The sequence below is a fragment of the Saccharothrix syringae genome (genome assembly GCF_009498035.1).
Taxonomy (GTDB): Bacteria; Actinomycetota; Actinomycetes; order Mycobacteriales; family Pseudonocardiaceae; genus Actinosynnema; species Actinosynnema syringae.
The window spans coordinates 6,589,073-6,646,251 of the sequence record NZ_CP034550.1; the positions used below are offsets into that span (position 1 = coordinate 6,589,073).

53 protein-coding genes and 4 pseudogenes (1 of these 57 cut by a window edge) are annotated in these 57,179 nt (G+C 71.8%); 34 read left to right on the forward strand and 23 right to left on the reverse strand.

Translation table 11 applies throughout. The annotated features are described in order from the left end of the window. The 3 genes from EKG83_RS28115 to EKG83_RS28125 form a co-directional block, all read left to right on the forward strand. A protein-coding gene (locus EKG83_RS28115) for a DUF6239 family natural product biosynthesis protein (RefSeq protein ID WP_033428885.1) crosses the window boundary here: on the forward strand, positions 1-176 show its end. The gene continues 1,090 nt to the left of window position 1, outside the view; only the last 176 of its 1,266 coding nucleotides appear in the window; the start codon falls outside the window, past its left edge; it ends in the stop codon at positions 174-176. A 78-nt stretch (positions 177-254) separates the two neighbouring features. After that, positions 255-2,072 (forward strand): FAD/NAD(P)-binding protein, encoded by a 1,818-nt coding sequence (locus EKG83_RS49170; protein ID WP_033428884.1) that lies wholly within the window; start codon positions 255-257, stop codon positions 2,070-2,072. 124 nt (positions 2,073-2,196) lie between these two features. Then, on the forward strand, positions 2,197-3,399 hold the full coding sequence (locus tag EKG83_RS28125) for a putative PEP-binding protein (RefSeq protein WP_228122240.1): 1,203 nt from the start codon (positions 2,197-2,199) through the stop codon (positions 3,397-3,399). Positions 3,400-3,524: 125 nt separating this feature from the next. Here the strand turns inward: EKG83_RS28125 and EKG83_RS28130 are convergent, their stop codons facing one another. Beyond that, positions 3,525-3,683, reverse strand: a complete 159-nt coding sequence (locus EKG83_RS28130) for a hypothetical protein (protein WP_153278501.1) — start codon at positions 3,681-3,683, stop codon at positions 3,525-3,527. 213 nt (positions 3,684-3,896) lie between these two features. Between EKG83_RS28130 and EKG83_RS28135 the strand changes: the two genes are divergently transcribed. Continuing rightward, positions 3,897-4,343 carry a helix-turn-helix domain-containing protein gene (locus tag EKG83_RS28135; protein WP_211269006.1) on the forward strand — a complete coding sequence of 149 codons (447 nt, stop codon included), beginning with the start codon at positions 3,897-3,899 and terminating at the stop codon, positions 4,341-4,343. 25 nt (positions 4,344-4,368) lie between these two features. Here EKG83_RS28135 and EKG83_RS28140 read toward each other — a convergent pair whose 3' ends face one another. From EKG83_RS28140 to EKG83_RS28150, 3 genes are all read right to left on the reverse strand, one after another. Then, positions 4,369-4,518 (reverse strand): hypothetical protein, encoded by a 150-nt coding sequence (locus EKG83_RS28140; protein ID WP_153278502.1) that lies wholly within the window; start codon positions 4,516-4,518, stop codon positions 4,369-4,371. A gap of 273 nt (positions 4,519-4,791) precedes the next feature. After that, positions 4,792-5,586: a GNAT family N-acetyltransferase gene (locus EKG83_RS28145; protein ID WP_228122241.1), complete on the reverse strand. Its 795-nt coding sequence runs from the start codon at positions 5,584-5,586 to the stop codon at positions 4,792-4,794. 66 nt (positions 5,587-5,652) lie between these two features. Beyond that, the gene (locus EKG83_RS28150) at positions 5,653-5,826 is read right to left on the reverse strand and encodes a hypothetical protein (RefSeq protein ID WP_153278503.1); all 174 of its coding nucleotides are present in this window, start codon (positions 5,824-5,826) and stop codon (positions 5,653-5,655) included. Between the two features lie 66 nt (positions 5,827-5,892). Here EKG83_RS28150 and EKG83_RS28155 point away from each other — a divergent pair, with 66 nt between their 5' ends. Next, complete coding sequence (locus EKG83_RS28155) at positions 5,893-6,216, forward strand: hypothetical protein (protein ID WP_033428880.1); 324 nt, start codon at positions 5,893-5,895, stop codon at positions 6,214-6,216. Between the two features lie 553 nt (positions 6,217-6,769). Further along, a complete protein-coding gene (locus EKG83_RS28160; protein ID WP_084716100.1) occupies positions 6,770-8,899 on the forward strand; it encodes an ATP-binding protein in 2,130 nt (709 codons plus the stop codon). 117 nt (positions 8,900-9,016) lie between these two features. Here EKG83_RS28160 and EKG83_RS28165 read toward each other — a convergent pair whose 3' ends face one another. Together EKG83_RS28165 and EKG83_RS47100 are read right to left on the reverse strand one after the other, a co-directional pair. Next, positions 9,017-9,241 (reverse strand): DUF6289 family protein, encoded by a 225-nt coding sequence (locus EKG83_RS28165; protein WP_228122948.1) that lies wholly within the window; start codon positions 9,239-9,241, stop codon positions 9,017-9,019. Positions 9,242-9,673: 432 nt separating this feature from the next. Then, the gene (locus EKG83_RS47100; RefSeq protein ID WP_170191771.1) at positions 9,674-9,832 is read right to left on the reverse strand and encodes a hypothetical protein; all 159 of its coding nucleotides are present in this window, start codon (positions 9,830-9,832) and stop codon (positions 9,674-9,676) included. Here EKG83_RS47100 and EKG83_RS28170 point away from each other — a divergent pair. Continuing rightward, positions 9,762-9,953: pseudogene (locus tag EKG83_RS28170) on the forward strand (transposase); the annotation flags it as partial. The gene EKG83_RS47100 and the pseudogene EKG83_RS28170 overlap by 71 nt on opposite strands. 299 nt (positions 9,954-10,252) lie before the next feature. Here EKG83_RS28170 and EKG83_RS28175 read toward each other — a convergent pair. Beyond that, a complete protein-coding gene (locus tag EKG83_RS28175) occupies positions 10,253-10,456 on the reverse strand; it encodes a hypothetical protein (protein WP_153278505.1) in 204 nt (67 codons plus the stop codon). A gap of 362 nt (positions 10,457-10,818) precedes the next feature. On the opposite strand from EKG83_RS28175, the gene EKG83_RS28180 reads away from it, so the two are divergent. From EKG83_RS28180 to EKG83_RS28190, 3 genes and pseudogenes are all read left to right on the forward strand, one after another. Further along, positions 10,819-11,034: a hypothetical protein gene (locus EKG83_RS28180; RefSeq protein ID WP_153278506.1), complete on the forward strand. Its 216-nt coding sequence runs from the start codon at positions 10,819-10,821 to the stop codon at positions 11,032-11,034. A 213-nt stretch (positions 11,035-11,247) separates the two neighbouring features. Next, positions 11,248-11,448 (forward strand): annotated as a pseudogene (locus EKG83_RS28185) (hypothetical protein); the annotation flags it as partial. Positions 11,449-11,599: 151 nt separating this feature from the next. Further along, positions 11,600-11,992, forward strand: a complete 393-nt coding sequence (locus tag EKG83_RS28190) for an integrase core domain-containing protein (RefSeq protein WP_084716098.1) — start codon at positions 11,600-11,602, stop codon at positions 11,990-11,992. 221 nt (positions 11,993-12,213) lie between these two features. Here the strand turns inward: EKG83_RS28190 and EKG83_RS28195 are convergent, their stop codons facing one another. Further along, positions 12,214-12,639 carry a hypothetical protein gene (locus tag EKG83_RS28195; protein WP_033428877.1) on the reverse strand — a complete coding sequence of 142 codons (426 nt, stop codon included), beginning with the start codon at positions 12,637-12,639 and terminating at the stop codon, positions 12,214-12,216. A gap of 265 nt (positions 12,640-12,904) precedes the next feature. On the opposite strand from EKG83_RS28195, the gene EKG83_RS28200 reads away from it, so the two are divergent. The 5 genes from EKG83_RS28200 (at position 12,905) to EKG83_RS28220 (ending at position 17,818) form a co-directional block, all read left to right on the forward strand. Continuing rightward, a complete protein-coding gene (locus tag EKG83_RS28200; RefSeq protein ID WP_063741254.1) occupies positions 12,905-14,314 on the forward strand; it encodes an RICIN domain-containing protein in 1,410 nt (469 codons plus the stop codon). 208 nt (positions 14,315-14,522) lie between these two features. Next, the gene (locus tag EKG83_RS28205) at positions 14,523-14,813 is read left to right on the forward strand and encodes a helix-turn-helix domain-containing protein (protein WP_051764787.1); all 291 of its coding nucleotides are present in this window, start codon (positions 14,523-14,525) and stop codon (positions 14,811-14,813) included. Positions 14,814-14,909: 96 nt separating this feature from the next. Beyond that, on the forward strand, positions 14,910-15,068 hold the full coding sequence (locus EKG83_RS28210; protein ID WP_153278508.1) for a hypothetical protein: 159 nt from the start codon (positions 14,910-14,912) through the stop codon (positions 15,066-15,068). A gap of 892 nt (positions 15,069-15,960) precedes the next feature. Next, on the forward strand, positions 15,961-16,698 hold the full coding sequence (locus tag EKG83_RS28215) for a lytic polysaccharide monooxygenase (protein ID WP_033428876.1): 738 nt from the start codon (positions 15,961-15,963) through the stop codon (positions 16,696-16,698). Positions 16,699-17,173: 475 nt separating this feature from the next. After that, positions 17,174-17,818, forward strand: coding sequence for a transposase (locus EKG83_RS28220; protein WP_033428875.1), 645 nt, complete (start codon positions 17,174-17,176; stop codon positions 17,816-17,818). 252 nt (positions 17,819-18,070) lie between these two features. Here the strand turns inward: EKG83_RS28220 and EKG83_RS28225 are convergent, their stop codons facing one another. After that, positions 18,071-18,475, reverse strand: a complete 405-nt coding sequence (locus tag EKG83_RS28225; RefSeq protein ID WP_033428874.1) for a winged helix-turn-helix transcriptional regulator — start codon at positions 18,473-18,475, stop codon at positions 18,071-18,073. A gap of 188 nt (positions 18,476-18,663) precedes the next feature. Between EKG83_RS28225 and EKG83_RS28230 the strand changes: the two genes are divergently transcribed. From EKG83_RS28230 to EKG83_RS48390, 3 genes are all read left to right on the forward strand, one after another. Next, positions 18,664-19,488 (forward strand): alpha/beta fold hydrolase, encoded by an 825-nt coding sequence (locus EKG83_RS28230; RefSeq protein ID WP_084716127.1) that lies wholly within the window; start codon positions 18,664-18,666, stop codon positions 19,486-19,488. Positions 19,489-20,171: 683 nt separating this feature from the next. After that, positions 20,172-20,645: a hypothetical protein gene (locus EKG83_RS28235; protein WP_153278509.1), complete on the forward strand. Its 474-nt coding sequence runs from the start codon at positions 20,172-20,174 to the stop codon at positions 20,643-20,645. Between the two features lie 272 nt (positions 20,646-20,917). Beyond that, positions 20,918-21,364: a hypothetical protein gene (locus tag EKG83_RS48390; RefSeq protein ID WP_033428872.1), complete on the forward strand. Its 447-nt coding sequence runs from the start codon at positions 20,918-20,920 to the stop codon at positions 21,362-21,364. Here EKG83_RS48390 and EKG83_RS48395 read toward each other — a convergent pair. Beyond that, positions 21,334-21,513, reverse strand: coding sequence for a Mu transposase domain-containing protein (locus EKG83_RS48395; RefSeq protein WP_211269004.1), 180 nt, complete (start codon positions 21,511-21,513; stop codon positions 21,334-21,336). The genes EKG83_RS48390 and EKG83_RS48395 overlap by 31 nt on opposite strands. 934 nt (positions 21,514-22,447) lie before the next feature. Here EKG83_RS48395 and EKG83_RS28245 point away from each other — a divergent pair. Next, positions 22,448-23,278, forward strand: coding sequence for a chemotaxis protein CheB (locus EKG83_RS28245; protein ID WP_051764781.1), 831 nt, complete (start codon positions 22,448-22,450; stop codon positions 23,276-23,278). 78 nt (positions 23,279-23,356) lie between these two features. Here the strand turns inward: EKG83_RS28245 and EKG83_RS28250 are convergent, their stop codons facing one another. Together EKG83_RS28250 and EKG83_RS28255 are read right to left on the reverse strand one after the other, a co-directional pair. Next, positions 23,357-24,379, reverse strand: coding sequence for a GAF and ANTAR domain-containing protein (locus tag EKG83_RS28250; protein WP_051764780.1), 1,023 nt, complete (start codon positions 24,377-24,379; stop codon positions 23,357-23,359). Between the two features lie 186 nt (positions 24,380-24,565). Then, positions 24,566-25,525 carry a helix-turn-helix transcriptional regulator gene (locus EKG83_RS28255; RefSeq protein WP_033428870.1) on the reverse strand — a complete coding sequence of 320 codons (960 nt, stop codon included), beginning with the start codon at positions 25,523-25,525 and terminating at the stop codon, positions 24,566-24,568. Positions 25,526-26,150: 625 nt separating this feature from the next. On the opposite strand from EKG83_RS28255, the gene EKG83_RS28265 reads away from it, so the two are divergent. From EKG83_RS28265 to EKG83_RS28305, 9 genes are all read left to right on the forward strand, one after another. Next, a complete protein-coding gene (locus EKG83_RS28265) occupies positions 26,151-26,312 on the forward strand; it encodes a hypothetical protein (RefSeq protein WP_153278510.1) in 162 nt (53 codons plus the stop codon). Between the two features lie 536 nt (positions 26,313-26,848). After that, positions 26,849-28,183 (forward strand): MSMEG_0569 family flavin-dependent oxidoreductase, encoded by a 1,335-nt coding sequence (locus tag EKG83_RS28270; RefSeq protein ID WP_228122244.1) that lies wholly within the window; start codon positions 26,849-26,851, stop codon positions 28,181-28,183. Positions 28,184-28,196: 13 nt separating this feature from the next. After that, positions 28,197-29,012 (forward strand): amidohydrolase family protein, encoded by an 816-nt coding sequence (locus tag EKG83_RS28275; protein WP_033428972.1) that lies wholly within the window; start codon positions 28,197-28,199, stop codon positions 29,010-29,012. Positions 29,013-29,024: 12 nt separating this feature from the next. Beyond that, a complete protein-coding gene (locus EKG83_RS28280) occupies positions 29,025-29,537 on the forward strand; it encodes an MSMEG_0572/Sll0783 family nitrogen starvation response protein (RefSeq protein WP_033428869.1) in 513 nt (170 codons plus the stop codon). Between the two features lie 10 nt (positions 29,538-29,547). Further along, a complete protein-coding gene (locus EKG83_RS28285; RefSeq protein WP_033428868.1) occupies positions 29,548-30,621 on the forward strand; it encodes an MSMEG_0568 family radical SAM protein in 1,074 nt (357 codons plus the stop codon). Beyond that, on the forward strand, positions 30,573-32,024 hold the full coding sequence (locus EKG83_RS28290; RefSeq protein WP_228122245.1) for an MSMEG_0567/sll0787 family protein: 1,452 nt from the start codon (positions 30,573-30,575) through the stop codon (positions 32,022-32,024). The genes EKG83_RS28285 and EKG83_RS28290 overlap by 49 nt, the downstream gene beginning before the upstream one ends. Continuing rightward, positions 32,021-32,866, forward strand: coding sequence for a carbon-nitrogen hydrolase family protein (locus EKG83_RS28295; protein ID WP_033428867.1), 846 nt, complete (start codon positions 32,021-32,023; stop codon positions 32,864-32,866). The genes EKG83_RS28290 and EKG83_RS28295 overlap by 4 nt, the downstream gene beginning before the upstream one ends. A 7-nt stretch (positions 32,867-32,873) precedes the next feature. After that, a complete protein-coding gene (locus EKG83_RS28300) occupies positions 32,874-33,698 on the forward strand; it encodes a carbon-nitrogen hydrolase family protein (RefSeq protein WP_033428866.1) in 825 nt (274 codons plus the stop codon). Beyond that, the gene (locus EKG83_RS28305) at positions 33,695-34,768 is read left to right on the forward strand and encodes an MSMEG_0565 family glycosyltransferase (protein WP_033428865.1); all 1,074 of its coding nucleotides are present in this window, start codon (positions 33,695-33,697) and stop codon (positions 34,766-34,768) included. Before EKG83_RS28300 ends, EKG83_RS28305 begins: the two co-directional genes overlap by 4 nt. Positions 34,769-34,839: 71 nt before the next feature. On the opposite strand, the gene EKG83_RS28310 is transcribed toward EKG83_RS28305, so the two are convergent. From EKG83_RS28310 to EKG83_RS28325, 4 genes are all read right to left on the reverse strand, one after another. Then, positions 34,840-35,988 carry an MFS transporter gene (locus EKG83_RS28310; RefSeq protein ID WP_051764779.1) on the reverse strand — a complete coding sequence of 383 codons (1,149 nt, stop codon included), beginning with the start codon at positions 35,986-35,988 and terminating at the stop codon, positions 34,840-34,842. Then, positions 35,982-37,229 (reverse strand): aldehyde dehydrogenase family protein, encoded by a 1,248-nt coding sequence (locus EKG83_RS28315; RefSeq protein ID WP_051764778.1) that lies wholly within the window; start codon positions 37,227-37,229, stop codon positions 35,982-35,984. Before EKG83_RS28315 ends, EKG83_RS28310 begins: the two co-directional genes overlap by 7 nt. Further along, positions 37,226-38,896 (reverse strand): hypothetical protein, encoded by a 1,671-nt coding sequence (locus tag EKG83_RS28320; protein WP_084716093.1) that lies wholly within the window; start codon positions 38,894-38,896, stop codon positions 37,226-37,228. The genes EKG83_RS28315 and EKG83_RS28320 overlap by 4 nt, the downstream gene beginning before the upstream one ends. A 178-nt stretch (positions 38,897-39,074) precedes the next feature. Continuing rightward, the gene (locus EKG83_RS28325; protein ID WP_051764776.1) at positions 39,075-41,990 is read right to left on the reverse strand and encodes an AfsR/SARP family transcriptional regulator; all 2,916 of its coding nucleotides are present in this window, start codon (positions 41,988-41,990) and stop codon (positions 39,075-39,077) included. A 365-nt stretch (positions 41,991-42,355) separates the two neighbouring features. On the opposite strand from EKG83_RS28325, the gene EKG83_RS28330 reads away from it, so the two are divergent. Genes EKG83_RS28330 through EKG83_RS28340 form a run of 3 tightly spaced genes read left to right on the forward strand, consistent with a single transcriptional unit; the run spans position 42,356 to position 46,533 of the window. Beyond that, the gene (locus EKG83_RS28330; protein WP_033428863.1) at positions 42,356-43,417 is read left to right on the forward strand and encodes a GNAT family N-acetyltransferase; all 1,062 of its coding nucleotides are present in this window, start codon (positions 42,356-42,358) and stop codon (positions 43,415-43,417) included. Then, positions 43,414-45,732, forward strand: a complete 2,319-nt coding sequence (gene metX, locus EKG83_RS28335; RefSeq protein ID WP_084716092.1) for a homoserine O-acetyltransferase MetX — start codon at positions 43,414-43,416, stop codon at positions 45,730-45,732. The genes EKG83_RS28330 and metX overlap by 4 nt, the downstream gene beginning before the upstream one ends. Positions 45,733-45,738: 6 nt before the next feature. Beyond that, a complete protein-coding gene (locus EKG83_RS28340; RefSeq protein ID WP_051764772.1) occupies positions 45,739-46,533 on the forward strand; it encodes a class I SAM-dependent methyltransferase in 795 nt (264 codons plus the stop codon). 29 nt (positions 46,534-46,562) lie between these two features. Here the strand turns inward: EKG83_RS28340 and EKG83_RS28345 are convergent, their stop codons facing one another. From EKG83_RS28345 to EKG83_RS28360, 4 genes are read right to left on the reverse strand one after another with little or no spacing between them, the layout of a single operon-like run. Beyond that, entirely contained in the window at positions 46,563-47,288 is a 726-nt protein-coding gene (locus tag EKG83_RS28345) for a gamma-glutamyl-gamma-aminobutyrate hydrolase family protein (RefSeq protein WP_033428862.1), read from the reverse strand. Then, entirely contained in the window at positions 47,285-48,622 is a 1,338-nt protein-coding gene (locus EKG83_RS28350; RefSeq protein ID WP_033428861.1) for an O-acetylhomoserine aminocarboxypropyltransferase/cysteine synthase family protein, read from the reverse strand. The genes EKG83_RS28345 and EKG83_RS28350 overlap by 4 nt, the downstream gene beginning before the upstream one ends. Then, a complete protein-coding gene (locus EKG83_RS28355; protein ID WP_033428860.1) occupies positions 48,609-49,679 on the reverse strand; it encodes a fatty acid desaturase family protein in 1,071 nt (356 codons plus the stop codon). The genes EKG83_RS28350 and EKG83_RS28355 overlap by 14 nt, the downstream gene beginning before the upstream one ends. A gap of 44 nt (positions 49,680-49,723) precedes the next feature. Beyond that, positions 49,724-50,884 carry a type III PLP-dependent enzyme gene (locus tag EKG83_RS28360; protein ID WP_228122246.1) on the reverse strand — a complete coding sequence of 387 codons (1,161 nt, stop codon included), beginning with the start codon at positions 50,882-50,884 and terminating at the stop codon, positions 49,724-49,726. A gap of 335 nt (positions 50,885-51,219) precedes the next feature. Here EKG83_RS28360 and EKG83_RS50035 point away from each other — a divergent pair. Next, positions 51,220-51,559, forward strand: a pseudogene (locus EKG83_RS50035) (winged helix-turn-helix domain-containing protein); the annotation flags it as partial. Positions 51,560-51,878: 319 nt separating this feature from the next. Here the strand turns inward: EKG83_RS50035 and EKG83_RS28370 are convergent. Together EKG83_RS28370 and EKG83_RS28375 are read right to left on the reverse strand one after the other, a co-directional pair. Next, entirely contained in the window at positions 51,879-52,970 is a 1,092-nt protein-coding gene (locus tag EKG83_RS28370; protein WP_153278511.1) for an acetate/propionate family kinase, read from the reverse strand. Continuing rightward, positions 52,967-55,291 (reverse strand): phosphoketolase family protein, encoded by a 2,325-nt coding sequence (locus tag EKG83_RS28375; RefSeq protein WP_033428859.1) that lies wholly within the window; start codon positions 55,289-55,291, stop codon positions 52,967-52,969. Before EKG83_RS28375 ends, EKG83_RS28370 begins: the two co-directional genes overlap by 4 nt. Positions 55,292-55,407: 116 nt before the next feature. On the opposite strand from EKG83_RS28375, the pseudogene EKG83_RS28380 reads away from it, so the two are divergent. Continuing rightward, positions 55,408-55,632 (forward strand): annotated as a pseudogene (locus EKG83_RS28380) (hypothetical protein); the annotation flags it as partial. A 61-nt stretch (positions 55,633-55,693) separates the two neighbouring features. Here the strand turns inward: EKG83_RS28380 and EKG83_RS28385 are convergent. Then, complete coding sequence (locus EKG83_RS28385; RefSeq protein WP_033428857.1) at positions 55,694-56,002, reverse strand: DUF3140 domain-containing protein; 309 nt, start codon at positions 56,000-56,002, stop codon at positions 55,694-55,696. A gap of 330 nt (positions 56,003-56,332) precedes the next feature. Here EKG83_RS28385 and EKG83_RS28390 point away from each other — a divergent pair, with 330 nt between their 5' ends. Beyond that, the gene (locus EKG83_RS28390; protein WP_033428856.1) at positions 56,333-56,848 is read left to right on the forward strand and encodes a mycothiol transferase; all 516 of its coding nucleotides are present in this window, start codon (positions 56,333-56,335) and stop codon (positions 56,846-56,848) included. Positions 56,849-57,179: the final 331 nt, after the last annotated feature.

Here is a 57,179-nt window from a genome sequence, read left to right on the forward strand (position 1 = left end):
CGCCGTGGCTGGCGCCGCCCGATCTGTCCACACCGGACGGTCGGCGGTACGCGCGGGCCCTCGCGGACGCCTTCCCCGGCGAGCGCCCGACCGCCTCGGGGCTGGCCGCGTGGACGGGGACGTTCGCGAACCCGCAGGCGGCAGAGCCCGCGCCGGCGCGGCGTGTTGTTGGATAACATCGTTGGGCTACCTTGGTCCCGAAAGTTCTTCACGTGCGTCGACCGGTCCCCGCCCCGCCCGCCGACAGGAGCACCATGGCGCGTTTCCCCGAAGTCCACCGGCGCGTGGTCGTCGTCGGCGCCGGGCTGGGCGGCACCGCCACCGCCGTCCGCCTGCTGCTGTTCGCCCGGGAACCGCTGGAGGTCGTGCTGGTGGAACGGCGCCCGGAGCACCGCAGCGCCGGCGTCGCCTACCACCGCGAGGGCAACCCCTGGCAGCACGTGTTCAACATCCAGGCCGGCCGCATGGCGATGTTCCGCGAGGACGTCGACGACTTCGTGGTCTGGGCCAACACCGAGGCCGACCGCGCCGACTGGCCCCCGGAGTGGCGCGACGCGGTGTTCACCGAGTCCGGGCCCGCGCCCCGCCGCATCTACGCCGACTACCTGGCCGAGCGCCTGGCCGAGGCCGCCCGCGAGGCGTCCGCGGGCGTGACCCTGACCGAGGTCGACGGCGAGGCCACCGACGTCGACGTGGCCGACGACGGGACCCGCGTGACCGTCGAGACCCCGACCGGGCGCACCACGATCCGCGCCGACCACGTCGTCATCGCCACCGGCCTGGAGGAACGCGAGCTGCCCTTCGCCGCCGAGGTCGCCGACCACCCGTCCTTCCTCCGCCACCCCTACTCCGGCCGGGCCGTCGAACGCATCCTCGCCCAGCCGCCGGACACCACCGTCGCCGTCATCGGCACCCTGCTCAGCGCCTACGACGTGGCGTCCCTGCTGCTGCGGCGCGGCCACACCGGCCCGATCCGGATGATCTCCCGCTCCGGCCTGACCCTGCGCACCTACCCCGACGACCACCGCCACCGCGTCCTGCCCCTGCCCGCGCCCAAACTGGACCGCGCGACCTACGAGGGCCGCGACGACCTGGTCCGGCTGGTCGTCGAGGAGTGGGAGCGCGCCACCGCCGCCGTCGCGCGCGAGCACCCCGACGTGCCGCCGGCCGTGGTCACCGAGCGCATCACCAAGGCGTGGGAACCGCACCTGCCCCCCGCCCTGGCCCGCGTCCCCACCGACGACCTGCGCGCCCTGCTGGACCGCCACAGCAGCCTGCTGGCGACGCTGCGCGTGAGCGCCGTGGCCTACACCACCGAGGTCGTCCACGCCGCGATGGGACCCGGCGGCCAGATCGACCTGATCACCGGCCGGGTGGACCGCATCGCCCCCACCGGCTCCGGGACCCTCGAACTGACCGTCGACCCGGTCGGCACCGTCGAGGCCGACCTGGTGATCGCCAACTTCGGCCGGGAACCCGACTACGCCCGCACCGGCTCCACCCTGTGGCGCACCCTCCTGCGCAAGGGCCTCGCCGTCCCCCACGCCCGCACCGGCCGCGGCGTGGAGGTCGACGCCTCCGGCACCCTGCTGGGGCCCGGCGGCACCCCCTCCGGCCCGATCTCGGCCGTGGGCGGACCGCGCGAGGGCGACGAACTCGTCCGCCACGGCCGCCTGGGCGCGTTCGCGTTCAACCTGGCCGCGATCAAGAACCACTCCGTGGGCGTGGCCGCCGCCGTCCTGCGCCGCGTCGAGTCCTGCTACGACGACCGCGGCGGCGCGGCGGCCCTCGCCGACTCCCCCGACCCCGACGTGCGCGAGGCGTTCGCCCACGCGGTCGCCCTGGAGGTGCGCCGCATGGCCGCCCGCCGCCGCCGGGACCGCGAGGTGTGGGCGTCCTGGGCGGACCGCGGCATCACCACCCTGGGGACCGGCGCCCGCTTACCGGACGCGGTCGTGCGCCACGCCGTGAACACGGCCGCCACCACCGCCCTCAACGACCTCTCGGTGACACCGCGCGACCTGTACGCCCGGCTGGGCCTGGGCGAACCGGTCCCCCACAGCGCCCCGTAGCGGTCGATCACCGACAGCACTGGAGAAGATGCGACCACCACCGCGCGATTGCCACTCTCTACTCACGATCCCGACCGTGACCAGTGAGAGGGCTCCCGTGGACCTTCGCGAGATACCAGGGGTTTTGCTCGTCAGTCCGAACAAGACGAGCGCGCGCGGCACGTGCAACCGCAGCCGGCGACCGGTCCCGGGCACCATCCTCGTCACCGAAGCCCTGACCCCCGACCTCTACGACGCCATCGTCACCTCGGTCGCGGTGATCTGCACCCGCGGCGGCCGCACGGGCCACATGCAGTCGCTGTGCCGCTCCAGGGGCATCCCCGTCCTGCGGGTGACCCCCGACGACCTCCCCCTGCTGGCCGGCGAGGTCACCCTCCACCTGGACCGGGCGTCGGTGATCCTCGACGGTGTCGTCCCCGCGCCCCGCGCGCCCCGGACCGACTTCGACACCCTGCACGACGTGGACTCGATCTGCGTGGTCATCGCCGACTCCACCGACATCCGCTCCACCAACACCCTGCCCCACCTCGACCGCGTGGACCGGTTCTTCATCCGCGAGGAGTTCGCCTGCCTGGCCGCCGACCAGAGCCCCATCGACGCCCTGCGGGCCGGTGTCACCGAGGCCGAGCGCTACGGCGCGCGCATCGGGGCCGAGCTGTGCGCCATGGTGGGTGAGCTGCTCCCCCACCAGACCCTGGTGATGCGCCTGCTGGACCTCCGCTCCGACGACGCGGCCCAGATCACCACCGGGGTCCCGGTGCACGACGAGCCCAACCCGGAACTGGGCCTGCACGGCGCCCGCTGGCTGCTGGAGGAGCGCCTCTACCCGCACGCCTTCCGCGCCCTGCGGGCGCACCTGCGCCAGCACCTGGGTCCCGCCGCCGCCCGGGTGAGCTTCGCCGTGCCCTTCATCAACGACCTGGCGGAGTTCCACCGCCTGCGCCGCCACCTGGGCCTGACCGCCGACACCTCCCTGAGCGTGTTCGTGGAGACCCCCGCGGCGGTGCACGCGGCGGCCGACTTCTGCCGGGCGGGCGCCAGCGAGCTCTTCGTCGGCACCAAGGACCTGATCCAGTTCTACCTGGCCGCAGACCGGGGCAACCACCTGGTCGCCTCGGTCTACCAGACCCGCCACCCGGCCGTCCTGGCCGCCCTGGCGCAGGCGGTGGCGGCCGGCCGGCGCACCGGCGTCCCGGTCCACGTCTTCGCCCTGGGGGCCGACGTGGACCACTACGTCCGCCACCTGCCCACGCGCAGGCTGATGATGTGCACCGCCGAGCTCCACCAGGCGGCCCGCCACCTGGCCGCCCCGGTCCCGGCCCGGTGACGTGCGCCGACCACCTCGTCCAGCCGGCGGGGAACCGGCCCCACGGCGCACGGGGTGCGACCGCCGGAGTTCCCGGCGGTCCGGGCGGCGGCGCCACCGGCTCGCGCGCCGACACCGATCACGTCTCACTCCCCCCTCGGCGGCCACGACCGCGAACCCCGAGGGGACTCGACGACCTCGGCGAAGTCGACGATGCCGAACAGGGCCTTGACCACCGCGACGCCGCCGACGCGGGTCTCGCCGATGGCCTGGGTCGGGCACGGCCGGAACCCGCCGTCGAGCACGTGCGGACGGCTACCCAGCGGAGTCCACCCCGGGTTGTCAACCATGCCTCAAAACGCCCCGAAGCAGACCCACGCCAAGAACAACCAATTACTGATCTTCAATTCGTGTTTTCGTTGGCTGCTGACAGGTTTTGATCGTTGCGGTGTGCCGGTGAGGGTGGTGGACTGACCGACGAGCGGTGGGGGTTCCGGGTGCGTGTCAACGTGCGGTCGGTGCAACGCTGGCGACGGTCCTGGGCCTCGGCAGGGCCGGCGTCGTTGCCCCGGCTGGACGAGGCGAAGTTCGCGCGGCTGGAGCGGGAGCTGCGCAAGGAGCCGATGGCGCACGGCTGGCCGGACCAGGTCTGGACGTTGTCGCGGATCAAGACCCTGATCGGTCGCCGGTTCCATCTGACCTGCACGGTGCAGGGTGTGCACCTGCTGCTGCGGCGGCACGGTTGGACGCGTCAGGTGCCGGCCCGGCGGGCGGTGGCCGGCTGGGTGAAGGACACGCGGCCGCGGGTGGAAGTACCGCGGCGGCGCTGGTTGTCCAACACCGCGTTCACCACCGTTGACCATCCCGTTCGGACAGTCAGCCGGGGCCTACGCAAGATCCAGTACCGCAACGACATCATCGACGGCTGCCTGACCGGCACCTGGCTCCAACCCCACCCCACCTGACCTCAACGACACCACGAATTGAAGATCAGTAGTGCTTGCCGATGACCATCATAATTCCGGCGTGGCGGGAGCCGGGAATCGCCTGTACCGCCGTGCGCACCACCTCGTCCAGGGTGTTCCGGACGTTGTACTGGTCTGGCAGTGATCGGACGATCCAACCCAGTTGGACAGTCACCTCATTCCACTGGCCGCCGCCGGTGGTCGGCAGTGCCCGGCAAACGGCTGGGCTGCTGCTCGACGTGGGGGTCGAGGGCCGCAACCTGGGCCGAATCATCCCGTCGTACCGCAGCGTTTCGCCGACCGGCACCCCGCAACGCACGTGCGCATCATCGGCGAACCGATCTGGGCCGGCTCCAGCCAATCCGCGGACTGGCGCTTCCAGGGAGCAGGACCGTGGAGCACGGCGTCACCACTGCGTGCAAGACCGACGTGGCGCTTCAGCGCGCGATCACACCGGCGGATCGCCGACGCGTGGGATGGCGTGCTCGGTGAACCGGCCGCGGGCGGTGAAGCCGAGGCGGCGGTAGACGGGTTCGCCGTCGGGCGATGCCTGCAGGACGGCGGTGCCGGCGCCGGCGGCACGGGCAGCGTGCAGGACGGCCAGGGTGATCGCGCCGCCGTAGCCGCGACGACGGTGGGCTGCCAGCGTGGAGATGTTGTAGATGCCCGCGACGCCCGCGTGGGGGAACGCCTCGGCCGCGCACACCGGGCGGCCGTCCACCCGGCCGAGCAGGTAGCGCGCCGGGGAGGACAGGGCGCGCGGGGCGGCGTCGGCGTAGAAGCGGCGCACGGTGACGGCGGGCGGGTCCCAGTTGGCGGCGAGCACGGCGGCGAAATCAGCCAGGTCCTCCGGTGTGGTCACCGGCCGGATGTCGAGGCCGGCCGGGGGGACGACGGCCGGCAGGTCGGCCAGGTCACGCCACATGCCGGTCTCGGAGTCCGACGCGGGCAGGCCGGCCGCCGCGAGGAGCTCGCCGAGGTTCCCCGGTGTGGAGGCCGGGCCGACCCACCAGGAGAACGGGCGACCGGTGGCCCGCACGGCGCGCACCGCCCGCTCGACGCGCTCGGCCGCGTTCTCCGCGGTGAAGCGGGCCGCGGCGACGATGTTGAACGTGTCGTCGTCCACCCCGCTGTCGGCGACCAGCAGATCACCGGTGTCGGTGACGGTGGCGATCGGCGAACCCCGGTGCAGATGGGCGGCGTGCTCGGCCAGGTTGCGCTCCATCGCCTTCTCGATCACCACGGGTGGTCAAACTACCGGAGTTGAGCGGCCGGCCCGGCTCCTGCGCGGCACGACGAGCACGAACCCTTAGAGCCCATGGGCGAACAGGGCAATGGCGATTGTGGACTGGCGGCGGGCCTTCATGGTGCCGTAGCCGCGTTCCCGGTTGAACTGCCCGCTGCGGGCGGCGGCGCTCGTCGACGCACCGGCGCGGGACGACTGCCCGCCACGCACCCACGACTGGCGGATTCGGGCGTGCATGGAATCGGCGTAGGCTGACCACGCCGTCTCGCGAATGAAGGGTTTCCGCGACGCAGGAGGCACGGAATGACCGTCATCAAGAAGAACTTCGATTCCTACTCGATCGTCCACTCCAGCAACAACTCCGGGTACGAGGCCGACATCGCCTGTTTCACCACGGGCACCACCAACATGATCGGGAGAATAATCTTCTTCAAGGACGGCGCTCCCGTGCCCCCGAACGTGTCGCTGGCGTACGGACCGGAAATCCACTTCCCGCTCAGCAGGCTCAGGGAAGTGGTCGACACCCTGCGCCAGGAGAAGCCCCTCTACCTGTGGCTCGACACGGACTCCCTGGTCGGAGCGGTCGGCACGACCGACAAAGAACCGGCCGGGGAAGAAGAGGGCTGAAGTCCGCTCCACGCCGGCGGACAACAGCCGCAGCTCTTCGTGATTCTCCGCGGCCCGGGCCGCGCAGGGTCGTGATCTCCCGTGCACTCGAAGTGAACAGCCGGAACGGGAAGGGGTGGCCCTCGACGGCGTACCACCCCCAGTGGGTCGGGTCGGTGAACCACCGGTGCCCGGTGCCGCACACCGGGCCGATGTGGCGGGTCGTGTCGCCGCGCGGAGCAGGCCAGGACCGAGTCAGGGCTCAATCGACCGGCTGCTCACAACCGCGCGCGGCGCAGCGACGGGGATCAACGAGTTCCGCGCGTTGAATCGGCAGCAAAAGCATTCACAGCGAACCGCTCGCGTTCAGCAGAACCCCGCTCGGCCCGCACCGAGGTAATCCGCCGACCAAACAGGTGAATCCACCCGCGTCCGGTCGAGCCCGCCACCGCGCCGGGTGCACGCTGGCGCGGTGCCCGTGCCACGACCCGAGCCGGGTGCCTCGTCGGACGACGCACCCGAACTTCCGGCGCCCCGCGCAGCCGACCCACCCGCCTCGGGCACGCACAACGAGTTGACCGCCACCGTGATCAGCGGAAACGTGCTGCAAGCCGGTGTCGTGCACGGCGGCGTGCACCTGCACCACCCGCCGCCGCCCGACGTGCTGCCCCGGCAGCTGCCGGCCGCACCCCCGTGCTTCACCGGGCGCACCGACGCCCTGGCCGCACTGGACGCCGTGTTCACCCCTCCAGGCACCGGCTCCTCCTCCCGCACAACGGACGCAACACCGGGCGGGACGACCGTGGTGATCTCCGCGATCGGCGGAACAGGCGGCATCGGCAAGACCTGGCTGGCGCTGCACTGGGCACACCACCACCTCGACCACTTCCCCGACGGGCAGCTGTTCGCCGACCTGCACGGCTTCAGCCCCGACCACGAACCGACACCCCCGGCCGTCGCGGTGCGCGGTTTCCTCGACGCCCTCGGCATCGAGCCCTCCCGCATCCCCACCGGCCTCGACGCCCAGGCCGCGCTGTTCCGCAGCCTGGTGGCCGGGCGGCGGATGCTGGTCGTGCTGGACAACGCGGCCACCACCGCCCACGTCACCCCGCTGCTGCCCGGCGGGAACCGCTGTGCGGTCCTGGTGACCAGCCGCAACCAGCTACCAGGGCTGATCACCCGGCACGGGGCCCACCCCCTCCACCTCGACGTGCTCGACCGCGCCGAGGCCCGCGCCCTGCTCGTCCGCCGCGTGGGAGCGGCACGCGTCTCGGCCGAACCCGACGCGGCCGCCGACCTCGTCGAGTCGTGCCAGGGGTTCCCGCTGGCCCTGGGCATCCTCGCCGGACGCGCCCAGTGCCAGTCGCGGCTACCCCTGGCCGACCTCGCCGCGGAACTGCGCCGATCCGGCGTGCAAGCATTGAACGACGACGACCCCGCGGCCAGCCTGCCCGCCGTGCTGTCCACCTCCCGACGGGCACTGACCGACGCGCAGCACCGGGCGTTCGCCCTGCTCGGGATCGCCCCCGGCCCGGACACCAGCCTGGCCGCGGCAGCCGCCCTCACCGGCCTGCCCCCAGCACAAGCGGAACACCTGCTACGAGGTCTGCAAGAGGCGTCCCTGCTCGAACAGCACACCCGGAACCGCTACTCCATGCACGACCTCGTCCGCGACTACGCCGCCACCACGGTCCACCAACACCTGACAAAACAAACGAAAGAAGAAGCCCTGACACGAACAGTGGACTTCTACCTCCACACCGCCCACGCCGCCGACCGCCTCCTCAACCCCCACGCCCACCACATCCGGCTCGGCCCGCCGGCACCCGACGCCCAGCCGCTCCCGATGCCCGACGACACGACCGCGCTGAATTGGCTGGACACCGAGCACCGCCACCTGCTGGCCGTCCAACGGCTCGCCGCCACCTCCCACCAGCACGACGTCGTGTGGCAACTGGCGTGGACCCTGACCGCCTTCCACTACCGCCGCGGACACCGCCACGACGAACTCGCCACGTGGCGGACCGCCCTGGACTCCGCACCCCACCTGCCCGACCGCACCACCCGCGCTCGGATCCACCGGGGCACCGGTGCCGCCCACGCCGGCCTGGGGCAGCACGAACAAGCCATCGAGCACCTGTACCGGTCCCTGGGCCTGCTCTCACACCACCACGACCCCACCGACCAAGCACCCACCCACCAGCAACTGGCGAACGCCTGGGCCCGACGAGGACACCACCACCGCGCCCTGGAACACGCCACTCAAGCCCTGGAGCTCTACCGCAAGCTCGACCAACCGGTGCGCGAAGCCCACGCACTCAACCAAGTGGGGTGGTACACCGCCCGCCTCGGCGACCACGACACCGCCCGCACCCACTGCCAACTGGCCCTCACCCTCCACCGCCGCCACCACTACCCCACCGGCGAGGCGACCGCCCTGGACCACCTGGCCTGGATCGACCACCACACCGGCCACCACGACCGGGCCGTCGACCACTACGAACAGGCCCTCGCCCTGTTCCGGGCCCTCGGCAACACCTTCGAAGCCGCCAACACCCTCGACCGCCTCGGCCACCCCCACGTCGCCCTCGGCCACCGCGACCGCGCTCGAACCGCGTGGCGGGAAGCGCAGGAGCTGTACCGACAACAAGGACGCGACACCGAAGCCGAAGAAGTGGCCCGACGGCTCGACGCGCTCGACTGACGTCCCCCGTCCCACAGGTGGACACCGGCCCGCACGCGTGGTGCCGCCGCGACAGGTCGACGTGATCACCGAACCCGACGAGCCCTACCGACGGAAAGGCGAACGTTCACCCCACCCTCACCGCGGGCACTGGACCTGCGTGGTCTCCACGTACCGCGTCGTCTCGCCCCACTGGTCCAGCGATCCGTCACAGAACCTGGTGAACCCGCCGACCACCACGGTCCACGCGCTGTCGGCGTAGTAGGTCCTGCTGCACTGGTAACCGGCCTTGCACGCCGGGATCGCCTGCGCGGGCGCGCCGGACAAGCCCACGGCCGCCAAAGTCGAGGCGAGCACCGCCACACCGGCCAACCGACGGATCATGTGAACCCCCAAAGCGTGATTTCCTTTCACGTTAGTGGGGAGCGGTCGGCGCGAAATCCCCCGATCAGCCCCGACACCGCCCCCGCGCACGCCGTCCGCGACCACCTCATAGAACTGGTAGCGGAGGTACAGGAGCGGTACACCAGGATGGCGACCCCGGACGACGTGAGCTTCCCCGACAACCCGAGGCGGTTGTTACCTGGATCGGGTCGGTGACGCCGGGATGGCAGTCGGTTCGGTCTGGGCGGCGTGCCAGGCGGCTTCGTACTCGTCCGGGCCGAGCCAGCCGAGGTCCTTCTGGATGCGTTCGGTGTTGCAGAACCCGTCGATATAGCGGAACAGGTCGGTCGCGGGTGCGCCAAGAGCGGCGGTAGACCAATTCGATCTTCAACGTGGAGAAGAAGTTCTCCATCAGGCCGTGTAGGTTGACTCGCGGTAGCTGGTCTTCCAGCCCACGATCCGGTTGGAGAACGCGCCGCGCACGGCCGCGAGCCAGAAGGCGCCCGCACGGGAGCTGGCGGCGTTGTACTGCCAGCGCTGGGAGATCGAGACCGCGCTGGACGAACTCAAGACCCATCAACGCGGTCCCGGACAGGTGCTGCGGTCCCGCTCACCCGACGGCGTCGAGCAGGAGGTCCGGGCGCACCTGCTGGTGCACCACGCGATCCGGTCGCTGATGCACACCGCCGCCAGACCACCACGCAGGCCGCATCTTGCCCCTGAGCGATCAACAGGCGCCCTGCTCGACGGAGGCCGCGAAATCCTGGCCCGCCTCCTGCCCGGACAGCGACGACGCAGCAACCCCCGCGTGGTCAAACGCAGGATGTCCAACTACAAGCAGCACAAACCACTCCAAGTCACCGGTATTGCTCCCCTAGGGCACCACTACTGTGCCCACGGCCAGGAAGCAGCGGAGTGCCCAAGGCGCGGTACATCGGCGCCCTGGGTACTCCGCAGCCGACCGGTGATGCCGGTCTGCCGTCCCGGTCCTCAGCCGCCGAAGCCGATGGCGAGGTCCACCTGGAAGGGGGCGGTGCCGGATCCGGAGTAGGTGATCCGGCAGTCGGCGCTGGCGACACCGGCGTCAACGTCGGGGCAGCGGACGGTCTCGGCGTTGGCGGTGCCGACCAGGCCCGGCAGCAGGATCGCGGACAGGCAGACCGCTGCGGCCAGGATGCGACAGGTACGGTTCATCACGGGCTCCATCTCCGCCCCGGGGCCGTGCCCGCTGTCGTCCTGTCGGGCAACTGCAACCACGGGCCCCTGCCGGGCTTGCTGTCGAGTCGTCCCAGGGCCCACCGACCTCCGGGCAGCCACCCCGGAGCGTGATCGGTCGGGATCGGTGTCGGCCCCGGAACCCTTCCACGGGTGACCTAGGCCACCCATCCGAAATATCGTGCGGCACACGTCGTAGCGTTAGCACCCGAACGGGTGTATCTCTGTAGAGTCGTCCAGCCCAATCTCTCGCGGTCCGCATCTCTGGATCACGGCGGTCCCGACAAGTGCCACCCACGCCACCGCGTACCGACCCCCGCCGGCCCCATCGCCACAGACGCGTGATCGACCCGATCGCACCCACCGGAATGCCCGTCAAGATCGACCAGGCCACCGCGCACACCCTGGAATGGGGCCTGGCTCATGCGTTCGCCGTCGCCGCGCAGGCCCGCGCGCAGCGGGTGGCACTGCCCCTGGGCACGGTGGAGTTCTTCGGCTCCCCAAGGCCGACGGGCCTTGACCCCAGATGTCGGACACCAGACGCACTTGGACCTTGATGGTTCGAGTGGACAGGAGTCCCGTTCAGATGGCGATGAAACACTACCCGCTGGAGTGAGGACGAGAACGCCGCGCTGCGCAGGCGGGTCCGTGAGCTGGAAAAGAAACGCGATATCCTGCGTAAGGCGGCCGGTATTTCGCCGGGGAGACGCGCTGGTGAACCGCTTCGGGTTCGTCTCCGAACACCGACGCCGGTATGGCGTGAAGCGGTTGTGCCAGGTCATCGGCCTTGCCCGGTCCAGCTCCCACCACTGGAAGGCCACTGCACCCGAGCGGGCCGCCCGCGCCGCCGACGACGCGCGTCTGGCCGCCCGAATCCGCGTCATCCACCGCGAGTCGACCGGCACCTACGGCGCCCGCGGATCACCGCCGAACTGCACGACACCGGACACCGCGTCAACCACAAACGCGTCGCCCGGGTGAGGCGCCAGATCGGCCTGGCCGGGCTGCGACTGCGCCACCGACACCGCACCACCACAACCGACCCGGCCGCGGCCAAGGCCGCGGACCTGCTCGGACGCGACTTCACCGCCCAGGAGCCCAACACCCGCTACGTCGGCGGCAATGCGCACCGAACTCGTCCTCGACGCCCTATACGCCGCTCGACGCACGCGAGGCAGCCTGGCCGGGACGATCTTCCACAGCGACCACGGCTCGCAATACAATGCCCGGGCCTTCGCCGACGCCTGCCGAACCGCCGGGGTGACCCGGTCCATGGGCGCGGTCGGCAGCTCGGCCGACAACGCCACCGCCGAAAGCCTCAACGCCTCCTGCAAACGCGAAACCCTCCAAGGCACCCAGACCCGGGGCAGCGCAAGGGAAGCACGCCTGGCGGCCTTCGGCTGGCTGCACCGCTACAACACCCGGCGACGCCACTCCCACCTCAGTCAGACCTCCCCGGTCGACTGCGAGAACAGCCTGCTGCCGACACCGGCTACGCTGACCCACGCCGCATGACCCCGTGTCCGACATCCGGGGTGAAGGCCCACCTACCCAACCGGATTATCGGTCGCGTGCCAAGCCGAATAAGCCGGCAGAACCCGACCACATACATGCAATTCCGTGGGCGGAGCCAGGGGAATTAGTTTTCCACTGCCTCCCCCAGACCGCCCGGTGATCTTCGACAGCCGGAAAGTCGGACGGTGTCAGAGTGCACGATTTTCGATAGGGCGATGCCGCTATTCGGCCGTGAGCACGACGGTTTCTTGCGTGTAGATTCGCTGGTCCTTGCCTACGTGGAAGACAAACCTGCTGTTGTTCACCGTGGCGATTGCCGCCGCCATGCTCGTGGCGGCTTCGTCGTCGGCAAGCCGCCAGGCCGTCCATTTCGAACTTGCCAGCTTGGCTTCGTAGAGATGTCCGTCCTGGCCGATGTGGATCACGATGACCTGGCCGTCGGTGTCACGGGCGACTGCCACGGGCTGTGTCGTCTTGGCGCCACCCGGCACGCTGGACCAGCCCACCCAGTCGCCCCCCTTGCTCTGGTTGACATAGATCTGCCGGTCTGTGCCGACGATGAACGCGAGGAGTTCGCCGTTGCCGTCAGCGACCGCCGTGACGGGAAGATCAGTCAACGCGCCACCGGGGATTTCCGTCCAGCCCATGTCTCCTCCTCCGGGTGAACCAGGGGATCAGCGGACAGCCTTGCAACCGTATCAGAGGACGGTCCGCACTCACAGCCGGCAGCATCAACAACCGACGTCTCGGTAATTGATGTTCAAGACGTTAGGCCAATGAGCCGCCAGGCGGTCGATGACCGGCTGTGCCGTGTTGGGCGATCCGGGTGATCCAGGCGACCGGCGTCTTGTGTTCATGGAAATTGGCGGCCAGGTTGAAGGGCGTCTTTTGCCGTGCGGGGAGCGTGGGTGCATGGACGTGTGGAGCAGCGAATTCACCGACAAACCGTCCGCGAACACCGAATTCCGCTGGCTGGTGGGACTGCGCGGCCGGCCGGAGGACCGGGTGGTCCCCGTCGTCGGCCTGCGTTGGGCGAAGGTGAACGACCTCGGCTGGAAGACTGCCGAGATCGCCGCGATAGAAGGCTCCTACACCCTGGTGTCCCCGTCGGGCGTGAAGACCGAGGGGAAATGGGCGCGTGCCGAGTGCCCCGGCACCGGTGAGGCGTGGTCGCAGGGCGGCACGGCGGCCGCGGTGACCGGGGCGCTGTGGAAGCTCTCGGCCAATGTGACCCTCAGCAAGGGGTTCACCATGTTCCAGGTCCAGTGGCAGTCCTGGGCGGTGTCGCGGGAGGCGGCCCTCCAGTTCGGATCGTTGGGCACCGCCCGGGAGATTCCCGACTGGGCCTACCTGGTCGCCAAACACTCGGGCAAGGTCCTCGCGATCGCGGACGCCGCCACCACGGACGGCGCGTGGCTCGTCCAGAGCACACCTGCCGGCGGCGACCACCAGAAGTTCCGGCTCGAACCCGTCGAGGACGGCTACTTCCGTGTCATGGCAAAGCACAGCGGCAAGTACCTCACCGTCGACAAGGCGGGCACCGGGGACGGCGCCAGGGTCAACCAGCAGAACTGGTCGGGTGGGGACCAGCAGAGGTTCCGGCTGGAGAAACTCCCCGACGGTCACTACCGGATCTGGGCCAAACACTCGGGCAGGGCGCTGGACGTCTCCGGCGCCGGCACGGTCGACGGCACCCCGGTCGACCAGTGGCAGTGGTGCGACGTCGACCAGCAGAAGTTCCGGCTCGACGCCACCTTCCCCGACCTCGTCGTCCTGGTTCCGAAACACTGCGACATGGCGGTGCACATCGCAGGCGGGGACACGCGGGACGGCACACCGGTCCGGTTGCACGTGCGGGACACCGCGCAACCGCAGAAGTTCCTCATCGAGGAGGTCGGGCAGGGCTGGCACCGCATCGTGGCCCAGCACTCGGGCAAGGTCCTCAACGTATCCGGCGCGGGCACGGGCAACGGCACCCCCGTGGACCAGTGGCAGTGGGCGGACGTCGACCAGCAGAGGTTCCGCCTTGAAAGGCTCCCCGACGGGTACTACCGGGTCGCGGCCAAACACTCCGGCAAGGTCCTCAACGTCTCCGGCGCGGGCACGACCGACGGCACCCCGATCGACCAGTGGGAATGGGCCGACGTCGACCAACAGAAATTCCGCCTCGACGACCTCGGCAGCGGATACTTCCGCATCATCGCCAAGCACTCGGGTAAAGCCCTGGCCGTCAACGCCGCCGACACCGCCGACGGCGCCGTCCTCGTCCAGGCGACCACGGCCGACAGCGAGAACCAACGCTTCAAATGGTTCCTGACCTGACCCAGTCGACCATTCTCGGCACCGTCGTACACAACGACAGCACCCCCACAGTTACCCGAACAACGAAGTACCAAGATCGATCACACGTGCCGCAACCCGAGAGACGGACGGTGCCCCGGCGCCAGCCTTCGGGCCAGGCGATCCGCTGGGTCTACTGATCTTTTCGCTTCGGGGTGGTGGGTCTTGCCGGTGGGCGCATGCCGGTGGCATGCGCTATCCCGATGGTGGTGGTCTGACCGAGAAGCAGCGGGCCCGGCGGGAGCAGGACAAGGGCCCTACCGCGCACGGCTGGGACGAGGAGCAGGGCTGGACCCTGGCCCGGGCCGCCACGGTGATCGCCCGACGCTTCCCCGTGCGGTTCAGCCCGGCGCAGACCTGGCGGATCATGCGGCAGATGGGGTTCACCGCACAGCTGCCGGCGCACCGGTCGGCCGAAGGCGACGAGCGCCGGGTGGCCACCTGGACGCGCACGACCTGGCCTGAAGTGGGAGAAGAGTGACCGCCCGGTAGGCGTGGCCGTGCTTCGCCGACCAATCCGGGCAACTGCTGCGCCCATCCCGTGCCCGAACCCGGACCCGCCGCGGCCGGACGGCCGGTGCTGCGCGTGCGCACCGCCGGCAAGGCACGCCTGTCCCTGGCCGGCCCGCTCTGCCTGAAACCCGGCCACCGCACCCGCCTGATCCACCGCATGATGATCCACCGCGGCCGCACAGGCGAGAAGAAGGGCTTCCGCGAACCCGACTTCGCCTTGTGAGCGCATCGCGAGCAGCGCCAGCAACGCCTCGTGCGCGGGGTTGGCGAAGTCCACCGGCCCCTCGGCTTCCGGCAGCCACAGCTGCACCCCGAACCGCTCCAGCACCGCCCGCAGCTCCCGCACCTGGGCGCCATCGAGAAAGGCGCGTTCGTACTCGCCGACCACCACCGCGTCGACCCGGTGCGCGTTGGCCGCGATGTAGCGCAGCATCGCCGCGGCCCGAGGCCGCAGATGCCACGGCACCTGGTGGGATGCTGACGGCGATCCACTCGGCGAGCGTGGTGGGAGGCTGCGGGGCGGACACCGGCATGGCGTGGTCCTCGACACCGGAACCGGGCTGGACGCCGAGGTGACGAGGCACCTTCGCCCTCACTACCGATCGCGATTGCGTCGCCCCCTCGGTCCGGGTCGCGCAACGCCCGTCCGGACAGCCGGCTGGTGAGCTGAGCCCCCCGGTTGCCCCTGGTCGTCGACCAGCTCGACGAAAGCCCCATGCGGGTGCGGTTGCCCGGCACGTTGGACCGCGCCTTCAAGCGGGGTGGGTGGACCGGGTCGACCACGTGGTGGACGCGTGCGAGGAGTTGGACGTGCCCGCGGTGCCGCTGCGGCCCGACGGGTACGTGGCGTGGGTCGGCGACGATCAGGGCGACCCGGTGGAGCACCTGCCGCGGTGGCCCGCCGGTCGGTGTGATCCGGTCGCGCGGTGGGTTTCGGCTGGTTGGTCCCGCTTCTTTCGTTTTCTTGACCAAGGGCGACGTCCACGATTATGGTCTAGACCACGTCACGGTGTGTGCCAGCACCCTTGCGTGCTGTCACCTGCCGGGCGATCCCGCCGCCGGGGATTCGGATCGTGCCCAGGGAAACCTCGGGTTCCCTGCGAAGGAGCTGGACAATGAGTTTGAAACGGAAACTCGCGGTGTTCCTCGCCGGTGTTGGAATCGCCCCGTTCATCGTCGTGGCGGCGGCCGGGACAGCCAGCGCGCACGGGTACATCAGCTCGCCGCCGAGCCGGCAGGCGATGTGCGCGTCGGGTCGGGTCAAGCAGTGCGGCGACATCATCTACGAACCGGCCAGCGTCGAAGGTCCGAAGGGCTTGACCAACTGCCACGGCGGCGACGCGCGCTGGGCTCCGCTGAGCGACGAGAGCAAGCCGTGGCCGGCGACGACGGTCACCGACAACGTGTCGTTCAACTGGGTCATCGAGGCCAACCACGCCACCACCACGTGGCAGTACTTCGTGGGCGGCACGAAGATCGCCGAGTTCAACGACCACGGCCGCCAGCCCGGTGCGACCGTCACGCACGCGGTGAGCCTGGGTGGCCGCACGGGCCGGATCAAGGTCCTGGCCGTGTGGAACATCGCGGACACGGCAATGGCGTTCTACTCGTGCGTCGACCTCCAGGTCGGCCCGGGTGGTCCCGACCCGACGACGACCACGCGTCCGACCACCACCACGACGCCGACCACGACCACCACTCCCCCGTCGGGTGGCGCGTGGACGGCGGGCACCGCGTACGCGACCGGCACCCAGGTGACCTACGGCGGCTCGTCGTACCGCTGCCTCCAGGGCCACACCGCGTTGACCGGGTGGGAGCCCCCGACCACCCCGTCCCTGTGGCAGCGGCTCTGACCGTCCACAGCGGGTGATCTGCTCCGGCCGGGACGACCCACGTCGTCCCGGCCGGACCCGCCGGCGCGGGAACCCCGCCACCAGCCGCGCGCCGACCTCCGAGTCCGCCACGCGCAACGCGCCGTGCGTTTGACCACGCGGGGGTTGCCGCGTCGTCGCCGTTTCGGCAGGAGTCGGACGAGGATCTCGCGGGTGCCGTCGAGCAGGGCGTGGGCTGATCAGTCAGGGGAAAGGCGGCCTGGGCGGTGGTCCGGCGGCGGGCCGGGCGCAGGTGCGGGTGAACGAGAGCCGGTCGGGATCGAGGCCGGCGTCCGGGAGCGGCTGCCGGAGCTGTTCCGGGCCGCGCGGCGGCACGACTGCTTCGTCGTCCCGTCCAGCTGGGAGTACCAGCAGAGCCCCTCATTCGCCCCCGCCTGGCACGAGGCCGTGCGGTCGATTCGCCCCGGAGGAGCGCGCGGCGGCGCCGGCCGACGCGTTGGCCGACTGGCTCGTCGCCCACGCCGCCACCCCCGAACAGGTGCCGGGCGGCTGGCAACGACCGCGGCCCAGCCGGCTCGACCCCTGCAAAGCCCACCTCGCCGCGCGGTGGGACCAGGGCTGCACCAACGCCGTCGTGCTCCACCGGGAGCCGATCGACCTCGGCTACCAGGGCAGCTACCGGATCATCAGCGACTACCCGCGGCCATGGCGACGACGCCGGATCCGCACCGCGGGCCCGGCCCCACCGGGCGTCCGCGAGGTCACCGGATGGCTCATGAGCAGACCCGACCGACTCGCCGCCGACCACCGCGCCCGACTCGTCCAGATCCTGGCCCGCTGCCCGGAACTGGCCGCCGCAGAGCACCTGGTGCGCGGCTTCGCCGGCATCCCGACCACCCGCACCGGCGAACGCCTCAAGGACTGGGTCGTCGACGTCCGCGCCGAGGACCTGCCCGCCCTGCATGGTTTCGCCACCGGCCTGGAGAAGGACCGGGACGCCGTCGTGCAGGGCCTGACCACGAAGTGGAGTTCGGGTCCAACGGAAGGACGGATCAACAAGATCAAGGCCCTCAAGAGGCAGATGTACGGCCGAGCCGGCTTCGCCCTGCTCCGCAAGCGCGTCCTGCTCACCGCACAGTGACCACCCCCGACCAGCCAAGGCCGCGTCGAGACCGTCTTCACCGAATGCGAGCAAGAGCCCAGAACTCGCCGACGTAGCCACGCCGGTCGGCCCCGCCTGTCGTTTGCCCTGTCGCGGAACCACCACGTTGCCAGTGGTGGGGTCGCCGACAGCGGCGTGGAAGAGAAACAGGTTGTCGCGCTGTCGATTGGCGAGGGCCGCGTCCTGGAACGCCCGCTGGACGGCCTGGGCACGTGTTGCACGGGTGCGGCGTCACCGGCCGTCAAGGGCGTCGGCTTGTGCATCGTCGTTGCCGGCGTTGGCGCGGTCGATCTCGGCCATGTGCTGCTCGGCCCAGGCCCGCAGCGCCGCCAGCGGGGCCTCCAGTGACAGGCCCAGCTCCGTGAGCCGGTAGTGCACCCGCGGTGGCACGGTCGGCTCGACCCGGCGCGCGACCAGCCCGTCCCGGACCAGGCTGTGCAGGGTCACCGACAGCATTTTCTGCGAGACACCGGGCATTCGCCGCCTCAACTCGGCGAACCGCACCTCACCCGGAACGGCTTCGGCGAGCACCTTGACCGTCATCGACGTCCATTTCGTGCCGATCCGGTCCAGCAGCTGACGCGTCGGGCACCGGGGATCGAACAGATCACCGCGACCTTCGTGCTGCGCACCCACGGGCCCAGTGGTCACCTTGACCTCACCACCTGTCGACGAAGTGCCGCCTTGGCAACCTCAACCACAGTTACCTACGGTTTTGTGGTAACCAATGGTAACCGACAGGAGGCATCGTGCCCGCACCCGCGCCACCCCGCGTCCCCCGGGTCGAGCTGCACCGGATCGCCACCAACGGCATCCACCTCAACGTGGCCACGGCCGGCGCAGGGCCCGCGATCGTGCTGCTGCACGGCTTCCCCCACACCTGGCGACTCTGGAGCGAAATCATCGGTCCGTTGTCCACGCACCACCGGGTCATCGCCCCGGACCTACGCGGGTTCGGCGCCAGCACCCGCGCACCGGACGGCTACGACGCCGGCACCCTGGCCGACGACATCACCGGAATCCTCGACACCCTCGCCGAGCCCACCGCCGCCGTGGTCGCCATCGACGCCGGCACCCCGGTCGCCGTCCTCCTCGCCCTGCGGCACCCCGACCGGGTACGACGGCTGGTCGTCATGGAAGCGCTGCTCGGCTCGCTGCCCGGTGCCGAGGACCTCCTCGCCGCCGGCCCACCCTGGTGGTTCGGATTCCACGCCGTCCCCGGTCTCGCCGAAAAAGTCCTGATCGGACACGAGGCGCAGTACATCGACTGGTTCCTCACGGCCGGCATCCGCGGCCAGGGCGTGCCACCGGACATCCACGCCGCGTTCATCGACGCCTACACCGGACCGGACGCCCTGCGCTGCGCCTTCTCCTACTACCGCGCGCTGCCCACCACCGCCCGCCAGCTCGACGACGCCGTGACCGTCGGCCGGCTCACCACACCCACCCTGGCGATCGGCGCCCATCCGGTCGGCACCGCGCTCGAACGGCAACTACGCCCCATCACCGACAACCTCACCGGGCACGTCATTCCGGACTGCGGCCACATCATCCCGCTGGACCGGCCCCGGGAACTGCTCCGTCTCGTGACGCCCTTCCTCGCCGCCGATCAACCCATCCCATCACGCGATCAGCCACCCCCGCCGTGACCACCCCTCATCGACATCTCCGGACGTTCGGATGCCGTTGCCATGATCGATCGGCGTGGCCGATCCGGATCACCTGCCGCGGGATCACCTGGATCTGCGGCTTCGCCACCGTCAACACCGGTGGCGGGGGGACTGTGCAAACGTCGGCTCCGGCGCACTTTCGATGGTAACGGTGAGTAATCGGTCGGTTCGTGATCCTGTGATGGATGCCCATCCCCTTGCGGGACGGTATTTCCGGACTGTCGGTTCCGGTCGTTGGGTGCGTGGCGGAGGGCGCTGGTCGCGGTCCGCATCCGGGTTGTGGCCGTGCCGCCCGGCGCCCGGGGCTGCGATGAAGAAGGCGTCGACAGCCCGAAAGCACCTTCCCGGCAAGGGGATCGATCTCCACCGCAAGGTCACGGCCGCGGCCGGCTACTCACCGTCACCACCGAAAGTGCGCCGGAGCCGAGTTTGACCGCATTTGTGGATCAGGTCATGGCCGTGGATCACTCAAATGGCCGTGTCGTCAGGACGGCGGGCGGGAGGGCGACACCAGTAGTTTGGTCGTGCAACCGGGCTTCTCCCAGATCAGCTCCAGGGCATCTGCCCGCGGGCTCCGGGAAACCCCGGGGCACGGGCCTGTGCGAGCAGGTCAGGACCACGGAGAGGTCCATCCGCTGATCGAATTCGAAGAAGGGGCCGGTGTGATCAGGAGGATCGTGCGTTCAGGAACGGTTGTGGGGGTCGTGGTGGCGCTGGTGACGGCGACGGTCGGGGTGGCCTCGGCGGCCCCGGCCCGGTTCGCCGCGGCCGCGGTGCACAGCGGTGGCGCGGGCGCCACCGGGACGTCCATCACCGGGGCTTTGAGCTGGTCGACGTCGTTGAAGACCGTCACGCTCTCCGACGTCAGGACGTTCCTCAAAGCGGGCGAGTGCAACTCATTGCTGATCGGCGGCTATCAGGGATCCACGCTGGTGACTCAGCAGTACGGGTGGGACCTGAAGTGCGCGACGCCATCCGGCGATGTCGTGGAGACGTACACCCCGTTCAGCCTGACGTCGGGGCCTCCGGGGGGTGTGCAGTGGGTCAGGATCCTGATCACTGACGAAAGCCACGTGATCACCGGCTATGCCTACTGCTACCAGTCGCAGTCCTCCTGTCAGACCGGCCAGTACTGACGGACACGCGCGCAGGCACCCGCGTGACTGGGCGCGAGCAACGTCGTTGCGATCCGCCAGGCAGGTCCGGACCACCGGCGCGACGGCCCTCCGGATCTACCTGGTGAACCGCAGATCAGTGGCAGGACCATCCGCCGAGTTCACAGGGGCGGCGTAACCGCGGGGGCGACGGGCTCGCTGGTCCCCGAGGTTCGAGCGGAACGGGCATCGAGGGTCGGTTGGTGTGGTTACGGGCGGCGCGGGCGCGGGTCCGGGCGAGGCGGTAGGGGTCGGTGCCGGAGTCGCCGATCAGGCAGAGCGGCAGGCCCTTCCTGACCTACTCGCTGGTGGCCGGGGTGTGGATGACGGCCGGGTCGACGTTCGGGTCGGCGTCGAAGTCGGCGGTAGGACACCTGGTCGACGGCGGCGTCGGCGACTGGGCAGCGGTTGGTCGTAGGCGTCGACCCCGTGTCGGGTTCGTCGAGTTCGGTGGCCTTGCGGGCCTCCAGGGCGACCGCGCCCGCAGTCAGCGCCCCGACCTTCAACGCCGTCGCGCCGGGCAGCGCGCCCGGTTCGCGCAGCAGCCCTTCCAGATGGTGGTCCAGGTCCAGGCGGGTGCCGCCCTTGGCCAGCAGCCGCTCGTGCCGGGCGACCTCGGTCCGGCCGCCGAACACGACCGACTCACGGGCGTGCGGCAGAACCCGACCTGTCAGCCGATCAACCTCACCGGAACCGAGTAGCGGTTGGTGCGCACGGTGACCTGCGCGTAGCGGTCGACGCGCGGGGTGAACCAGCGGCCGGCCTCGACCCCGCCCTTCTCGTGCGCGCCGCGCTCACCCGGTTGGCAGTAGCAGGGGTCGATCGACCAGTGCGGCATCCCGCCGAGCACCCTGCCTCCTCCACCCGGATCTCCGGCCGCCGGACCGCGACGTAGCCGCGCACAACCTGACAGGACACGTCGGTCATACCGTGCTCGTCGATCAACCGGTCGACGATCCGCCTCGCGGTATGCCGCTGCTCGCGCGGCGCGTCCAGGTCCGCCCGCAGCATCCCGTCGACCACGTAGGGCGCCGGCGGCCACGTCACCTGCGCGGTCGCCGCCGTGTAGCGGGTGCGGGCGACGGTGAGCGCGCCCAGCGTGCCCGACTCGGCGAAGAACTCGAGCCCCCGCCGCTGCGGGCGCACCGTGCGCTGGTGGTCGTCGTAGCGGGAGCGATCCACGCGTGGTGCTCGTCTGCGTCGCGCGTGACGATCCTCGTCAGGTGCCCGGCCGCGCGGCGGGCGTCGTCCGGCATGGCGCCCCCGGTTCTTGTCCTCAATGTCCCATTCCAGGCCACCTGGGAAAAGGCAGGACGTCCCGCAGGCGAAACCGGCCGCCCGAACCCCGGTGCGAGAACATCCGGGCGGGAGAGGTTGACAGCGACCGGTGAGCGGTGCGCCATGGTGACCCGGACACCGGCGACCGGGCAAAAAACGCGACCACGAGAGCCGACCGGATCGCGGCACTGCCGGCGTTCGCGTAACAGGCACGTGATCGAGCCGAACAGGCTGCGCACGACGCGGACCTGGCGATGGATCGGGCCGATGCCGCCGACCGGTACCCCCGTGGGGCGGCGGCACGGCTCGTCGGCTCGAAAGAAGACCGGGCGACGGCCTGAGCCGCGCCGGCGGGTTCGTTTTCTGCGCAGCACGTGGGCGGCTCCCCTTCGCTTGTGCGGCTAACGCGGCGCGATGGCGTGGGGCACCCTCGCAGGCGATACCCGCGGGAGGCCGCTCGCCGATCGACTTCCTCCCGGGGACAGCCCGCCGGAAGGGGAAGGCAGATGCCGGGTCGCGACGTCGTCCTGATCGGCGCCTCCGCCGGCGGTTTCGACGCACTGCGCCGGCTGCTGGGCGGCCTGCCCGCCGGCCTGCCCGCGAGCGTGCTGGTCGTCGTGCACATCACACCCGGCCCGAACAGCCGGACACTGCCGGACACCCTCGCCCGGTCCGGGTGCCTGCCGGCCGCCTACGCGGTGCCCGGCCAGCGGCTGACGCCCGGCCTGGTCACCGTTGCCCCGCCGGGGCAGCACCTGGTCGTCACCGACGGCGACGTCCTCCGCCTGCACCGGGGTCCGCTGGTCCACCGCGTCCGGCCCGCCGTTGACGTGCTGCTGCACAGCGCCGCCCGCCACTGCGGCGAACGCGCGATCGCCGTCGTCCTCTCCGGCAGCCTCCGCGACGGCGCCGAGGGTGCCGCAGCCGTGGCCGCGGCCGGAGGGGCGGTGCTCGTCCAGGACCCCGCCGACGCCGGCAGCCCGGACATGCCCGCGGCCACTCTCGCCCGGGTTCCCGGAGCCGGTGCCTGGCCGGCGGCGAAGCTCGGACCCGCCATCGCCGACCTGCTCGGCACAGAGGCCCCTCGGCGGCCGGTCGCGGCCGATCACCGGGTCGAGGGAATCGCCGACGCCTTGTGGACCGCGGTGTCCCAGCTACACGCGGACGCCGCCGTTCAGCAACGGCTCCAGCAGCGCTTCGCCCCCACGCACCCGCTGGTCGCCCTGTCCCGGTCCCGGGAAGAGCGGATGCGGCAGGCCGCGGAGCTCATCACCGACCGCGTCCTGCCGAACTTCCGCCCCGGCGCCCCACCAGGTCCACCGACCGACGGCGGCTGACCGCGGATCCCTCACCCGGGCATCCGGCGTCGCCAGTGCACGGCGGTGGTGCCGGCGTGGGTGCTCGAAAAGATCTCGTCACCCGCGAACGCCCGGATCTTCGCCGTCGGCCGAGCCTGATTCGGTTCGAGTGCCCGGTTCCTGGTTCCGCCGCGATTCGTCGTGCTGGTAGAGGTGGCGGTAGGCGACGGGGTGGTCGTGGCCTTGGTCCAGGAAGGCTTCGTTGAGGGCTTGGGCGATGATGTTGTGGTCGTGGCGGTCGGGGCAGTCGTTGCCGTGGGCGTGGTGGCGGAGTCGGGTGAGGTCGCCCGTTCCGCCGAGGGCGAGGTAGCGGTTCCACAGCTCGGTGTCGCTCAGGCGCAGTTGCCGTAGCCCGTCGGCGACGCTGAGGTGCGGTGTTCCGGTCATCGGCGTGATTCGCCGGTAGGTGAGTTCTCCGGTTTCGGCGAGGTCGGCGGCGACTTCCTTGAGCTTGCGATTCGTGTGTTGCGAGGCGTCGATGAGCAGGTCGAACGCTTGTTCGGCGGTGATTTTGCAGCGGTTCATGAGAATGCCTTTGGCTTGCCCGATGACATCCCTGGCGTCCAGGGCGGCGCGCAGGGCGGCGTTGGCGGTGGTTGCGGCGGCGGCGATGGCGGTGTACGTGGCCAGCAGTTCTCCGGTGTGGACGGCTTCGTCGGTGAACGCCTTCGTGGCGGTGGCGTAGACGTTCAGGGAGCCGATGGTGTCGGTGTCGGTGTAGAGCTGGTAGGACAGCATCGACCGGATGCCCAGGTGGGCGGCGGCTTCGGCGAGAAGCGGCCATCGCGGGTCGGTGGACAGGTCGTTGACCTGCACGATCGGTTCGGCTTGTAACGCCGCGGTCAGGCAGGGTCCTTCGCCGATGGTGTACTGCTGTTCGTCGACGTGGTGGACCAGTTCGCTGGTCGCGACGGGGGTTGACACCGATTTGTGGGACAGCAGGGTGATGCCGGCGTGTTCGGCGCCGTCGACCTGCGACAGGGTGGCCTGGACGACCCGTTCCCAGATGGCGTGGAGGTCGGGTTGCGCGCTGAGCTGACGAGCGAGGCCGGCCAGCAGGTCGGGGTCAGGGTGTGCCATGGCGGCAGGCTCCTGAGTCAGCAGGGCAGAGACGAAAGGTTTCGCTTCCAGCCTGATGTTCGGGGCGCACTCCGGCTACCGCCCCGAACGCACGATCGGGATGCGGGAAATGCGAACTGCGCAGCCGGCTCTTGGCGTGCGGCGTGCTCGGTCGGCGCGGTGGGCGACGCGTCGTGGTCGCGCGCGTTACCCGTGCAGCCGTCGCAGGGTCACGTGCGGGTGTTCGCCGTAGGCGGCGTGGTAGGCGGCGGCGAAGCGGCTCAGGTCGACGTAGCCCCAGCGCAGCGCGACGTCGGTAACGGTGGTGCCGTCCGCAGGGTGCGCTGCTTGCAGGTCGGTGCGGGCGAGGTCGAGACGGACGCGGCGCAGGTAGCGCATGGGGGTGGTGTTCAGGTGCCGGCGGAACGCCAGTTGCAGGGCGCGGACCGAGACGTAGCCGGCGCGGGCGATGTCGGCGACGCTGATGTCGAGGTCGGGGTTGGCCTCGATGAACGCGATGGCGCGCCGCACCGATGCGGGTGTCGCGTCGCGGCGGGTGTCGGCGGTCTCCGGTGGTTCCAGGCCGTACCCGTGCAGCGCGGTGGCCGCGAGCAGCCGCTGCGCGTTGCCGACGATGAGGGGGTTGGCCGCTGCTCGGGGGTCGGCGAGCACGGTGCCGGTGACGAAGTTGACGGTCTGTCGCCACAACCGGGCCGCGTCGGGCGGCATCGGGTCCAGCCGCAGCCGGCTCGTCGGGTCGAATGCCTGCTCGCCGGTGACCTCGGCGAACACGCTCAGCGGCAGCCCGACATTGCCGTTGGCGTAGTCGCTGAAAGAGGTGCGGTATTCCACTCCGGGCGGGGCTGACATGAAGACGTCGCCGACCCCGTACTGCCGGACGACGTGATCGACCTCGATCTCGATGGTCGATCGCGAGACCGCGACGATCCACACACGGTCCAGGGGAGTCATGTCCAGTTCGATGGTCAGCGTGTTGGACATCGTGTCCGCGGACATCTGGCCGGCGGCCCAATGGCTGTGCCGAAAATGGAAGTCGTCCTTGACGCCGCTGATCCGCAAGTGGTTGTCGGCGTAGGAGTCGCGCATCAAAGCGTGCACCTGCTCGGGATCGGCCGTGGCGAAGCTGCTGTGTGCCGGGGTGGTCATCGCGTCCTCCCTTGCCGTTGGGGCGGATCAGTGCCCAGGATGTGGCTGGGCAGCGTGCCGTAGGCGTCACCGTAGAGCACGGCGAACCGGTCGGATTCAGCGAATGCCCAACGGGCGGCGATCGCGGCGACGGTGTCCCCGCGGGCCGGGTCGGCTGCCTGCAACTCGCGGTGCGCGCGCTCAAGTCGCACTCGTTTGGCATAGCCCAGCCGGGCGGGCCGAGGGCGGGCCGAAGAACACGTCGACGATCCAGATGAACAGGATCAGCGCGGTGCAGCCGGGCGGCCACCAGGCGGGTGGCGGGCAGGCCGGCCAGCACCAGGCGGCGGTCGGCGGGCCGTGCCGCGGATCTGGCAGTACGGGGGCCGCGACCAGCACGAACACGAGCGGGCGTGCTCCGGGTGCCGGTCATCGGGACACCGCCTCGCCGTCGCGGAGCGCGACTATGCGATCGAAGCGAACCCGGCGTCAACTCTTGTCCGGCTCCAACGGGCACGGCGACGATCGACGTGCCCATGGGAACTTTCCGGTTCCACCTCTTCCTCATCCCCGCTGACGTCAGGCTCCGCAGAGCTGGTAGCTGGAATCGTTGTGCTGCATGGCGTGTTCATCGCAGAGGTACGGGTTGCCCGGCCCGTCTCCGACCTCGTGGCGCAGGCTCGATCCGGGGCAGCAGGCCCTGCTGGTGCCGGTGTACCCGTGCAAGGGCGAGACCTTCGCCAAGATCTGCACCGGGTCGCCGCCGACCGCCCCTCCTGCTCAAGGCAAGCACCGCATGCACGGGTAAATCCGCAGGTCATCGCCTCGCCGGACGGCACGATCCTCTGAATGTCCGGCCAACTGCCGGGCAAGACCGGCGACCACGTCACCACCCCGTGGTCACGGGCATGTGCAAGGCGTGGTTGATCCCGGTGATCAGGTGGTCCTCGCGCAGATTGGTCCGGGATCGCCTGGTGATCGCGACCGACGGCACCATCCAGCGAGAGGGTGCCCGGAGGCGTTTCCACCGACCGGCACGGTGGGGCCCTCGGGGCCCGCGGAACGTCCGGCACACCCCGGGGCCACCGTTCGCGCCCCCGACGGCGTCCGACCTGTCCGGCGCCGTTCGCGAGGGAGAGGTGCGCGGCGACCACCCCAACAGAGCAACTGGTTCCCGACTGCGGCAGGTGCGCGCAAGGTAACGTTACGGCGTTCCGGATGAAACACGTTCGACATCGGCCGTCGCTGTACTTCAACGGTCGAACTGCACCCCGCCGACGCGGTGCGAACTCTTCGAGAACCCTGGTCCGACGCGGTGTCCGCGCTGTCCGAAGGGATCGAACAGTGGTCGAGCAGGACGAACTGGACGGCGTGCACCTGCCCGTGGTGGTGGTGGGTGGTGGGCAGGCCGGGTTGTCGATGAGCCACCGGTTGGGTGAGCGCGGCGTCGAGCACGTGGTGCTGGAGAAGAACACCGCGGGCGGCGAGTGGAGTTCCCGGCGGTGGGACTCGTTCTGCCTCGTCACGCCCAACTGGCAGTGCCGGTTGCCGGGGTTCCCGTACTCCGGCGACGACCCGCACGGGTTCATGGGGCGCGAGGAGGTCGCGGCCTACCTCCGCGACTACGTTCGCTCGTTCGGACCACCACTGCGCGAAGGTGTCGAGGTCACCCGGCTCCGGCGCACCGGCAAGGGATTCCAGCTCACCACGACCAGCGGTGTGCTCACGGCCGACCAGGTCGTCCTGGCCACCGGGCCGTACCAGGTGCCGCGCATTCCCCGCCTGGCGGAACGGGTGCCGGAAACCGTCCTGCAAGTGCACTCCTCGGCCTACCGCAGTCCCGAGCAGCTGCCCGACGGCGAGGTGCTGGTCGTGGGCAGCGGGCAGTCCGGCGCGCAGATCGCCGAAGACCTGCACCTGGCCGGTCGCCGGGTGCACCTCGCGGTCGGCACGGCGCCGCGGGTCGCCCGCTCCTACCGGGGCCGGGACGTGGTCGCGTGGTTGGACGAGATGGGCTACTACCGGCGCGGGATCGAGGAGTTCGACGACTCGGACGCGATCCGGTTCCGGGTCAACCACTACGTCACGGGGCGCGACGGCGGGCGTGACATCGACTTGCGGGCGTTCGCGCGGAACGGGATGCGGTTGCACGGCAGGCTCGTCGGGGTCACCGGGGGTGTGCTGCGGTTCGCCGACGACCTCAAGGCCAACCTCGACAACGCCGACGCGGTGTCCGAGGGCATCAAGGACTCCATCGACGCGCACATAGCCCGACAAGGCGTCGACGCTCCGCGGGAGACTCGTTACACACCGGTGTGGGTGCCGCCCGGCGGTCCCGGGGAAGTCGACGCGGCAACGCTCTCCGCCGTCGTCTGGGCCACCGGCTTCGGCACCGACCACCGGTGGATCGAGGTGCCGGTCTTCGACGGCCGCGGCTACCCGACGCACGTGCGCGGTGCGACCAGCTGCCCCGGCCTGTACTTCCTGGGCCTGCCCTGGCAGCACACGTGGGGCTCGGGCCGGTTCTGCGGTGTCGGCGACGACGCCGAGCACCTGGCCCGCGAGATCACCCGGCCGCGGGTGGCGCCGTCGCCCGCCGAGGTCCGCTGGATCGCGGGCACCCGCACCGACACCTGGCCCCCTGACGACGACTGGACCGCGCCGCGCACCGTGGCCTGACCCGGAGGTGACCATGGTCTTCGACGCGCACCGACACCTCGGCGTGCTGCCGGCGCACCCGTTCTACGGGGGGCCGGCCGTGCGCCCCGACCGCAACGCCCGCGCCACCATCGCCGAGCTGATCGCCGACCTCGACGCGGAGGGCACCGAACGCGCGCTGGTGATACCCAACTACGGCGTGCCCGATCCGGCGATCGCGTTCTCCTTCAACGAGTTGTGCGTGGAGGCGGCGAGCGTGGACGACCGGATCCGGGCCGGGCTGTGGGTGTCGCCGCTGAGCCGCGACGCGGACCGCACCGAGGAGGCGTTGCGCCTGGTGGGCGAGCCGGGGGTCCGGGCGCTGAAGCTGAGCTTCCTGCTCGGCGGCAGGCCCACCGACCCGGCGTGCCGCCCCGGCCTGGACCGGATCTTCGCGGTGGCGGCCGAGCACGACCTGGTGGTGCACGTGCACACCTCGCCCGGGGCCGCGTCCGACGTCGACGAGGTCGGTCACCTCGTCGACTGGTACGGCGACCACGTCGCCGTGCACCTGGTGCACTTCGGCGGCGGCGCGAGCGGGCACATCAAGCTGGCCGGCTCGCGCTTCTTCGACTGGATCGACCGGGGCAAGCGCGTCTACACCGACCTGTCGTGGGCGATCGGCTTCGCGCCGCGCTGGCTCGCCGACGAGATCGACAAGCGCGGCACCGGGCACGACCGCGTGCTGTTCGCCAGCGACGAGCCGTGGGGCGACCACCCCGGTGAGTGCGCCCGCCTGCGCGCGGCGGTCGGGGACGGCGAGCTCGCCGACCTCGTCTTCCGCGACACGTTCGAAGAACTCTACGGCTGACAAGGAGTCGAGATGGCCGACCTGACCGAACTCGAGAAGCAGAGCCTCGACGAGATCCCCCACCCGTCGCTGCCCGAGGGCTCGTCCCTCTACGGCGGGACCAAGGTGTTCCCCGACTACCAGGCCGAGCCGGGAGAGGTGTACTTCACCCTCGTCCACGGCATCGCGCACGAGTCGTCGGTGAGCTTCGTGGCGATCCTGCAGGCGACCCGCGCGCTGCGCAAGGGCTTCGAGTCGGCGATCTACTTCTACGGTCCCGGTTCGCTGAACTGCCTGGCCACCCGGGGGTTCCCGACCACGGGCAACGCCGCCTTCCCCGGTGAGATGAACATCAACGACCAGCTCAAGACGTTCATCGCCGAGGGCGGCAAGGTGTTCTGCTGCCGGTTCGGCCTGTCGCTGCACGGCGCGCGGGAGGAAGACCTCATCGAGGGCGTCATCCCCACGCACCCGCTGGACGTGCAGGACGCGTTGATCCACTACGCGCGCAAGGGCGCGATCATCAACTCCACCTACATGTTCTAGGGGGTTCGTCGTGCGCGTTGGCACCGAGAACGACGTGATCACGGCGAGGGTCGGCATCGCCGTGCAAGGCGTGCGGGTGGACGCGCCCGTGCGACGGCCGCAGGGCGCGGGGCCCAGCGACGACGGGCACGTCCTGGTCGACGGTGCCAACGCAGCACTGCCCCGCAACCCCGACAGCCCCTACGAGGTGCGGGACGGCAGGATCTGGCACGGCGCGGTGGACACCGGGTTGTCGCTGACGGTGGTGCGCCGGCCGAGGTTCTACGACCTGGCGACCGCCGACGGCGTGCCGTACGAGCAGATCGCCCGGCTGCACGGCAAGGACGTGCTGGCGACGACCGTCGTGCAGACGTGCGTCCGGTACGCGGAGGACCAGCGGTGCCGGTTCTGCACGATCGAGGAGTCGTTGCGGTCGGGTGCGACGGTCGCGGCCAAGACACCCGCGCAGTTGGCCGAGGTCGCGTCGGCGGCCGTCCGGCTCGACGGCGTCCGGCAGATGGTGATGACGACCGGGACGACCTCCGGTCCCGACCGCGGTGCCCGCAACCTGGTGCGCGCGGTCCGGGCGGTGCTGGAGGCCGTGCCGGGGCTGCCGATCCAGGTGCAGATCGAGCCGCCGGGCGACCTGGGCGTGCTCGCCGAGCTGCGGGCGGCGGGTGCGACGGCGATCGGCATCCACGTCGAGTCGTTGGACGACGAGGTGCGCCGGCGGTGGATGCCCGGCAAGTCGACCGTGCCGCTGTCGGAGTACTGGGCGGCGTGGGACGAGGCGGTGCGGGTGTTCGGGTGGAACAAGGTGTCCACCTACCTGCTGATCGGCCTGGGCGAGGACGCCGATTCGATCGTCGCGGGCGCGGCGTCGTTGGTGGAGCGGGGCGTGTACCCGTTCGCGGTGCCGTTCCGGCCGATGGCGGGCACGTTGGCGCGGCGGGACGGCGTGGCGGGGCCGTCGGTCGAACTGGTCGCCGAGGTGACGTCGCGGATCGCCGGGCTGCTGCGCGCGGCCGGGATGACCGGTGCCGCCCAGGAGGCCGGGTGCGCGGCGTGTGGCGCGTGCGGGGTGTTGCGGGCGGCGGGCGGATGATCGCCTTCGACGGCACGCCCCGGGCGACCTCCGAGGTCGTCGCGCTGCTGGGTGAGCGGCCCGTGCGACCGGAGTTCCGGATCGAGCAGGCGGACGACGTCGTGGCTTACCGGGAGCTGCGCAGGCGCGTGTTCGTGGACGAGCAGGGGCTGTTCCCCGGAACCGACCTGGACGCGCACGACGAGGATCCGCGCACGGTCGTGCTGGTCGCGCGGGACGGGGACGGCCGGGTGCTGGGCGGGGTGCGGTTGCACCCCGCCCGGATCGACGGGCCGGACGTCGGCTGGTGGCGGGGCGGGCGGCTGGTGGTGGACCCGGCCAGTCGCGGCACGGCCGGGATCGGGCCCGCCCTGGTGCGGGCGGCGTGCGCCCGCGCGGAGGCCGCCGGGGCGTTGCGGTTCGACGCGACCGTGCAGGCGCGCAACGAGGTGCTGTTCACCAGGTTGGGGTGGACCCGGGTCCGGGACGTCGTCGTGGCCGGGCGTGCGCACGTGTTGATGCGGTGGCCGATCGGCCGCATCGCCGCGCTGGTCGCCGCCACCAAGCGCGACCTCGGGCGCCTGCTGCGCGGGCTGGACCCCGGCGGGGCCGGCTTCGTCGGCGACGACGGCGCTCCCGTGCCCGGCAGCGATCTCGTGGCGGCGTGCGACGCGATCGTGCCCTCGATGGTGGAGCGCTCACCCGAGTGGGCCGGGTGGTGCTCGGTGCTGGTGAACCTCAACGACCTGGCCGCGATGGGCGCGGAACCGGTCGGGCTGCTGGACGCGATCGGCGCGCGGGACGTGTCCTTCGCGTCCAGGGTCCTCGGTGGGCTGCGGATGGCGTGCACCGCCTACGGTGTGCCGGTCCTGGGTGGGCACACGCAGTTCGGCGTGCCCGCCGCGCTGTCGGTCACGGCACTGGGGCGGACCGCGCACCCGGTGCCCGCCGGTGGCGGGAAGCCGGGGCACCGGGTCCGGCTCACCGCCGACCTGGGTGGTGGTTGGCGGCCCGGTTATCAAGGTCGCCAGTGGGATTCCACGTCCACCCGCCGCACGCCCGAACTGCGCGCGATGCTCGGCTCGGTGGCCGTCGCGCGACCGAAGGCCGCCAAGGACGTGTCCATGGCCGGTGTGGTGGGCACGCTCGGGATGCTCGCCGAGGCCAGTGGCTGCGCCGCCGTGCTCGACGTGGCGGCGGTGCCGCGGCCGGCCGCGGCGAGCGCGGGCGACTGGCTCACCTGCTTCCCCGGCTTCGCCATGCTCACCGCCGACGAACCGGGCGCCCCCGCGCCACCCGCCGGCCCGGCGCGCAGCGCGGTGTGCGGCGAACTGGTCGCCGGGCGCGGTGTCGTGCTGCGCTGGCCGGACGGAGACGTCACCGAAGCTGTCACGGGCGCCGTGACGGGAATGGGGATCGCATGAGCGTCCTGCGCGTGGCCGCCGCGGCGGCGCCGTTCGACCGCGACCTGGAAGCGGATTTCGGCCGGGTGGCCGAGCTGGTCGAGGAGGCGAAGTCGGCCGGCGTCGGCCTGCTGGCGTTGCCCGAGGCGTGCCTGGGCGGTTATCTGTCCACCCTGGACGGGAGTGCGGAGGGTCCGCCCGCGTTGGCGTTGGACGGTCCGGAGATCGGCCGGCTGGCGGCGCTGGCCGGCGACCTGGTCGTCACCGCCGGGTACTGCGAACTGGCCGACGGCGTGCGCTACAACAGCGTCGTCTGCGTGAACGGTGACGGCGTGCTGGGCAACCACCGCAAGGTGCACCAGCCGTTGAACGAGAACGCCAGCTACGGCGCGGGTGACGGCTTCGCCGCGTTCGACACGCCGGTCGGCCGGCTGGGCATGATGATCTGCTACGACAAGGTCTTCCCCGAGTCGGCCCGCGCCCTGGCGCTGGACGGCGCGGAGATCGTGGTGTGCGCGTCGGCGTGGCCGGCCAGCCGCACGAACCCCGCCGCCGACCTGGCGCAGGACCGGTGGACCCGCCGGTTCGACCTGTTCGACCGGGCGCGGGCGCTGGAGAACCAGGTCGTGTGGGTGTCGTCGAACCAGTCCGGGCAGTTCGGCTCGCTGCGGTTCGTGGCCTCCGCCAAGGTGGTCGACCCCGGCGGTGAGGTGCTGGCGACCACCGGGGTCGCGGCGGGGGTGGCGGTGGCGGAGGTCGACGTGGCGGCGGCGTTGGAGGCGGCCCGCCGGTCGATGGGGCACCTGCGGGACCGCCGACCGGATGCCTACCGGCCGCCGGCCGCCGACCTCGCGCGGGCATGATGCACGCGTGAGCACCCTCCGCATCGGGGCCGCGGCGGCGGCGTTCGGCCGTGACCTCGACTTCGACCTGCGCCGCATCGGCACCCTCGTCGACCACGCCCGCCGGTCCGGCGTCGGCCTGCTGGTGCTGCCCGACGCCGCGCTCGGCGGCTACCTCGCCGACCTGCGGCACCCGGACCCCGACGCGCTGCCGCCGGCGTTGGAGCCGGACGGCCCGCTCATCGGGGAGGTCGCGCGGATGGCGGCGGAGATGGTGGTGTGCGTGGGGTACTGCGAGGCCGACGGCGACGACCGGTACAACAGCGCGGTGTGCGTCAACGGTGACGGGGTGCTCGGCAGGCACCGGAAGGTGCACCAGCCCGCGGGCGAGTCCATCGCCTACCGGGCCGGGGACGGGTTCACCGCGTTCGACACGCCCGTGGGCCGGCTCGGGATGCTCATCGACTACGACAAGACGTTCCCGGAGGCGGCCCGGTCGTTGGCACTGGGCGGGGCGGAGATCCTGGCGTGCCTGTCCGCGTGGCCCACCAGCATCACCAACCGCGCGCCGCGGATGGCGCAGGACCGGCAGTCCCGGCTGTTCGACCTGTACGACTGCGCGCGGGCGGCGGAGAACCAGGTCGTGCTGGCGTCGTCCAACCAGACCGGCGCGTTGGGCGGGATGAAGTTCCTCGGGCAGGCCAAGGTGGTCGGTCCGGGTGGCGAGGTGCTGGCGCGCACGTGGTCCAAGGCCGGGATCGCGGTGGCGGAGATCGATCCGGCGGCCGAGATCGCCAAGGCGCGGCGGGTGCTGAGCCACCTGGCCGAGCGGAAACCGGCGGCGTACGCGTGAAGGTCGCGCTGCTGACCTACTCGTCCAAGCCGCGCGGCGGGGTGGTGCACACGCTGGCGTTGGCGGAGGCGTTGGCTTCCGCCGGCGCGGACGTCACGGTGTGGACGTTGGGGCGCGGCGGGGACACCGGGTTCTTCCGGCCGGTGGACCCGCGGGTGGCGGTGCGGGTGGTGCCGTTCCCGGAGGTCGGGGGTGAGGGGGTCGGCGCGCGGATCCTGCGGTCGATCGCGGTGCTGCGGGAGGCGTTCGACCCGTCCGGGTTCGACGTCGTGCACGCGCAGGACTGCATCAGCGCCAACGCGGTGGACCTGTGCGTGCGGACGGTGCACCACATCGACCACTTCACGACACCGGAGCTGGCGGCGTGCCACGAGCGGGCGATCACCTCGCCGGTCGCGCACGTGTGCGTGTCCGGGGCGGTGGCCGGGGAGTTGGCGGACGGGTGGGGCGTCGCGGCCGAGGTGATCCCCAACGGGGTGGACGCGGCGCGGTTCGCCGGTGCGGAGCGGCGCGGGTGGGAGCACCTGGGGCGTTACGTGCTCGCGGTGGGCGGTATCGAGCCGCGCAAGGGGTCGATCGAGCTGCTGGATGCTTGTGCCTCGTTGCGGGCTCGACACCCCGATGTGCGGTTGGTGATGGCGGGTGGGGAGACGTTGTTCGACTACCGCGACTACCGGGCTCGCTGGGAGGAACGGGCGCGCGAGTCGGGAGTGGAGCCGGTCGTGCTCGGGCCGGTGGACCACGATGCCCTGCCGTCGTTGGTGGCCTCGGCGGCGGTGTTCGCGTTCCCCTCCACGAAGGAGGGGTTCGGGCTGGCGGCGATGGAGGCGTTGGCCGCCGGTGTGCCGTTGGTGGCGCGTGACCTGCCGGTGCTGCGGGAGGTGTTCGACGGCGCCGCGCGTTTCGCCGTCACGCCGGCGCAGTTCGCGGCGGCGATGGCCGAGGCTCTGGTCGACGGTGGTGCGTTCACCGAGGCCGGCAGGGCGCTGGCGGACCGCCACACGTGGGGGCAGGCCGCCCAACGCCACCTGGCGTTCTACCGATCGTTGTTCGACCGGGGTGTGCTATAGGCCCGGGTTCGCTCGGCGGCGGGGGTCGGCTCCTCCTGCGCGGGAGGGGTCTCGCGAGCGGGCGGTGTCGCTCAGCGCGACGTCCGCGCCCGCACGCGGAAGTCCGCGATGGCGGCGGTCAGGAACAGGGTGGTGACGGCGGCCAGGGCGAGCATCAGGCCGTTCGGCGGCAGCAGGTTCAGCGCGGCGCTGCCGATCAGCGGGCCGATGAGGCTGCCCAGCGCCCACAGCACGGTGGCGCCGGCGTTGGCGTCGACCAGTTCGCCGTCGGTGAAGTCCTGGCCGATGCGCACCAACCCGAGCGTGTAGACGCCGCCCGCCGCGCCGCCCAGCACCACCAAGGCGGGCCACATCAGCACCGCCACGTCCAGCAGCACGGGCATGCCCAACGCCAGCACCAGCACGACCACCGCGCACCCGAGGTGCAGTCGGCGGCGGTCGACGTGGTCGGCCCACCAGCCCAACGGCACCTGCAGCAGGGCGTCACCGGCGAACACCGCGCCGACCATGAGCACGGCGATCGCCTCGGTGTGCCCGTGTGCGATGCCGTACAGCGGCAGCAGCGCCAGCACCGCGCCGTCGAAGAAGGAGAACATCAGCACCGCGAGCGCGATGGTCGGCGCCGACCGCGCGAACCCCAGGGACGCGGCCGGCTTCCCGGCCTTGAACCCGTCGATCTCGCACGAGCTGACGGCCAGCAGGACCATCCCGGGCACGTGGCTCAGCACGGCGACCAGCAGCGACCACCGGGTGGTCGAGCCGAACAGCGCCAGCAACCCCGGGCCGGACACCTGGCACAGCGTGAAGACCGAGGTGTAAACGGCGATCCAGCGCCCCCGCGTCGCCTCTGCCGTGATGGCGTTGATCCAGGTCTCGCCCAGCACCAGCAGCAGCCCGGCGAACACCCCCACGGCGAACCGGAGCACCAGCAATACCGGCACGCCGGCGGTCACCGCGAGCAGCCCCGTGCTCACCGCCGAACCGGTCATCCCGACCACCAGCAGGGGCTTGACCCGCCACCGCCACGTCAGCGGGCCGAGGCAGAGCACCGCAGCGAGCATGCCCACCGCGGGCAGCGCGGCGGCCGTCCCGATCAGGGCGGCCGTCGCGCCTCCGCCGCTGAGCCGCAACGACACGAGCGGTACGGTCAGGCCGGTGACCAGGCCGACCACCGCGACGGTGCAGATCGCGGCGACGGGCTCCCAGCGCCTGCTCAGCACGGACTGTCCCGCCGCGCGACCAGGTGCCGGTGGATGTCGCGCTGCGGCAGCGTCGCGCCCGGCACCCGGACGCCGTCCACGTACAGGCAGGACGCGGCCGGCCCTTGTCCGCCGTACGGGAGGTACCCCCGCTCCGTCAGGTGCAGGTCGGTGTCCCACAGGATCGAGTCCGCGTCGTGTGACGGCGTGTCGAGCAGGGACTTCACGTAGGGGCTGTCGCCGAACACCGAGACGTACATGGCGTTGGCGGCGTACCGCTGGTCCTCGAAGTAGCGGCGCAGCTCGGCGTCGTCGTCATAGGGCTGGAGGAAGAACACCGGGGCGAAGAACTCGCGGAAGTTCCCGCCCAGCGCCAACCCCTTCTCGAACACGGTGGGCCTGATCATCCCGCTGGCCGGGTTGACCTCGCCGCCGTAGACCCAGAACCCGCGGTCGTCGCGGAACCTGCGGACCATCTTCACCACGTGGTCGGGGTCGGTGTTCGGCCCCACCACGTTGGCGGGGTCGGCGTACGGGCCGACGCGGGGCTCCACCTCCCGCAACCGCGCCAACAGGGTCTCGCGGAACTCCACGAGGCGGTGTCGGTGGACCAGGATCGCGTTCGGACCGGCGCAGTCCTGCCCCTGGTTGTACAGCACGACCCGCAGCGCGGAGGCGACGGCGAGTGCGACGTCGGCGGTCTCGGTGACCACGAGCGGGTTGTGGCCGGAACCGTTGAGGATGAACAGGGTTCGCCGCGGGAACGACCGGCGGACCTTCGCCGCGTTCTCCGGCGTGCCGGTGAACACGACCGCGTCCGTGCGGTGCGCCCGTTGCGCGACGAACTCCTCCTTGTCGTCGTAAGACACGTGGAGTTCGGGGAAGTGCGCCGGCAGGTCGAGCACGTCGGCCAACGCCCGGTAGTGCGGGTGCATGGCCGTTGGCGGACGCAGCGCGGTGTCCTCGGCCATGAACGACGGTACAACGCCGAAGCACACCGTGGCGTACAGGGGCTGGTTCAACGGCAGGAACGTGGTCACCGCGCCCACTTTCCCGCGGAAGTGCTCCCGGTTGAGGTGCAGGTTGTGCAGCAGGTCGACGGACCGCTCGACCTCGTCGATCGCCACGTTCGCGCACTGGTAGCCGGACAGGCTGCGCACGATCTCCGCGGTGCGCTCGCGCAGGGTCACGGCGAAGGCACGCGCTCGGTCCTGCACGGCGGGGAAGTCGACCGGGGCCGGGCGGAGTGCGGAGCGGGTCACGGCGTACCACCTTCGGGATGGGCGGACGGGGAAACGGGGCGGGACAGCGCGTCCCGGACCAGGGCGAGCGAGCGCCGCGCGCCGGTGATCCGCAGCCAGGTGGCCAGCCGCGGGCCCCGTGGCCGGCCCAGCAAGGCCAGGTACAGCACCCGGTACACGTGGGGATTGCCTTCGAGCGCCTCGTGCAGCAGGGCGCCGGGATCGGCGTGCGGCGACGACACCAACGCGTCCGCCAGTCGGCCGAGCACGGTGGTCGCGGCCGCGTCGAGGACGACCGGCTCGGGTGCGGGTCGGGCGCGGACGTGGAAGCGCCACGCCCGCGCCACCAGCTCCGGGTCCGGACGGCGGTCCGGCGGGAAGACCCGCTCGACGAACGCCACCGCGCCGGCGTGGTCGACCGGTGCGCAGGCGGCCAGGACCCGCACCAGGGAGGCGAACCGCGGTCCGCTCGGCGGTGTCGTCGCGCCGATCCGCCGCAGCCGCAACCGGGCACCCGCGCCACGGCGTGGTTCGCGGGCGAGACGGGCCTCGTGGTGCACCGCGTCGTCGACGCGCGGCACGGACGCCAGGTCGAACCGGCGTGGTCGGCGGGGCCCGCGGTAGAGCAGCAGCCGCAGACCCTCGCGGGTGAGGCAGTCGACCGCGTCGTCGAGGGCGAAGCCGTTGCCCGCGCTCTTCGAGATCTTCCGGCCCCGTTCGTCGACGAACAGCCCGTACTCGAAGAGCACCGGGGGTTCGCGGCGCAGCCGTTCGAACACCTGTCGGACGACCCGGGCCGAGTCCGCCAGGTCCTGCCCGTGCATCTCGTAGGCGATGTCGCCGCTGAGCAGGCGCAGCGCCCAGTCGGCCTTCCACTGGAACTTGCACCCGCCGCCCAGCGCGGACACGGTCACGGGCTCGCCGATCGGCTCGCCCGCGTAGTACTCGTGCGGTTCCAGGCCGTAGTCCAACCCCGGGCGCTGGATGACCACGTCCTTCGGGATCTCGTAGGTGAGGGTGCCTCGCCCGGGATCGACGGCGAGCACCCGCGTGTGCTCGATCACCCGGCCGGTGGTCGGCGACAGCGGCATCACGATGCTGTACGACCTCCGCCTCAGGGTTCCCACCGAACGGCCGACGAGGGCGTTGACTTCCGCGAAGTCCGCGAGGAAGGCGCGGATGGTCGAATCGTGGTGGCCCGCCCGGTAGAGGTCGGAGCTGCGGACGACCTCGCAGTCGACCTCCATCAGGTCCAGCACCCGGCGCAGCCGGTCCGCCATGCCCTCGGCGAGGCTGGACGCCTGGCCCCACGGGTCCGGCACCCGGTGCAACGGCATGCCGAGGCAGGCCGCCAACGCGCTGTGCGCGGGGAGGTTGTCCGGCACTCTGCGCAGGGCGTCCATGTCGTCGACAACCACGACGAACCGTGTCGCCCGACCAGTCGTCTCCTCGAACGACTGCCGCACGAACGACGTGCGGACGACCTCGCTCACCGTGCCGATGTGCGGAATGCCCGACGGGCCGAAACCGGCGCCGAACACCACCGGCCCGGCATCAGGTCCACGTCGTTCGAGCAGCGCGGCTATCCTGCCTGACTCGACCGCGCACCAGTCGTGCGCGACACGGTCCAGTCGAACCGGCATGGCTCTCTCCCGAGGTGGACGGCGGGTGACGGCAACCGCGGACATCCGGGCCCGGCCGTCACCTCTCGATCAAGGAAAGTCTCGACAACGGCTCTGGACCGGCTCTGGACGGCGAGTGGACGACGCGACCACCGCCGGGTCCCGGCGTCTCCGCGGGCACCGCGCGACGACCCTCCGGACGGCCCCGGCCCGCCGGGCCCGGCGGGATTCCGCGATCGCGTGCTCACGCCTGCCTGCGGGTACCGCCCAGGGCGGTTCGGGCGCGGTCCTGCTCGTCCTGGTCGCCGGTCTCGGTGGCGATCCGCAGCGCGTCGGTGTGCGCGGCGAGGGCCGCGTCCGACCGACCCGCCGCCCGCAGGGCCTCACCGAGGCCGTTGAGGGCGCTCGCCTCCCCGTACCGGTGGCCGATGTCCCGGAACGCCCGGATGGCGGCGGTGAGGCAGCGGTGCGCCTGGGCCCAGTCACCGAGCCTGATGTGCACGTTGCCCAGGTTGCTCAGCGTCACCGCCACGCCGTAGCGGTGATCGATGTGCTGGAACAACTCCCGTGCCCGGGAGAGGTGCCGGACGGCGTCCGGGTAGCGCCGCAGGGTCGCGCACACGTCGCCGAGGTTGGCCAGCGCGCTGGCCTGGCCACCCGCGTCGCCGAGGCGGCGGAACAGGTCGAGCGCGCGCTCCAGGTGTTCGGCGGCGCGGTGGTGGTGACCGGGGCGGCTGTACGCGTTGCCCAGGTTGAGCAGCGCCGCCGCCTCCCCGTGCCGGTTGCCCGCACGCCGGTGCGCGTCCAGCGCCTCCTGCTGGAGCGACACCGCCTCCTCGTACTCGCCGAGCCGTTCCTGGACGATGCCGAGATTCGACAACGCGCGCGGCAGGCCACGCCGCTCGCCGGTCCGCCGGTGCAGCCGGATCGCCTCCCGCAGGTGCCCGGCCGCCTGGTCGTAGTCGCCGAGGATCCGGCGCAGCGCGCCCAGGTTGGTCAGCGCCACGGCGAGCAGGGCGTCCTCCCCGGCCCGCCGGGCGGCGCGCAACGCGCACCCGTAGATGGTCGACGCGTCCGCGTAGTGGCCGCTTTCCAAGTACCGGTACAGGGTGTTGGCCAGGTCGACCACGTGGCCCGGCCGGTCGTCGCGCTCCGCGGCGCGGCACAGGGCGACGAGCGTCGACCGCTCCGCGTCCAGCCAAGCGCGTGCGGCGTCGGCGGTGGTGAACGCGGGCGATGGCGTCGCGGTGACGTCGGATCGGTGCGGGCGGTCGACCGGGTAGAGCAGGTCCATCGCCGCCGAGGCGGTGGCCAGGTGGTCGGCGAGCAGCCGTTCGACGGCGGCGGACCGCTCCGGCGCCGGGTCGTGCTCGCCCGCCAGCTCTTCGGCGTAGGCGAGCAGGAGGTCGTGCACGGCGAACCGGCCGCCGGGCACGCGCCGCACCAGGCTGTTGCGCGCCAACACCTCCAAGGACCGGCGGGCCTGGTCCGGGTCGGTGCCGGTGAGGGCGGCGAGCGCGAACGGCGTCACGTCCGGGCCGGGGTGCAGGCCCAGCCGCCGGAACGCTCGGGCGACCTCGGGCGGCAGCTGCTCGTACGACCAGGAGAACACGGTCCGCACGGCGGCACGGGCGTCGTCACCGGTGTCGAGCACGCGCAGCCGGTGTCGCCGGTCGGCCAGCTCGCCGGTCAGCTCGGCCAGCGTGGAGGCCGGCCGGGACGAGGCCAGCTCGGCGACGATCCGCAGCGCGAGCGGCAACCGGCCGCAGCACGCGACCAGCTCCGCCGCGGCTTCGGGTTCCCGGCGCACCCGCTCGCCGATCAGCGCGTGCAGCAGGGCCAGCGAGTCCGGCTCCGGCAACTGGTCCACGTCGAGCCGGTGGGCGCCGTGCAGCGCGACCAGACCCGCCAGGCTGCTGCGGCTGGTCACCAGGACCAGGCAGCTCGACGCGCCGGGCAGCAGCGACCGCACCTGGTCGACCGCCGACGCGTTGTCCAGCACGACCAGCACCCGCCGGTCGGCCAGTTCGGCGCGGTACCGCGCGGCGCGGTGATCGGAGTCGACCGGTACGTCCGTGCCGGTGACGCCGAGGCCGTCGAGCAGGCGGCCCAGGGCGTCTTCCGCCGCCATCGGCGAACGCGAGCCGTAGCCGTTCAGGTCGACGTACAGCTGCCCGTCGGGGAAGTCGGACCGGACCCGGTGGGCCCAGTGCAGCGCGAGCGCGGTCTTGCCCACGCCCGCGGTGCCGCACACGACGACGATGGGCACCCCGGTCCGCTCGGACGTCAGCACCCGGCCGAGTTCGGCGAGTTCCGCCTGCCTGCCGGTGAAGCCGAACACGTCGCCGGGCAACTGGTTCACCCCGGACGGTGCGGGCGGGGCCTCCGCCGGTGCGGCGGCGCCGTCGGCGGGCGTCTCTTCGAGCGCATCGAGGTACGCGGCGGTGAGATCGGGTCCGGGGCCGACGCCGAGCTCGTCCATGAGACGCCGTCGCACCCCGTGGTAGGTGTCGAACGCCCGGTCCCGCTGACCGGCGGCGGTGTACGCGCGGATGAGCAACGCGTGCACCGCCTCGTCGAGCCCGTGCGCCGCGACGTGGTCGACCAGCGCGGGCAGCACGTCGCGCGCCGCGCCGACGGCGGTCATCAGTTCGGCGTACCGGGCCAGCGCCGCCCGGTGCTCGCCCGCCAGCGTGACGACGCCGGGGTGGGCGGCGAGCAGCGGCACGTCGGCCAGCGGGCGCCCGTGCCACGACGCCAGGGCCCGGGACAGCAGGTCGGCGGCCTCCCGGCGCTTGTCGGAGGCCAGTGAGGCGGCACGCGCGACCAGCGAGCGGAACCGGAACGCGTCCACCGCGTCCGGGGGCACGTCGAGCGCGTACCCGTCGCCCACGGTGGGGATGGTCGTGCTCGGCGAGCGGGCGCCGCGCGTCGGTTCGAGCAGCTGCCGCAGGTGCTTGACGTGGGTGTGGATGATGTTGGCGGCGCTGGCCGGCGGGCGGTCTCCCCACAGCGCGTCGACCAGTTCGGCCCGGGTCACCGGCTTGCCGTGCGCGAGGGCCAGCAACGCGAACACGGCCTTGCGGCCGGGGGGACCGAGGGCGAGCGCGACGTCGTTGCGCCGGACCGTGATCGGGCCGAGCACCTGGACGGCCAGCACCCACCGCTCCCATCAAGCCGACCGGCACAATCGGTGACGTTATCGTGGCACGGCGTACACAACGACTGCAGCGGCCATCCAGACGATCCTCGGCTGCGCGAGCGTCCGCGACGACCCGTGGGAGGGCCGGGACGCGGGAGTGCGGCATCGCACCGTTCCGTTGGGTGCATAGGGCATTCCGGGTTGCGCCGCATGTAGTCTGGGACGGTTGCGAGCCGGCCCGCCCACTTCCACCGAACGACCGCGCGACCGGTTCGGCACGTGGTGCACGGGACGAACAACCTGGCGCATGGGGGAACATTGCGTGTGTTGACGTTATGGCGGAGCGACGTGGGCTTGTCGCGGGCCGGGCGGGGGGCTCGGACATGACGGCCACGAGGACCGCCGAAGGCTGGTCGCTGCTCGGCGAGTTACCCGAGAGGGTCGTGTCCGGCTGCCTCTACGACTCGGCCGGCTGGCTGGGCATGTGGGAGACGACAGGCATCGAGCGCCGGGTGCGGCACGGTTACGTGCACGCCGAAGGGCAGGTGCTCCCGCTCTACGCGCTGACCAGTTCGCCCTTCTGGCACGGGTACCTCGCCCAGTCCGCGCAGACCCGGCTCGGGAGCCGCCACGTCTTCGCGGGCTCCACCTACTCGATGTACACCAAGCGCGGCACCTTCCCCCAAGCGCTTGCCCGCGGCGCGCACGCCACCGCGATGGAGTGGATCGACGCGGGCGACGCGGACCTGCTGATCGCGCCGAACCTCACCGACGACGCCGCGGCCACCTGGGAGGACGCGGTCGGACCACCGGCCGGTCGGGTCCTGCTCGACCGCACCTACAGCTGCGAGCTGTCCGGCGACTTCGACGACCACCTCCGCAGGCTGCCCAAGAAGCTCCGCCAGGACGTGCGGCGGCGGCTGAGGCGCGCAGACGAGCGCGGGCTGCGGATCGACATGGTCGAGGGGCCGGAGGCGCACGGGTTGGTGCCGTCGGCCCTGCCGCTGGTCGTCGGCACCACCGACGAGCACGGCTGGCCCGCGCTGTACGACGAGGACACCCTCCACGCGCTGCTGCGGGCGCCGGGCGCCCTGCTGGCCGTCGCGCGGGTGGCCGACCGGATCGCCGGGGTGTTCTTCGGTTTCCGGCACGACGCCGAGGTGACGTTCCTGTGCGGCGGCGTCGACTACTCGGGCCTCACCGAGCTGAGCACGTACGTGGCGCTGATGTACCGCTGCCTCGAATGGGGTTACGCCAACGGGTTCCGGCGGATCGAGTGGGGTCGGGACAACTACCGGTTCAAGGAGCGGCACGGGTTGGTCGGGACCGACCTGTGGGCGCTGGTGTACTCGCCGGACCGGCCGCCGGCGCAGGACGGTGCGCCGGCCACGGCCCTGGCCGACATGCACCGCGTGCTGGCGGCCTACATCGAGGGCAGGGGATGAGCCCCGGCCGAAGCCGCGCCGCACTGCTGTTCGGCGCGCTGCTGAGCGTCAACGCCTCCTACACGCTGCTCATCCCGTTCGTGCCGGACCTGGAGGAACGGGCGGGGGCCAACCCGACCGTCGTCGCGTTGACCTTCGCGGTCTTCGCGGGCGCGAAAGCGGCGGCCCAGCCGTTCGGCGGGATGTGGGTGGACCGGTGGCGGCCGGGCGACGTCGGGTGCGTGGCGCTGCTCATCGCCGCGGCGGGCATCGTCGTCACGGCGATCGCCCGTGACCCGGCACCGCTGCTGGCCGGGCGCGCCCTCTGGGGCATCGGTGAGGGTCTGGTGACCCCGGCCCTGTACGCGGGCATGACCGCGCTGTGCCGCCGCTACGACCTGCCGACCAGCCGGATGACGGGGAACTTCGGGACGTTCGCGGTGGCGGGCTTCCTGCTCGGCCCGCTGGCGGCCGGGATCGCGGCGCCGTTCGGCCTGGACGCGTTGTTCCTCTTCGGTGCGGCGGTGACCGCGGTGACCGCGTTCGGGCTGCGGTGGGCCGTGCCGCGTGACGTGCCGCCGCCGGTAGAGGAGGAGCGGTCGGACGACACCGCGACCGGCGCGGCGACCGGCCGGTGGTGGACCTGGGTGTTGGCGCTCGGTGCGCTCGACCTGTTCACCAACCTCACCTACTCGGCGCTCGAACCCGTGCTGCCGCTCTACCTGAGCGCCGCCGGCGGGGAGTCGGCGCGGGGTGCCATCTCGCTGGTCTTCGCCACCGGGCTGGCCGCGTTCGGGGTCGTCAGCTGGCTGCTCGGCCGCTACACGGGCAAGCTCGGGCTGGTGGCCCTGGCCAGGGTCGGCTTGGCGTTCGCGGCCGTCGGCACGGTCGGGCTGTACGCGAGCGCCGAGGTGTGGCCGGTGGCGGTGTGCTTCGTCGTGCTGATGGTCGGCCAGGCCGCGCTGTACCTGACCGCGCGCCGGGGCGTCGTCGAGTTGCGGTCGGCCATGACCCGGCAGGGCAAGGCGTTCGGGCTGTTCGGCCTGGTCTCCGACATCGGCAACATCCTCGGTCCGCTGCTGGGCGTGGCGCTGTACGAGCTGACCGGCCGAGTGTCGTTCCTGGTCATCGGCGCGCTCAGCGGACTGCTGCTCGTCGCCGTGGCCGCGGGCGCGCGGAGGTCCCGCGCCGTGCCGAGCCCGCGCGTCGCGGACGGCGATGTGCGGACGGTGGTGTTGTTCGACGACGCCAACCCGCTGGAGCTCGAATCCGGTCGGACGCTCGCACCGGTGACGGTGGCGTACGAGACCTACGGCGAGCTGGACGACGACCGGTCGAACGCGATCTTCATCTGCCACGCGCTGACCGGCGACTCGCACCCGGCCGCCCACCACCCGGACGACCGGCCCGGGTGGTGGCGGCACATGGTCGGATCCGGCTGCCCGGTCGACCCCGACCGGTACTTCGTGGTGTGCGCCAACGTGCTCGCCGGCTGCTCCGGCACCACCGGCCCGACCTCACCGGGCCCGGACGGCACGCCGTGGGGACCGGACTTCCCGATGATCGGGATCTCCGACATGGTCACCGCGCACCGCGCGCTCGTGGCCGAGTTGGGCATCGAACGGCTGCGTGCCGTGATGGGCGGTTCGCTGGGCGGCATGCAGGTCCTCGAATGGCTGTTGCGCGCGCCGGACGACGCCGAGGACTTCCTGATCGTCGCCGGCACCGCCCGGCACACCGCGGAGAACCTCGCCTGGAACGCCGTCGCCAGGACCGCGATCCGGTCCGACCCGGAGTTCCGCGGTGGCCGGTACCCGTCGGGCGGCGGACCGGCGACCGGTCTCGGCACGGCGCGGATGGTCGGCCACCTGACCTACGTGTCCGAAGACCTGCTGGCGCGCAAGTTCGGCCGCGAGCGGCGCGCCGCGAACGGCACGGGCCCTTCGGTGACCACCGGTCCGTTCGCCGTCGAGGGCTACCTGGAGCACCAGGCCGAGAGCCTGGTCAACCGGTTCGACGCGAACAGCTACCTGTACCTGATGAACGCGATGGACAGCTTCGACGCGTTCGCCGACGACCGCCCGTGCGCGCCGTTCCGGCGCAGACCGGGGGTGCACCTGTTCAGCTTCGACTCCGACCGCCTGTACGGGCCGGACCACGCGCGCTACATCCAGGCGAACCTCGCCGCCCGCGGTCTGCCCGCCGAGCACCACCAGGACCGCACGACCGACGGCGGCCACGACGCGTTCCTGCTCCACGTCCCGTCGTACCTGCGCGGAGTCGCGGAGGTGCTGGCCCGGCAGCCGGCCGTGCGCGGCGCGGACGAGGCGGGCTGACGCGCCGTGGCGAGCTGGTGGGCGACGGCGTTCGACAACGAGCACGGCCTCCGCCGCCTGCACGAGCAGGCGGCGGAGGACACGGCCGACCAGGTGGCGCTGATCGAGCGGGAGCTGGGCCTGGCGGAGGGCTCCCGCGTCCTCGACGTCCCGTGCGGCACCGGGCGGCACGCCGTGTCGCTCGCGGCGCGTGGGCACCGGGTCACGTGCGTGGATCTCAGTGAGGACTACCTGGACGCCACCCGGCGGCGCGCGGTGGGGCACGGCGTGGCGGTGGACGTGGTGCGGGCCGACATGCGCGACCTCACCGCTCTGCCGGGCGGGTCGTTCGACGCGGCCGTGAACATGTACACCAGCTTCGGCTACTTCGACCGCGACGAGGACAACGCCCGCGCGGCAGCCGCCATCGCGCGCGTGCTGCGGCCCGGCGGGCGGCTGCTCGTCGACGTCGTCAACCGGGACTGGTTCGTCCGGAACTTCTTCCGGTCGGAGTTCGCGTCGGGCGACGGGTTCGTCATCCGGGACTACGAGGAGGTCGACGGCGAGGTCGTCCTGCACCAGAACGCGTTCGACCCGCGCACGAGCCGACTGCGCTGGACGTGCCGGTCGGTCGCCGCGGGGCGGGAGCACGTGGTGGTGGACTACCGGATGTACAGCCTGCACGAGCTGCTCGCCGTGCTGCGGGCAGGCGGGCTGCACCCGGTGCGCACGCTGGGCGGCTACGACGGACGGCCCTACGAGCTGTTCTCGCCGCGACTGCTGTGCGTGGCCGGGGTCGAGGGCGGTGTGTCGCGGAGATGACGGCTTCCGGTTCGCGGCGGACGGTCCCGTCAGGCCACGGCCCGCCGTGCCGCGCGGGCCGCGGCGGCGGCGCCGAACCCGGTGAACAACGCCACCGACACCGGGTCCGTCGCGGCGTACCACTCGGGATGCCACTGCACGGCGAGGCAGAACGCCGCCCCCTCGGCGGAGGCCGCCTCCACCACGCCGTCCGGCGCCACCGCCTCGACCCGCAGGCCGGGCGCGAGTCGGTCGATCGCCTGGTGGTGCAAGGAGTTGACCTCGACGCTCGACTGGCCGAGCAGCCCGCGCAGGACACCGCTCCCGGTCAGGCGCACCGGGTGCGCGGGCAGGTACTGCTCGTCGCGGGGCAGCGAGAGGTCCTCGGTGTGCCCGGTGACGTCGCGCAGGGTGCCGCCCAGCGCGACGTTGAGTTCCTGCAGGCCCCGGCAGATGCCGAGCACCGGGACGTCCGCGCGTAGCGCGGCGGGGATGACGCTCAGCGCCAGCTCGTCCCGATCGCGGTCGGCGGGCCCCCGACCCGGTTCGCCGCCGTACCACCGCGGCAGCACGTTGCTCTGGTGGCCGCCGAACACCAGGCCGTCGAACCGGTCCACCACGTGCGCCAGACCGGGGGCGGGCCCGCCGATCACCACGACGTCGCAGCCCGATACCCGCTCCACCGCCCGCACGTACACCTCGCGCACCGCCACGTGCGGCACGCCGTCGACCTGCTCCGCCGCCGCGGCGAGGGCGACCAGCGGCCTGCCGGTCACCCGGCCACCGCCAGCGCGCCCGCCAGGTCGGCGATGAGGTCGTCCACGTGCTCAAGGCCGATGGACAGCCGGATCGACCCGGGCGACACACCCGCGGCCAGCTGGTCCTGCTCGGGGAGCTGGGCGTGCGTGGTGGACGCGGGGTGGGTGGCCATCGAACGCACGTCGCCGATGTTGGTCACGTGCGAGATCATCCGCAGCGCCTCGATGAACCGCGTGCCCGCGGTCAGCCCGCCCGCCAGCTCGAACTGCACCAGCGGACCGCCGTTGCCGCCGGTGTACCGCCGCAGCCGCGCCACTTCCTCGGCGTCGCCCAGGCAGGGGTGCCGGACCGAGACCACCGACGGTTGGTCGGCCAGGTACCGCGCCACCGCTTCGGCGTTCCCCCCGTGCGCCCGCATCCGCAGCGGGAGCGTCTCGATGCCCTGGATCAGCAGGAACGCGTTGAACGGGCTGAGGCACGGCCCGAGGTCCCGCAGCAGCGTCTCGCGGGCCTTGAGCAGGAACGGGCTACGCCCGAGCGAGCTGTCCAGGTTGGCGCCCACCTCGGTCCACACCACGTTGCCGTGCGCCGGGTCCGGCTCGGTGAGCAGCGGGTGCCGCTCGGCGTGCCGTGCCCAGTCGAACCGGTTGGAGTCGACTATCAGGCCGCCCAGCGCGCTGCCGTGGCCGCCGATGTACTTCGTCGCCGAGTAGACCAGGACGTGCGCGCCGAACTCCAGCGGGCGGCACACCAGCGGCAGCATGGTGTTGTCCAGCACCAGCGGCACGCCGAAGTCCTCGCCGATCCCGGCGACCTCCTCGATCGGGAACAGCCGCAGCTTGGGGTTGGGCAGGGTCTCGCCGAAGTAGCACCGGGTGCGCGAGTCGGTGGCGTCGGCGAAGTTCCGCGGCTTGTCCGGGCTGACGAACCGGGTCTCGATGCCGAACCGGGCGAACGTGTTGGCCAGCAGGTTCCACGTGCCGCCGTACAGCTCGTTGGAGCTGACCAGGTTGTCGCCCGCCTGGCACATGTTGAGCAGCGCCAGGGTGACCGCCGCCTGCCCCGAGGAGACGGCCAGGGCGGCCGGCGCGCCGTCCACCGCGGCGATCCTGGCTTCGAGCACGTCGCACGTGGGGTTGTTCAACCGCGTGTAGGCGTGGCCGTCGACGCGCAGGTCGAAGATGTCCGCGGCCGTGGCCGCGTCGGGCAGTTCGTACGCCGCGGTCTGGAAGATGGGCGTCACCACCGGGTCGGTGATGCCCAGCCGCAGCTCGCCGCCGCCGTGCACGACGCCCGACTCGACCCGCCGGTAGACCTTCCCGGCCGACCTCGCCCGCTCAGGCGGCGACATGCGGCTGCTCCGGTTTGTAGGTCATCGACTCCACGATGGCGCCGATCGCGCTCTGCTGCCCTTCGGGTCCCCTGGTGAACAGGCCGCCCAACTGCTGGTCGACCGCCGCGTAGTTCGGGTCGGCCAGCCGCACCTGCCGCGCCTTGCCGAGGTTCCAGAACGGTGTGCGCGGGTCGAGGTGGTGCTCCAGGTGGTAGTTGTCGTTGTGGATGCCGGTGAGGAACTTCTCCCACGTGCGGCTCTTGCGGTTGCGCGTCATGTAGAGGTCGACGTTGGAGTCGCGCACCAGGGGCGTGTGCTCGGACAGTTCGATGTACCAGCCCAGGATCTGGAAGCTGGTCAAGTAGGGCACCACCCAGAACAGCAGCAGTTCGAGCGTCCAGCCCTGCGACGCGCACACCGCGACGACGGTCGTCCAGAACGCCCAGAAGCCGACGCGGTCGAGCACCCGCTTGCGCTTGCCGATCGGGGTTTGCGGCGCGTCCGCGGACCGCACGCGGCCCTGCTTGAGCAGCCGGTAGCGGTTGCGCACCAGGTACTTCAGGTAGGCCCACGTCTGCGTGCCGAACAACGGCATGATGACCGTGCGCAGCACGTACGCGCGCGGTGAGGACATCTCGTAGGCCCGCTGCTCGATGAAGAACTTCAGGTCCGGGTCGCCCTCGGGGTTGCCCAGCTTCGGGTGGTGCGTGAAGACGTGGGAGATCTTGTACGCGTAGTGCTGCTGGAAGATCGGGTACGCGGTGAGCACGGTGCCGACGAACATCTGCACCTTGCGGTTCGACGCGCCGATGCCGTGCGCGCAGTCGTGCAGGATGGTCGACAGCCCGCGCTGGCGTGCGCCGATCACGAGCACCGCCAACGGGTAGAACCAGTACGACACGCCGAGGCACAGCCAGGCGCAGAAGACCATCCAGGCCAGGTCCTCCAGCCAGGCCAGCGCGGCGTGCCAGTTGTCGCTGCGGTTGAGCTCCTTGATGCCCTGCTCGATTTCCTTCGGGAAGCGGTACATCCGGTAGCGCTTCCCGTCGAACGCCCAGGCGTACTCGTCGGACATCAGCGACTCCTCCCCTGCGGAGTTCCGTTGTGGCGCACCGGTTTTCAGCCGTCGGTGGACCTGAAGCAGCGGCTGGGCAACGGCGGGAAGCCGTTGAACCCGACGGACGCGTACGGCGTCGTGTAGGCACCGGTCGCGAGGATGTCGACGTGGTCGCCCGGTCGCAGGTCGACGGGCAGCGACACCGGTGTGCGCTCGTACAGGACGTCGGTGCTGTCGCACGTCGGCCCCGCGAGCACGGCGGGCGCCGCCTGGTCGGCGAACCGGCCGTCGGCGCGGACCGCCACGACGGGGAACGCGATGGCTTCGTCGTCGGTCTCGACCAGGCCGTTGTACCGGCCGACGTCGAGGTAGACCCAGCGCAGGCCGTGCTCCCGCTCGGTCACCAGCACGACCTCGGACCGGATCATCCCGGCGTCGCCGGGCAGGTACCGGCCCGGCTCGACGATCAGCGCGGGTCGGGTCGCGAAGGACTCCGCGACGGCCCGCTCGATCGCGGTGAGGTAGGTCTCCAGCGAGGGTACGGTCGCCTCGTAGCGGACCGGCAGCCCGCCGCCGAGGTTGAGCAGGTCCAGTTCGATCCCCTCGGCGGCCAGCTTGGCCGCGACGCGCGCGGCGGTCGCGACACCGATCGCCCAGCTCTCCGGCTCGCGCTGCTGCGACCCGACGTGGAACGTCGTGCCACGCGGCCGGAGCCCGAGGGACACCGCGTCGCGCAGCAGCGCGACCGCGTCCTCCTCGGTGCAGCCGAACTTCCGGCTGATCGGCCACTGCGCGCCGGTCGTGCGGACGATGAAGCGGCAGCAGACCTCCGCGCCGGGCGCGGCCCGCGCGACCTTCTCCAGCTCCGCGACCGAGTCGACCGAGTAGAGCCGGATGCCGCGCTCGTGCGCGTAGCGGATCGCCGACTCCTTCTTCACCGTGTTGCCGAACGAGATCGACGCGGGGTCGGCGCCCGCGGCCAGGCACGCGTCGATCTCCCCGACGCTGGCGACGTCGAAGCCGCAGCCGAGCTCCACCAAGTGCCGCAGCAGGTCCGGGTCGGCGTTGGCCTTCACGGCGTAGTAGACGGCGGCACCCGGCAGGCCGGCGCGCAGTTCCCGGTACCGGGCGGCGACGATGTCGAGGTCGAGGAGCAGACACGGCGTCTCGGGCTGGGTAGCGTCGAAGAAGTCGCGATGCGTCGAGTACAGCGCAGAGTCCACCGGTCTGTCGTCGATCACTGTGCAGCCTTCCACCCCAGGAAGCGACGCGCGGATCGATCTTGACAGCCCAAGCTGCACACCGCCGTCGTGATTGGCCGTCATCATGCCGACGCCATGGACGCGGTGTCAACGAATGCCGACGTGACGGCTTCGCCATGCCTTTCGACGTGGAATTTCCCTGTGGTGCAACGATGTCGGCACGGCCGGTGCCGCGGTGCGCCGGCCGCCGAGGCTCTTTTGATCTCTAGTGCGAACGGCGTGCGCATGCGCTCCGGCGGACTGTTGAAATCCCACAGCTCCCCAGGTCACGCGCCAGACGACGGCGGAGTACATGGTGGCGCCGGACGTGGCGCGAGGGTGGTCTGGAGGCGCTGCGGTCGAAGGGCCCGATGTCGGCGGAACGGCTGTCCCCGCCCCAGTGGGAGCGGTTGGTAGGCGAGCTGTCCAAGGGCCCGTTGGCGCACGGTTGGAACCAGGGGCAGGGCTGGCCCTCGGGCCGGGTGAAGACCATGATCGGCCGGTTGTTCCACGTCGGTTGCAGCGTGCAGGGTGTGTGGCGGCTGCTGCGCCGGCACGGCTGGTCGCTGCGGGTCTCGACCCATCGTGGGCGCCGTCACCTGTTTCGAGGACGAAGCAGGTCAGGGCCTGAGGCCGCCGAGAGGGCGCAGTTGGGCTCGGCCGCGCCTTGTCCATCGCTGTCTCCCTGCCGCGCAGCAGGCTGCCCCGGCGGGCCGGGCGGAACGGACCGGGGGACGGCGGGAGCGACCCGGCAGGGTGATGCGCGCACGGGTGGCAGCAACGCGCTCTCCGCGCTCGCGCCCGACGTGCCGCGGGGCCAACCGTGCTCCGAGCCGGCTCTCCAACCCTGTGGTGGGTACTCCTGTGACCTCGCGGGAACCAGTGGTCACACCAGGGGTTCGTCGCTCCTGCCGACGTCGTACGCACTACCGCGCCGGTGCCTGACCGCGCCCTGCCTGACCGGCGTGCCCGGTCCTCACAGCGCGCTCAGGGTGTCGCGGCAGAGCTGGAGCTCCTCACGCGGCCGCACGACCAGCACCGGCACGGCGGCGCCGGGTGGGCTGACCAGTCCGTCGCCGTCCGGTGCGGCGACCAGGTCGCCGGGGACGCCGAGCAGGGACAGGCCGGCCACCACGTCGGCGCGGACCTCGGGCTGGTCCCAGCCGATCTCGCCGGTGAACACCAGCGCGTCGAGCCGGTCCAGCGAGGTGGCCGCGGCGGCGAGTTCGCGTCGCACGCGGTGGGCGAACACGCGCAGGGCCAGCACCGCCGCCGGGTCCTCCCCCGCCGCGGCGACCAGGTCGCGCGTGTCGCCCGACCGGCCGCCGGACAGGCCCAGCAACCCGGACTCGTGGTTGAGGCCGTGTTCGAGGGTGTCGAGGTCGAGGCCGTTGCGCAGCAGCCACAGCAGCATCCCGGGGTCGACGGTGCCCGAGCGCTTGGACATGGGCACGCCCTCCAGCGGCGTGAAGCCCATCGAGGTGTCCACGCTGCGGCCCTCGCGCACCGCGCACACCGAGCAGCCACCGCCCAGGTGCGTCATCACCACGCTCAACCGGTCGGCGGGCCGGTCGAGGACGGCGGCGGCGCGGTCGAGCGCCCACCGGTAGGACAGGCCGTGGAAGCCGTAGCGGCGCAGGGCGTGGCGCTCGCGCCACTCCGCCGGCAGCGGATAGGTGGCGGCGACCTCGGGCAGGTCTGCGTGGAAGGCGGTGTCCGGGCACAGCACGTGCGGCACGTCGGGCAGCCGCTCGCGCAGCACCTCCAGCAGCCGCAGGGCGGAGGGGACGTGCAGCGGCGCCAGTTCCCCGGCGCGGCGGGCGGCGGTCAGGGCGGCGTCGTCGACGGGGGTGGCCGCGCGCAGGTCCGGGCCGCCGTGCACGAGCCGGTGCCCGACCGCGACCAGGTCGTCCGCGCCGCGCAGCAGGTCGTCCAGGGCGTGGCGGGCCTCGTCGGAGTCCGCCGGGCCCTCCACGTCGACGGAGTCCAGGACCTCCTCGGGGCCGGGGTCGACCAGGTGGGCCTTGAGGCTGTTCGACCCGGCGTTGACCGTCAGGACGGTGCTCACGCGCCCCACCGCCAACCGGTGACCGCCTCGGGGTCCGTGCCGTCGCGGTGGGCCGCGGCGCGCAGCTCGTCGCGCTCGGCCAGCACCGCGGTGTCGTCCCGGCCGGTGCGGCGCAGCGCGTCCGCGGCCAGGTCGTGCCTGCTCATGCGGTTGCTCACGAGCAGGTCGTAGGGCGTGGTGGTGGTGCCCTCCTCCCGATAGCCGTGGACGTGGAAGCGCTGCGTGTCGGGCCTGCCGTGCAGCGTCTGGTGCACCGCCGAGGGGTAGCCGTGGAAGCCGAACACCACCGGGACGCCCTCCGGGAAGCACGCCTCGAAGTCCTCGTCGGCCAGGCCGTGCGGGTGGCGGTCGGCGGGCGCGAGCGACAGCAGGTCGACCACGTTGACCACGCGCACGGCCAGGTCGGGCGCCCGGTCGCGCAGGATCGACGCCGCCGCCAGCACCTCGACGGTGGGGATGCCGCCCGCGCACGCCAGCACCACGTCCGGGTCACCGCCGGTCGAAGCCCACTCCCACACGCCCGCGCCCGCCGCGCAGTGCCGCTCGGCGGCCTCCAGGTCCAGCCACTGCGCGCCCGCGTTCTTGCCCGCAACCACCAGGTTGATCCGGTCGGTCGAGGCCAGGCAGTCGCGCAGCGTGACCAGCAGGGTGTTGGCGTCCGGCGGCAGGTAGACCCGCGCGGTGCCGGGTTTCTTGGTGAGCAGGTTGTTGAGGAACCCCGGCCCCTGGTGGCTGTAGCCGTTGTGCTCCTGCCGCCAGCCCTCGCTGGTGAGCAGGTAGTTCAGGCTCGCCACCGGCTCCCGCCACGGCACCTCGCCCGCCATCTTGAGGAACTTGGCGTACTGGTTGAGCATGCTGTCCACGATCGAGGCGAACGCCTCGTAGCACGGGAACAGCCCGTGCCGCCCGGTCAGCAGGTAGCCCTGGAGCCAGCCCTGGCACAGGTGCTCCGACAGCACCTCCAGCACCCGCCCGCCCGGCGCGACGTGCTCGGCGGTGTCGGGCAGCGGCCAGGTGAACCCCCGGTCGGTGGCCTCCAGCACCGCGCCGAGCTTGTTGGACTCCAGCTCGTCGGGGCAGAACACGCGGAAGTCCCGGCGGTCCTCGGTGGCCCGCACCAGCTCGGCCAGCCACTCCCCCGCCGTCCACGTGGCGCTGGTCGACCCGCTGCCCGGCTCGGGCACCTGCACCGCGAACGGCGCGAGGTCGGGCAGCGGCAGGTCCCGGCGCAGCCGGCCGCCGTTGGCCTCCGGCACCCGCCCCAGCCTCAGCGCCTCGGCCGGCAGGCAGGCCAGCAGGTCGTCGTGCGGGCGGCCGTCGGCGTCGAACAGCTCCTCGGGCCGGTAGGACCGCAGCCACCGCTCCAGCAGCGCGAACTCCGCGTCGTCCTCGTGCACCCCGCCCAGCGGCACCTGGTGGGCGCGGAACGTCCCCTCCAGGGGCTCGCCGCCGGCGTCGTGCTCGGGCACGCCCCAGCCCTTCGGGGACCGCAGCACCAGCATCGGCCACACCGCCCGCTCACCCGGCCGCCACCGCTCCCGCACCGCGGCGATCTCGGCGTGCGCCAGGTCCAGCGTCTCGGCCAGCAGCGCGTCCGGGTCATCCGTGCGCGTCACGTCCACCACGTGCGGCGACCACCCGGCGCCGCTGAAGTACGCGGTCAGCTCCTCGTCGTCCATGCAGCCGTACACCGTGGGCGAGGCGATCTTGTAGCCGTTGACGTGCAGCACCGGCAGCACCGCCCCGTCCGTGCGCGGCGACAGGTACTTGGTCGCGTGCCACGACCCGGCCGTGGGACCGGTCTCCGCCTCGCCGTCGCCGACCAGGCACGCCACCAGCAGGTCCGGCTTGTCCAAGGCGGCGCCGAAGGCGGTGGCCAGCGCGTAGCCCAGCTCCCCGCCCTCGTGGACCACCCCGGGCACCTCCGGCGACAGGTGGCTGGGGAAGCCGCCCGGCCAGGAGAACCGGCGCACCAGCTCGGCCAGGCCCGCGCCGTCCCGGGACAGCGCCGGGTCCAGCTCGGCGTGGGTGCCCTCCAGCCACAGGTTCGCGTGCACGGCGGGCGCGCCGTGACCGGGACCGGTGACCAGCAGCGCCCGCTGCCCGGTGCGTCGCACCAGGCCGTTGAGCCCGCCGTAGAGGAACGTGATGCCGGGGCACGTGCCCCAGTGGCCCAGCAGCCGCGGCTTGAGGTGCTCGCGCCGCAGCGGCTCGCGCAGCAGCACGTTGTCCTTGAGGTAGATCATCGCCGCCGCGGCGTAGTCGCACGCCCGCCGGTAGCGCTGGACGGCCTCGGTGCCGCGTGTCTGCGTGGTCGTCATGCGACCGGATTCCCCGAGGTCACCGACGGCACACCACAGCGTGGACGAGGAAGCACGTCCGACGACGAACCGCGATCCCGGTGCCGCCACACCGCGGCGTTCACCCATCGTCACCGATGTGCCGGAACGCACGCATTCCGGTATTCACGAGCGATGAGGTCGCCCGCACGCTCGAAGAACGGGACAACGCCCGTGCGCACCGTGTCCCAGACCGGCGACGTGGCCGGCATGTCTCGTTCCGGTTGTTCGTCACCCACGCCGCGGTCGCCCTGGCCGGCGCGCTGAAGCAGGAGCACCTGACGCAGGCGATCCACGGCCGCGACCTGATCGGCCAGGCCAAGGGCATCCTCGTGGAGCGCCACAAGCTCACCGTGACCAGCGCGGGACGCGCGAACCGCGGCGTCAGTCCTTCAGAGGATCGTGTCCCCAGTTCATCAGCGAGTACCGCCACTTCGTGTGCTCCACGTCCCCGTCCGGGCGCTGGGCGAGGTGCCGGTGCACGTAGCCGACGACCTTGCGCATGTGCGCCTGGTCGTCCTCGGTCAGGTCGCCCTTCTTCTTCCGCAGCAGCTCCACGATCCGCCGGCCGGACTCGTGCCCGACCGACTCACCGCCGTCGGACTGGCCCACCGACTTCGACTCGTCGGTCCCCAGCCACTTCTCCAGCTCCGACGCCGTCATGTTCACGGCCTCGTCGAACTCGCCGCTCACGTACCCTCCCCCGGCTCGCGCGCCGTGCCCTCGCCGCCGTTGTCGCCGCACGCCCGGTGCCGCAACTCCTCCTCTGAACCCATGCGAGGAGTCTGTGCCGTCATCACCGGCCATGCACGGCGGTGGGCCACCGGCTCACCGCACGACGCGCGATGTTCACCCGACCGAGTGGTCGGCGACCACCACGCACCGCACGGCCACGTCGACCCCACACCTCCCCGTGCTCCGTCCGCGCCACGCGGGTTCACGTCGAAGCGGACGTGCAGACGACCCACGCCGGGGTACTCCGCAGCCATACCGACCACCCGACCGCTGGAGGGGAAGGAGCCCATGAACGAGGTCACCGCGGTGGACGTCCTGCTGGACGGCTACGGACGCGTCCGCGAGTCCGTGGAACGCGTGCTGGACGGCCTGACGCCCGAGCAGCTGACCCACCGGGTCGGCGGCACGGCCAACCCGATCGCCTGGCTGGTCTGGCACCTCACCCGCGTCCAGGACGACCACGTGGCCGAGGTGGCGGGCACCGAGCAGGTCTGGACCGCCGACCACTGGGCCAAGCGCTTCGACCTGCCGCTGCCCACCGACGACACCGGCTACGGGCACGACAGCGACCAGGTCGCCGCCGTCGCCGCGCCCGCCGACCTGCTGCTCGGCTACCACCGGGCGGTGCACGAGCGCACCGAGAACTGGGTGCGCGGTCTGAGCGCAGAAGATCTGAGCCGGGTCGTGGACGAGTCGTGGGACCCACCCGTGACCCTGGCCGTGCGACTGCTCAGCGTCGTCGAGGACGACCTCCAGCACGTCGGCCAGGCCGCCTTCGTCCGCGGCGTCCTGCCCCAGAACTGACCCGGCACCCCCGGTTGGCCGGCGAGAACGCCGCCGTGGCATAGGGCAGGCCACGGGTGTCGAACCGGGCCGTCAGTTTCACGTTCGGTGCCGGGGCGAGCTGCGCCCCGCGCCACTTCAGACCGCGGATGGCGTCCGGGCTCTGCGCGAGCAGGGCACGCCCCTGCCCCTCGGCGGGTGGGAAGGCCCGCATTGCCGTGTGCTGCCGTGTCCGGGCAATTCGGCAAGGCGGGTACCGCGAAACGGCACCAGGAGATCGAGCACGTGAAATCGAATCCGCAGACCGCGGAGAACGACCGGAGGTCATCGACGGTGGGCCAAGGGGAACGAC

Excerpts from the sequence above, each read along its gene's own strand:
- EKG83_RS49170 (WP_033428884.1), top strand. The coding sequence starts at position 255 with ATGGCGCGTTTCCCCGAAGTCCACCGGCGCGTGGTCGTCGTCGGCGCC.
- EKG83_RS28150 (WP_153278503.1), bottom strand. The coding sequence starts at position 5,826 with ATGCACGCCCGAATCCGCCAGTCGTGGGTGCGTGGCGGGCAGTCGTCC.
- EKG83_RS28155 (WP_033428880.1), top strand. The coding sequence starts at position 5,893 with ATGACCGTCATCAAGAAGAACTTCGATTCCTACTCGATCGTCCACTCC.
- EKG83_RS28175 (WP_153278505.1), bottom strand. The coding sequence starts at position 10,456 with ATGAACCGTACCTGTCGCATCCTGGCCGCAGCGGTCTGCCTGTCCGCG.
- EKG83_RS28190 (WP_084716098.1), top strand. The coding sequence starts at position 11,600 with ATGCGCACCGAACTCGTCCTCGACGCCCTATACGCCGCTCGACGCACG.
- EKG83_RS28195 (WP_033428877.1), bottom strand. The coding sequence starts at position 12,639 with ATGGGCTGGACGGAAATCCCCGGTGGCGCGTTGACTGATCTTCCCGTC.
- EKG83_RS28200 (WP_063741254.1), top strand. The coding sequence starts at position 12,905 with ATGGACGTGTGGAGCAGCGAATTCACCGACAAACCGTCCGCGAACACC.
- EKG83_RS28205 (WP_051764787.1), top strand. The coding sequence starts at position 14,523 with ATGCGCTATCCCGATGGTGGTGGTCTGACCGAGAAGCAGCGGGCCCGG.
- EKG83_RS28215 (WP_033428876.1), top strand. The coding sequence starts at position 15,961 with ATGAGTTTGAAACGGAAACTCGCGGTGTTCCTCGCCGGTGTTGGAATC.
- EKG83_RS28245 (WP_051764781.1), top strand. The coding sequence starts at position 22,448 with ATGCCGGGTCGCGACGTCGTCCTGATCGGCGCCTCCGCCGGCGGTTTC.
- EKG83_RS28250 (WP_051764780.1), bottom strand. The coding sequence starts at position 24,379 with ATGGCACACCCTGACCCCGACCTGCTGGCCGGCCTCGCTCGTCAGCTC.
- EKG83_RS28255 (WP_033428870.1), bottom strand. The coding sequence starts at position 25,525 with ATGACCACCCCGGCACACAGCAGCTTCGCCACGGCCGATCCCGAGCAG.
- EKG83_RS28275 (WP_033428972.1), top strand. The coding sequence starts at position 28,197 with ATGGTCTTCGACGCGCACCGACACCTCGGCGTGCTGCCGGCGCACCCG.
- EKG83_RS28280 (WP_033428869.1), top strand. The coding sequence starts at position 29,025 with ATGGCCGACCTGACCGAACTCGAGAAGCAGAGCCTCGACGAGATCCCC.
- EKG83_RS28295 (WP_033428867.1), top strand. The coding sequence starts at position 32,021 with ATGAGCGTCCTGCGCGTGGCCGCCGCGGCGGCGCCGTTCGACCGCGAC.
- EKG83_RS28320 (WP_084716093.1), bottom strand. The coding sequence starts at position 38,896 with ATGTCCGCGGTTGCCGTCACCCGCCGTCCACCTCGGGAGAGAGCCATG.
- EKG83_RS28330 (WP_033428863.1), top strand. The coding sequence starts at position 42,356 with ATGACGGCCACGAGGACCGCCGAAGGCTGGTCGCTGCTCGGCGAGTTA.
- metX (WP_084716092.1), top strand. The coding sequence starts at position 43,414 with ATGAGCCCCGGCCGAAGCCGCGCCGCACTGCTGTTCGGCGCGCTGCTG.
- EKG83_RS28350 (WP_033428861.1), bottom strand. The coding sequence starts at position 48,622 with ATGTCGCCGCCTGAGCGGGCGAGGTCGGCCGGGAAGGTCTACCGGCGG.
- EKG83_RS28355 (WP_033428860.1), bottom strand. The coding sequence starts at position 49,679 with ATGTCCGACGAGTACGCCTGGGCGTTCGACGGGAAGCGCTACCGGATG.
- EKG83_RS28375 (WP_033428859.1), bottom strand. The coding sequence starts at position 55,291 with ATGACGACCACGCAGACACGCGGCACCGAGGCCGTCCAGCGCTACCGG.
- EKG83_RS28390 (WP_033428856.1), top strand. The coding sequence starts at position 56,333 with ATGAACGAGGTCACCGCGGTGGACGTCCTGCTGGACGGCTACGGACGC.